Source organism: Flavobacterium sp., assembly GCF_965277525.1.
Taxonomy (GTDB): Bacteria; Bacteroidota; Bacteroidia; order Flavobacteriales; family Flavobacteriaceae; genus Flavobacterium.
Map to the genome: position 1 here is coordinate 172,764 of NZ_CBDIDC010000003.1, position 57,671 is coordinate 230,434.

A 57,671-nucleotide genomic window follows, 5' to 3' on the forward strand; every position below is an offset into this window, starting at 1 on the left:
CGAGTACAGTATTATTTCTTGTAGGTAATCTGACTATTGGCTTGAGTAATGAATTTAAATTGATGACCTGGAATCTAAATGCCTTCTTTGTAGCCATGAATCAATTGTTTATTTTATATGAGTGGAAAGTGAGCTTTAGTTCTAAAAAAGAAATAAATACAACAATATGATTGCGAGTCCGGTTTACGAAAAAGAAATAGTAGCCATAATTTTGTACACTTCATGTTTTTTCATGATAGTGGCAGTTTTTTTAGTGGTGTTTTTTTATTTCTCCAGAAAAAAAATCATTCAAAAAGAAGTAGAAAAAAGGGATTTGGAAATTCATTTACAAAAAGAGCAATTGCATGCAGTTATCGTTACGCAAGAAGAAGAGCGAAAACGAATTGCTCAGGACTTACATGATGATATTAGTTCTAAGCTTAATATTGTTTCATTAAACGCACATCTGCTTTCTTCACCCAATCTCACAGAAGATGAAATAAAAGAGATTACCGATAACATTATTAATTTAACGGCAAAAGCGTTAGAAAATTCAAGAAAGATTGCCCATAATCTATTACCTCCGGTTTTTGAAAAATTTGGACTCAATGCCGGTGTTGAAGAATTATCTCAGGAATTCGAAAGCAGTAAGTCTGTAAAAGTGAATTATAAAAATCAAATTGATTTTGATGACAACGACATCGATCGTCATTTGCATGTTTTTAGAATTCTGCAGGAATTAATGAATAATTCATTACGTCATGGAAAAGCAACAGAAATTTGGGTTGATTTTAAAAGTATAAATGAACTTAATACCTGTAAGTATAAAGATAATGGAACTGGTTTTGACAGTAAAAATACTGAAAACCAAAAGGGCCTTGGTATGAGAAACATTGATAGTCGAATTTCATTTTTGGACGGAACGATAACGCTCGACTCTCAAATTGGCAGTGGTATTGTTGTGATTTTTACTTTTTAGGTTAAAATTTTGAGGTAAAAAACCAATTTTCACCAATATGTTAGTATTATTCAACTGTTTTTGCTGCATATTTTGTAATTTCGTCGGACCAAACGACCAAAATCAAATAAAATGAGTGCCGCTATTAAAATTGCTTTAGTCGATGACGAAGTTTTATTTCGGAAAGGAATATCTTTTTTGTTGCAAAGAGAAAATAATATTGATATTATTTTTGAAGCAGCTAACGGAGAAGAACTTCTTGCTAATTTAGATGATAATGCAATCAAACCTGATATTATTGTGATGGATTTGAAAATGCCTATACTAAATGGTGTCGAGGCAACAAAAATTATCCGAAAATCATTTCCTGATATTAAAATCATTGCTTTAACAAGTTATGATACCAAATCATTTATTGCAAATATGATTCAGGTTGGTGCCGTGGCTTATCTAATAAAAAATACAACTCCAAAAGATTTAATTTATACCATCAATCAAGTCGCAAACAAAGGTTTTTATTATAACGAAAATGTCTTAAAGACAATTCAGGAAACCATTATTTCGACTAAAAATTCAAAAGGAAATCTGGAAACTAGTTTTCTTTCTCCCCGTGAAATAGAGATTCTACAACTTATTTGCCAGCAAAAAACGACTACAGAAATTGCAGAGCATCTTTATCTAAGTCCGAGAACCGTAGAAGGGCATCGTAATAATTTATTACTAAAAACAGAGTCCAGAAATATTGCAGGATTAGTTGTGTATGCCATTCAAAATGAAATTGCAGTTTTGACAATTTAAATTTTAGCTTGTTAAATATTGAATGGATAACACATAGTACAAAATAATAGTGAGTACAAGTACACATAGGCCTACTTTCTGTATTATGTTTAATCCCTTTGGTTCATTAAACTTCATGTTTTGGTTTTTTTCATTGATTAGTCTGATGATCTGGGGTAACAAATGTAACAATAATAAATCTTTAGCAAATGCGTGTTTTTACGTGTTTTTTGAGAAATGAAGGATTTAAATTATGGTTACATTTAAAAGTGTTATTTAACATTTATTGCTTTATAAAACAGGAATATCTATTGTGTTTATTAATGCTTCCTTTATATCTTTACTAAAATAATTTTATAATGAATAAGAGTTTAGTTTATATTTTCATATTCCTACTTTCATTAACAGCAAAAGCCTCGTTTATCTTAATCCCGATGGACGAAACTACACAGCAAAATCATCTAAAAGCATACGGAATAACCTATTGGTGTTTAAGTAAAGATTATAAGGCAAGTTGGTTGCTTAACTATCGTGGTGGCTCATTTTTGCTGCCTGACGCAGATGAAATTCGTAAGGAATGCAAGATTAGAGGAGTGAGTTTTGAAGTTCTTTCAGATAGTGAGGAAGCTTCGATTTTAAACGATATTTCAAGTCCTTCGCAAAATATGGAATCTGTTATTCTGGAAAAAGCACCTAAAATTGCAGTTTATACGCCAAAAGGAAAACAGCCATGGGATGATGCAGTGACATTGGTTTTGACATACGCCGAAATTCCTTTTACGCCAATTTATGATGAAGAAGTTTTAAGTGATCAGTTATTGCTTTACGATTGGTTGCATTTGCATCATGAAGATTTTACGGGACAGTATGGAAAATTTTATGCAGCGTATAAAAATACGCCCTGGTATATAGAACAAAAAAGGGATGCTGAAGCGTTAGCTGCAAAATTAGGTTATAGCAAGGTATCACAAGAAAAAGGTGCAGTCGCTAAAAAAATTAGGGACTTTGTGATTGGTGGTGGATTCATGTTTGCCATGTGCTCTGCAACGGACAGTTTTGATATCGCACTCGCAGCGGATGGAGTTGATATTTGTGAGGCTATGTTTGATGGTGATGCCAGTGATTCAAATTATCAATCAAAATTGAATTACGGAAATTCATTTGCTTTTAAAGATTTTACATTAGAAAGAAGACCAGAAGTATATGAGTTTTCAGATATAGACATGACTTCGAAACGTAGAGTTCCCATGGAAAAAGATTATTTTTCTTTGATGGAATTTTCAGCAAAATGGGATCCAATCCCGAGTATGTTATGTCAGAACCATACACAGTTGGTAAAAGGTTTTATGGGACAAACGACATCATTTGATACAGCATTAATAAAATCCAACGTTTTGATAATGGGAACCTGTGAGCTTAATGGCGAGTCAAGATATATTCATGGCGAAAAAGGAAAAGGGATGTTTACCTTTTTTGGAGGTCATGATCCAGAGGATTTTCAGCATCAGGTTGGAGATCCTCCTACTGTTTTGGATTTACATCCCAACTCTCCGGGTTATCGTTTGATTTTGAATAATGTTTTGTTTCCTGCAGCTAAAAAGAAAAAATTAAAAACATAATTACCTCAAAGAAAATTCGAACCATATAGGAATATGATCGGATATTTTTCGTGCTTCTTTCAGGGAATTGAATTGTGTATAGAACGAAATTATTCCGGAATCGATAAAGGTTACAGAATTTGTTTTAAAGAATATATTATCAAATTCAGATGATAAGTAGTTATTGGTATTGCATTTTTGTTTTAATGAAGTTTTTTGATTTTGCAAAATAGGGGAATATCCCATTTTTTTCAAAGGAATAAATACAGTATGAGATTGTGGACAATTAAAATCCCCCATAAAGACTAAATTCAAATTAGGATATTCGGCAGGGAAAAACTTAAAGTATTTAATTTCGGTTTCTGGTTGTTTGTTTTTTGTTATAGCATGAAAATTAACTAGTGTAATTGTTTTTTTGTTAATTTCGAAAGTAGCCAAATAAGGTTCTCTGTCCATCTCCAGGAAGTATTTTTTCTCTAACCAGGCATTGCCTTTTAATTTTACTTTGCTAGTTTTCCATAGAAAAGCATAACGTTCGGTCTTATAACTGCTGCTGCTTGTAGGGTTACTAATCGTATAATCCCATTTAGAACCTTTTTCATTTAATAGTGTGGCTAATTTTGCTACAGCCTGAGCACCGCCATGTCCGGCAACGACTTCTTGAATTGCTATAATGTCGTAACCTGCAATTGTGCCGGCAATAAAATTTAATTCAGATTCAGATTTTGATTTTCCAAAGTTTTCTAAATTCCAAGATAGAATTTTAGTTTGTGAAAAAGAAAAAAGAGTAAAAAATAAGAGAACAAGATTCAAAAAGTATTTCATGCTGTATTTAAAATTCAAATATAAGCATTTCAAAATTTGATAATAATTTTGCTCAAGTCTATTTTATTTTAAGCTTGTATATTTTTTATAATGAAGTCGATTAAGGAGAATGCTTTGAATTTCGTGAAAAGCCCTTTACCATTCATTTCTTAGGGGTAGTTTAATGATAAATGCTACAAATAAAGACAACTAAAAATAGTTTGCTCATATTTGATATATTCTGCTTTGTGTAAAAAATAAAGAATTAATGTTTTTTATACCTATTTTTAAGCGCAGTACCTATAATTATTATTTGCAGAACAAGTAAAGCAGGTATAAAAATAATTTTCCAATCTATTTCTAACCATCCGGTTTTCTCTGAAACGAAAGCAAAACTTAATGACAGGAAAAGACAAAGTAACATGGTTTTCATTATAATTTTGTTTTTGGTAGTATTAATTTTTAAGATGAAAACTTGCTGCAAGTTTTTATCAAAACTATTTTTAGATTTAGGTTTCATCAGGTCGTTAATAAATTCTACACAAATCTAGAGCTATAAAAAAACATTTCCTTACGGGATTCCGTAAAAAGGTTATAAAATTTACACCAGGCCAAAATCTTTTGCAATGGCAATTAAATGAACATTATTGTTTGCTTTAAAGTATATTTTTAATTTATTGATTCGTTTCTCAATACTACTTGTTCCGTTTGGAGTGATAGAAGAAGCTTTAAATTCGCTTGAAATATTTTCTAATATATAGCCTTGAGATAACAATTTTAAAATTGAAATGTCATACGATTCAATTTCAATCAAAGCTTTATCATTAAAATTAAAAGATAAATCTGAAGAAAGTATTTTTTCTTCATTTCTAAAAGTTCCTTCAATCGCCTTTCGCAGTTCAGTCATACTATTTCTTCCTTTAGAAACGTATGCGTTAATCCCTAAATCATAAAAAAGAGATTTTATACGATATGATTTATCCTCAATAGAGAATACGATTTTTTTTAAATTGGTCTGGACTTGATTTGCGGCTTCAATAAGTTCCTCACCGCAGGAAAGGTTTATATCACGATGATCTGATTTAAATGATAAATCGCTTATAAGCAAATCATAAGGTTCATTTTCAATCAATGCTCTTTTTATTTTTAATAAACCATCATCACAATATTTGACGTGATCTATTGTAGGAATTTTTAAATCTTCAAGGACTTGAATCACGGCTATGCTTATACTATCTAAATCTTCTGCAACTAATACTTTTTTGAACATATCACGGGTTTATATGGGAAAGAGAAACTTTATTTAAAGCCTTTTTCTAAATTGTTGTCAAAAATAATATTTCCATTTATAGTTTTAATACGGTTTTCCACATTTTGTAGTCCTTTTTTTAAAATTGGCTTTTTTTTTCCTAAATAAGGATTGCTTTTTTTAGAATATTTTGCAAAATGAAGATAACTCCTTCCTAAGTCAAAAGGTTTTTTCTTTTTGTCTTATTTCAAGGCTTTTATTAAAGTAGTAAAAAGCTTTTTTAAAATCATTTATCTTAAAGTAGCAAAAACCTATATTATATAATGCTCTAGCATAAAACTCGTCATCGATCATGACTTCTTTTTTGTTGATATAGGAAGAAAAATTTGAAGAGACTGATCATATTTTTCTTGTTCCATCAATATAACCGCAATATTGTTTTCTGCAGCTAACTTTTGCCATGGTTTTACTTCTGGTAGTAGTGCTTTTTTGTTGTACAATATGGCATTTTTATAGTCATAGGTGTTTAAATAGTTGATGCTTAAAGTGACGTAAGTAGTCCATTTATACGCTGGGTTTTTGATGTATTTAAAAAAAGGTATTGCCTCCTTTAGCGTAGATTCACTTTCAACGTAGTCGGCATGATTTTGCTGAATGCCTGCTATATCGTTTAAAGTGCTAATGTAATTCTCCGTATCTGTTATCGGATTACAAACAAACGTTGCTTTGTTGTAATAATAAAAGGCACTGTCAAAGTTTTTATTGTTATAAAAACGGTCTGCAATAAGGATAAGTTTTTCTACTTGAGGTTTTGTAGTTTCAGTATTTTTCTTTTGGCAGGAAAGAAAAACTATTATAGTAAAAAGTATGCAGAGATGATGATGTATTTTTTCGGGTATCATGCGTCAAAAATAAAGAATTTAAGCGCTTAAAAAAGAGTATAAATGTAGTATTTTCTTTAATTTTGTTAAATATGAATTTTTTAATGCTTCGTTAGAGCTATATACAAATAAAACCCTCTTTTAAAGAGGGTTTTCATTTTTCAGAATGTTGTAAATTATCATTATAAGATTATACTGCTCTCATCCCTGTGGCTATTGCTAGCCTGTTCCATGAGTTAATTGTTATAATTACTAGTATGATTTCGGCTAAATATTTATCGTCAAAAAGACGGGCTGCATTTTGATATACTTCGTCAGAAACATGATTGCTTATCAGTGTAATTTCTTCGGTCAAAGCTAAAATTGCTTTCTCTTCTTCAGTGTAAACATCAGCCTCACGCCAGGCGTTTAATAGGTAAATGCGCTTTTCAGTTTCGCCATATTTTCTGGCGTCAGTGGTATGCATGTTGATGCAAAACGCACAACCGTTTATTTGTGAAGTGCGGATTTTTATTAATTCTTTCTGAATAGGAGTTAGTGAGGTAGTAGCACTATATTTTTCTAAGTTTATTAAAGCTTCATAAGCTTCCGGAGCAACATTTGGAATAACGATTCTTGCTTTCATTTTATCTATTTTTTAAGTTTGATACAAATTTCCGGGATTTCGTCTTTAAAAAACTTGAACTACTTCAAGAAATTGAGTTATACTTTTCCGGCTCTAATTTTACTCATAAATTCTGCTGAGAAATCAAGATAGGAGGCAAGCATATATTGAGGAACTCGTTGTACAAATTCCGGATGCAGGTTATTAAAATGGTGGTATCTTTCTTCAGCTGACATAGTGAATAAAAATTTGATTCGCATTTGTGCGGCACCAAATGATTTTTGGGCAACAATTCTAAAATATCGCTCCAGTTTAGGAATCTGAATTAATATAGCTTCTAACGCAGGTTTTTCTAAAGCAATTACTTCTGACCTTTCTACTGCTTGTATATAAAAATGAGACGGAATATGATTGTGATAGCTTAAGTAATCTGTAATCCACCAATTTTCGATGCCAAATTGTAATGTTTGCTCACTTCCTTTTGAATTTATAATGTATTGCCGCATGCAGCCTTTTATAACGAAATACAATGTATTACAAACCTGACCTTCCTGTAATACAAGTTCCTTTTTTTTGACTATAGAAGCGCTTAAAGAAGATTCTAAAATATTAATATCTGAGGGTTCTAATGTTACGAACTTTTCAATATGTTGCAAAAGTGCTTTATGCATGTTTATGGTTTTTATTATATGCAAATGTACTTCTTATAATCGTTGTTAAAAGTTAGAATTTCAGAAACAGTCGTAAAAGCAAAAAACCATTCGCGTTAACGAATGGTTTTTCTATGATAAGTAAGTAATCTAAATTGAGTTTATAAAACGTTTATTTTACTTTGTTAAGTATTGCTTTGAAAGCTTCAGGGTGATTCATTGCTAAATCTGCAAGAACTTTACGGTTCAATTCGATTCCGTTAGCTTTTACTTTCCCCATGAATTGAGAATAAGACATTCCTTCCAATCTGGCTCCAGCGTTGATACGTTGAATCCATAAAGCACGGAAATTTCTTTTGTTTTGTTTTCTATCGCGGTAAGCGTAGCACATTGCTTTCTCTACTGCATTCTTAGCAACTGTCCAAACGTTTTTACGTCTACCAAAGAAACCTTTGGCTTGCTTCATTATTTTTTTTCTTCTTGCTCTTTTGGCAACTGAATTTACTGCTCTTGGCATAATTTTAATGTGTTTTTGTAGCAGGCGCCCTGAATTAAATCAAAGGAACTTAAAAGCCATACTCCAAGGTTATATAAATAATTTTTAACCTAAAGAATTATTAGATAATTCTTAATTGTTGTTTGATGCTTTTCATATCTGTTTTGTGAACTAGCGCTGAATGTGTCAAAGCTAATTTACGTTTTTTAGATTTTTTAGTCAAGATGTGACTTTTAAAAGCATGCTTTCTTTTAATCTTTCCAGAACCAGTAACTTTGAAACGTTTCTTGGCGCTAGATTTTGTTTTCATTTTAGGCATTTTTCCTAGTGTTTTAATTTATTCTTACTTACTTATATTTTGATCTGAAAGTTTAAAAGTCAAAAGTCAGTTTGTGACTTTCGACTTTAAGACTTGTAACTTTAAGACTTATTTCTTCTTCTTCGGAGCAATGAACATAATCATTCTCTTCCCTTCCAAAACCGGCATTGCTTCCACTTTACCGTACTCTTCTAAATCTGTAGCCAAACGAAGTAATAAAATCTGTCCTTGATCCTTATAGATAATAGAACGACCCTTAAAGAAAACGAATGCTTTTAATTTAGCACCTTCTTTCAGGAACTTCTCAGCATTCTTTCTTTTGAATTCGTAATCATGCTCATCTGTCTGAGGACCAAATCGAATCTCTTTTACTACAACTTGCGTAGACTTAGCTTTTAATACCTTATCACGTTTCTTTTGTTCGTAAACAAATTTCTTGTAATCCATGATTTTACAAACCGGCGGCTCAGCGTTTGGTGAAATTTCAACCAAATCCAATTCGAATTGATCCGCTAAACGTAAAGCTTCTGCAAGCTTAAACACACCTGGTTCGATGTTCTCGCCTACTAGTCTTACTTCTTGTACACCACGAATAAGGTTATTTATTCTGTGTGCATCTTTTTTTTCTACTCGAGGTTGGTAACCTCTGTTGCTTCTTATTGCTATGACTTTATAATTTAAGTTAAACTGTAAAAACTTTTAATGTCTTTTTTATTTCTTCGTTTACAATAGCGACAAATTCATCAATTGTAACTGTAATATTCCCTTTTCCTTCTTGCCCGTGACGACGGATCGAAATAGTTCCGTTTTTCTCCTCTTCCTCACCTACAATAAGCATAAACGGTATTTTCTGCATTTCAGCATCTCTAATTTTCTTACCAATAGTCTCACTTCGGTTGTCAATTAGGGCGCGAATTTCGTGATTTTCTAGCAAATCTAAAACTTTTTTAGCATATATTTCGTATTTCTCGCTCAAAGACAAGATTATAGCCTGTTCCGGCATTAGCCAAAGTGGGAAATTTCCTGCAGTGTGCTCAAGTAAAATTGCAATAAAACGTTCCATAGATCCAAAAGGAGCTCTGTGAATCATAACAGGGCGATGTAATTCATTATCAGCACCCTTATAAGTCAATTCAAAACGTTCCGGAAGGTTGTAATCCACCTGAATAGTTCCTAATTGCCATTGTCTTCCTAACGCGTCTTTTACCATAAAGTCAAGCTTCGGACCATAAAAAGCAGCCTCGCCATATTCTACAACAGTATTCAGTCCTTTGTCAGCCGCAGCATTGATAATTGCATTTTCAGCTTTCTCCCAGTTTTCGTCAGTACCAATATATTTATCTCTGTTTTCCTTGTCTCTTAGTGAGATTTGAGCAGTAAAGTTTTCAAAGCCTAATGAACCAAATACATAAAGTACCAGGTCAATTACTTTTTTGAATTCTTCATCTAACTGCTCCGGAGTACAGAAAATATGCGCATCATCCTGAGTAAACCCTCTTACACGTGTTAAACCATGCAATTCACCGGATTGCTCATATCTATATACGGTACCAAATTCAGCATAACGTTTAGGTAAATCTTTATACGACCAAGGTCTTACGTTATAAATCTCACAGTGATGAGGACAGTTCATTGGTTTCAATAAAAACTCTTCACCTTCAGCAGGAGTATGTATCGGCTGAAAACTATCAGCGCCATATTTCGCATAGTGCCCAGAAGTAACATAAAGTTCTTTCTGACCAATATGTGGAGTAACCACTTGTTCGTATCCAGCTTTCTTCTGAGCTTTCTTTAAAAATTGTTCCAAACGATCTCTAAGAGCTGCGCCTTTAGGTAGCCACAAAGGCAAGCCTTGACCCACTTTCTGAGAGAAAGCAAACAATTCAAGTTCTTTACCTAATTTACGGTGATCACGACGTTTAGCTTCTTCAAGAAGTTCAAGATATTCAGCCAGGTCTTTTTGTTTCGGGAAAGAAGTTCCGTAAACACGAGTCAGCTGCTTGTTTTTTTCATCACCTCTCCAATAAGCACCGGCAACGCTCATAATTTTAAAAGCCTTGATGATACCAGTGTTAGGGATATGTCCACCTCTACATAAATCAGTAAAAGTAGCGTGATCACAAAACGTAATAGTTCCGTCTAGAAGATTTGAAATCAATTCAGTCTTGTAAACATTGTCTTTATATAGTTCTAAAGCATCTGCTTTACTAACCGGACGCATTTTAAACTCATGTTTTCCTCTTGAAATCTCAAGAACACGATCTTCAATCTTTTTGAAATCAGCTTCAACAATTTTCTGATCTTCAAAATCAACATCATAATAGAAGCCATTCGAAATTGCAGGTCCAAGAGTTAATTTAATTCCAGGGTACAATTCCTCAAGTGCTTGTGCCATGACGTGCGAAGTCGAATGCCAGAAAGCTTTTTTGCCTTCCGCATCATTCCAGGTATATAAAATAAGACTACCGTCGGTCGTCAATGGAGTTTCGGTTTCAATTGTTGTACCATTAAAAGAAGCAGAAATTACATTTCTTGCAAATCCTTCACTAATGCTTTTGGCAACCTCCATCGGAGTTACGCCTGAAGCAAACTCTCTAATTGACCCGTCGGGTAAAGTAATCTTAATCATTGTTTATAATTTTGTGAATGCAAATATAAAGTATTACAAAAACACACACAATATATAAGTACATGTTTATACTATATTATATAGGAAGAATTCAGATCTTAATATAGATGTTGGTTTTTGTTCCTATATATAAGGACTGATTTCGGTTATAATTGAAGGGGGAGGAGTTATTCAAGGCGAAATGCTAATTTTTAGAACTTGGGATTTAGAATTTGGAATTTAGAATTTGGGATTTGGAATTTGGGATTTGGAATTTAGAATTTGATTTAGGAGCTGTTTCCCGCTATCCGTTCCAATCTTTTGTGCCGAACCCCGGCACAAAAGGATTTCCACTACTATCGGGGCTAGGGCAGAAGTTTCCATAAGAAGGAGAGGAATGAAAATGAAACTTAGTGACTTTGCGCCTTTGCGCGAATAAAAGCAAAACTCAAGACAACTATAAATTAATCTAGTAAGCGCTGAAAAAGCTATGAAGTCCATAAAAATGGCACTTCTTTCAAAGTTGATATTACGAAAAACGCAAATCCTTTGCGAAAATTCGTATAAACCCATAAAAAGGTAAAAGCTTAAGGTTGGTGTTATCAGAGTGTTAAGAAAAAGTTTTAAAAAAGGTGGAAATTATATAAACAAAAGGCTTGTAAATGTAAATAAAGAGTGTACTTTTGCACCCGCAACAACGATAGACGTTCACTGAAATACTGGCAGGCACAACGAATCAAAACTGAGAATTTATTTTCAAAAAAGATTTCAAAAAGCTTGCGAGATTTGAAAACAGATGTTACATTTGCACCCCGCAAAATACGGAAAGTTCATTGATAGGCTGGTTGGGAGATGAGAAGAAAAGGAAAAGAAATTTTCTAAAAAAAACTTCAAAATTTACTTGCCGGTTAAAATAAATTTTCTACTTTTGCACCCGCTTTGAGAAACAAGCGCTATTAAAAAAGAAGACACGTTCGTAGACATATTGAATTGACAGCCGCTTTAACAGAGATGTTAAGGCAAAAGAATAAAGAGTAAGATAATCGAGAGATTAGAAAAGAACCGATAGAGACTGATTCGAATAACAATACGATTTGATGCAAATCAGATCAACAATATACGATGAAGAGTTTGATCCTGGCTCAGGATGAACGCTAGCGGCAGGCTTAACACATGCAAGTCGAGGGGTATAAGTCTTCGGATTTAGAGACCGGCGCACGGGTGCGTAACGCGTATGCAATCTACCTTTTACAGAGGGATAGCCCAGAGAAATTTGGATTAATACCTCATAGTATAGCAGTTTCGCATGAAACCACTATTAAAGTCACAACGGTAAAAGATGAGCATGCGTCCCATTAGCTAGTTGGTAAGGTAACGGCTTACCAAGGCTACGATGGGTAGGGGTCCTGAGAGGGAGATCCCCCACACTGGTACTGAGACACGGACCAGACTCCTACGGGAGGCAGCAGTGAGGAATATTGGACAATGGGCGCAAGCCTGATCCAGCCATGCCGCGTGCAGGATGACGGTCCTATGGATTGTAAACTGCTTTTATACGAGAAGAAACACTACTTCGTGAAGTAGCTTGACGGTATCGTAAGAATAAGGATCGGCTAACTCCGTGCCAGCAGCCGCGGTAATACGGAGGATCCAAGCGTTATCCGGAATCATTGGGTTTAAAGGGTCCGTAGGCGGTTTAATAAGTCAGTGGTGAAAGCCCATCGCTCAACGGTGGAACGGCCATTGATACTGTTAGACTTGAATTATTAGGAAGTAACTAGAATATGTAGTGTAGCGGTGAAATGCTTAGAGATTACATGGAATACCAATTGCGAAGGCAGGTTACTACTAATTGATTGACGCTGATGGACGAAAGCGTGGGTAGCGAACAGGATTAGATACCCTGGTAGTCCACGCCGTAAACGATGGATACTAGCTGTTGGGAGCAATTTCAGTGGCTAAGCGAAAGTGATAAGTATCCCACCTGGGGAGTACGTTCGCAAGAATGAAACTCAAAGGAATTGACGGGGGCCCGCACAAGCGGTGGAGCATGTGGTTTAATTCGATGATACGCGAGGAACCTTACCAAGGCTTAAATGTAGATTGACCGGTTTGGAAACAGATCTTTCGCAAGACAATTTACAAGGTGCTGCATGGTTGTCGTCAGCTCGTGCCGTGAGGTGTCAGGTTAAGTCCTATAACGAGCGCAACCCCTGTTGTTAGTTGCCAGCGAGTCAAGTCGGGAACTCTAACAAGACTGCCAGTGCAAACTGTGAGGAAGGTGGGGATGACGTCAAATCATCACGGCCCTTACGCCTTGGGCTACACACGTGCTACAATGGCCGGTACAGAGAGCAGCCACTGGGCGACCAGGAGCGAATCTATAAAACCGGTCACAGTTCGGATCGGAGTCTGCAACTCGACTCCGTGAAGCTGGAATCGCTAGTAATCGGATATCAGCCATGATCCGGTGAATACGTTCCCGGGCCTTGTACACACCGCCCGTCAAGCCATGGAAGCTGGGGGTGCCTGAAGTCGGTGACCGCAAGGAGCTGCCTAGGGTAAAACTGGTAACTAGGGCTAAGTCGTAACAAGGTAGCCGTACCGGAAGGTGCGGCTGGAACACCTCCTTTCTAGAGCCTCGAGTGTTAGCAGTAATGCACGCTGAGGAAAAAAGAAGAAGCTTTAAAGGTTTTGATTTTGAGAATATTTTACTCTTGCTGTTAGTTCAAATAATAAATTTTAAGAATAAGAGTGTCTCGTAGCTCAGCTGGTTAGAGTACTACACTGATAATGTAGGGGTCGACAGTTCGAGTCTGTCCGAGACAACTATTTTGCTCTTAAAAAAAGGAAATTCTGGAAGTTGGAATTCACCAAAAGAGATTAGAGAAGAATTCAAGAATCTAAAATCTGAATTCTACAATCTAAGATTGAAAAATGGGGGATTAGCTCAGCTGGCTAGAGCGCCTGCCTTGCACGCAGGAGGTCAACGGTTCGACTCCGTTATTCTCCACAAATTTAGTCGAAAGACTAAAGTCTGAAAGTCAAAAGTATGACTTTATGACCTTAGGCTTTACAACTTTCGACATAAATAAAGTTCATTGACATATTGAGATAAGAAAATAATAAAAAGTAGAAAGCGTTTTTGTTATAAGTAGTGATACGAATAATAAAAGACAAAAAAAAACGGTCATATTAATTTATGATTGGTACAATAAGCAAAATAAGGGCGTATGGGGGATGCCTTGGCTCTCAGAGGCGATGAAAGGCGTGATAAGCTGCGAAAAGCTGCGGGGACGGGCACACACCGATTGATCCGCAGATACCTGAATGGGGCAACCCACTATGTTGAAGACATAGTACACCGATAGGTGGGCAAACCCGCTGAACTGAAACATCTAAGTAGGCGGAGGAGAAGAAAACAAAAGTGATTCCGTAAGTAGTGGCGAGCGAACGCGGATTAGCCCAAACCAATGATGTTACGGCATTGTTGGGGTTGTAGGACCACGATATTTTATGCATGCAGAACCGGAAGTTACTGGAAAGTGACACCATAGAGGGTGATAGTCCCGTACGGGTAATAAATGTAATAGATAGTGGTATCCTGAGTAGGGCGGGGCACGTGAAACCCTGTCTGAATTTGGCGGGACCATCCGCTAAGGCTAAATACTCCTGAGAGACCGATAGTGAACCAGTACCGTGAGGGAAAGGTGAAAAGAACCGTGAATAACGGAGTGAAATAGATCCTGAAACCATACGCTTACAAGCGGTCGGAGCCCTTTCGTGGGGTGACGGCGTGCCTTTTGCATAATGAGCCTACGAGTTAACGTTGCTGGCAAGGTTAAGTGGTTTAGCCACGGATCCGTAGCGAAAGCGAGTCTGAATAGGGCGCTTTAGTCAGTAGTGTTAGACGCGAAACCGTGTGATCTACCCATGGGCAGGATGAAGCTGTGGTAACACATAGTGGAGGTCCGAACCGGTTGACGTTGAAAAGTCTTCGGATGACCTGTGGGTAGGGGTGAAAGGCCAATCAAACTCGGAAATAGCTCGTACTCCCCGAAATGCATTTAGGTGCAGCGTTAGTTATAAAGTTATATAGAGGTAGAGCTACTGATTGGATGCGGGGGCTTCACCGCCTACCAATTCCTGACAAACTCCGAATGCTATATAATGTTCACTAACAGTGAGGGCTTGGGTGCTAAGGTCCAAGTCCGAGAGGGAAAGAACCCAGACCATCAGCTAAGGTCCCCAAATATATACTAAGTTGAAAGAACGAGGTTTGTCTGCCCAGACAGCTAGGATGTTGGCTTGGAAGCAGCCATTCATTTAAAGAGTGCGTAACAGCTCACTAGTCGAGCGGACGAGCATGGATAATAATCGGGCATAAGTATATTACCGAAGCTATGGATTTAGAGTTTACTCTAAGTGGTAGGGGAGCATTCTAACAGGGTTGAAGGTGTGTCGTAAGGCATGCTGGACTGGTTAGAAAAGAAAATGTAGGCATAAGTAACGATAATGCGGGCGAGAAACCCGCACACCGAAAAACTAAGGTTTCCACAGCTATGCTAATCAGCTGTGGGTTAGTCTGGTCCTAAGGCGAACCCGAAAGGGACAGTCGATGGCTAACGGGTTAATATTCCCGTACTACTAATTACTGTGATGGGGTGACGGAGTGATGAAAGCGCCGCGAACTGACGGAATAGTTCGTTGAAGTACCTACCTATAAGATCTGCAGGCAAATCCACAGATCTTGGGGAAATACGATAGTACTCGGAGTCTTCGGACAAAGAGATAGTGCGCCTAAGGGCTTCCAAGAAAAACCTCTAAACTTCAGGTAATTAGTACCAGTACCGTAAACCGACACAGGTAGTTGAGGAGAGAATCCTAAGGTGCTCGAGAGATTCATGGCTAAGGAATTAGGCAAAATAGACCTGTAACTTCGGGAGAAAGGTCGCCCCCAGCAATGGGGGCCGCAGTGAAGAGGTCCAGGCGACTGTTTATCAAAAACACAGGGCTCTGCAAAATCGTAAGATGAAGTATAGGGCCTGACACCTGCCCGGTGCTGGAAGGTTAAGAGGAGATGTTATCTTCGGAGAAGCATTGAATTGAAGCCCCAGTAAACGGCGGCCGTAACTATAACGGTCCTAAGGTAGCGAAATTCCTTGTCGGGTAAGTTCCGACCTGCACGAATGGTGTAACGATCTGGACACTGTCTCAGCCATGAGCTCGGTGAAATTGTAGTAACGGTGAAGATGCCGTTTACCCGCAGTGGGACGAAAAGACCCTGTGCACCTTTACTATAGCTTAGTATTGACCTTGGATAAATGATGTGTAGGATAGGTTGGAGACTGTGAAGTGGCGTCGCCAGGCGTTGTGGAGTCATTGTTGAAATACAACCCTTTGTTTATCTGAGGCCTAACCCCGTTTTGCGGGGGACATTGCTTGGTGGGTAGTTTGACTGGGGTGGTCGCCTCCAAAAGAGTAACGGAGGCTTCTAAAGGTTCCCTCAGTACGCTTGGTAACCGTGCGTAGAGTGCAATGGCATAAGGGAGCTTGACTGAGAGACATACAGGTCGATCAGGTACGAAAGTAGAGCATAGTGATCCGGTGGTTCCGCATGGAAGGGCCATCGCTCAAAGGATAAAAGGTACGCCGGGGATAACAGGCTGATCTCCCCCAAGAGCTCATATCGACGGGGGGGTTTGGCACCTCGATGTCGGCTCGTCACATCCTGGGGCTGGAGAAGGTCCCAAGGGTTGGGCTGTTCGCCCATTAAAGTGGCACGCGAGCTGGGTTCAGAACGTCGTGAGACAGTTCGGTCTCTATCTACTGTGGGCGTTAGAAATTTGAGTGGATCTGATTCTAGTACGAGAGGACCGAATTGGACAAACCTCTAGTGTATCTGTTGTTCCGCCAGGAGCATCGCAGAGTAGCTACGTTTGGAAGGGATAAGCGCTGAAAGCATATAAGCGCGAAACCCACCACAAGATGAGATTTCTTTTAAGGATCGTGGAAGATGACCACGTTGATAGGCTATAGATGTAAAGGCAGTAATGTCATAGTCGAGTAGTACTAATAATCCGTAAGCTTATGTACACCCTTTCCCGATAGCCTAGGCTATCGGGAGAAAACTTTCTAAAAATAGTAAATAAAAGTACTTTTCTTTATCTCAGTATGTTAAGATATTGTGTAATGTTGATTAGTTAAAGCTAGTTACCCATTGCAAAACGGCCTTAAGGTGGTTATTGCGGCGGGGCTCACCTCTTCCCATCCCGAACAGAGTAGTTAAGCCCGCCTGCGCAGATGGTACTGCAGTTATGTGGGAGAGTATGTCGTCGCCTTTCTTTTAAGAATCCTTCCCGATTTATCGGGAGGGATTTTTTGTTTTACAAATACTGCAGTTATGCGGGAGCCCCGATAGCTATCGGGGGTCGTCGCCTTTCTTTTAAGAATCCTTCCCGATTTATCGGGAGGGATTTTTTGTTTACAAAATACTGCAGTTATTTGGGAGCCCCGATAGCTATCGGGGGTCGTCGCCTTTCTTTTAAGAATCCTTCCCGATTTATCGGGAGGGATTTTTTGTTTTACAAATACTGCAGTTATTTGGGAGCCCCGATAGCTATCGGGGGTCGTCGCCTTTCTTTTAAAGAATCCTTCCCGATTTATCGGGAGGGATTTTTTGTTTTACAAAATACTGCAGTTATTTGGGAGCCCCGATAGCTATCGGGGGTCGTCGCCTTTCTTTTAAGAATCCTTCCCGATTTATCGGGAGGGATTTTTTGTTTTACAAAATACTGCAGTTATTTGGGAGCCCCGATAGCTATCGGGGGTCGTCGCCTTTCTTTTAAAGAATCCTTCCCGATTTATCGGGAGGGATTTTTTGTTTTACAAAATACTGCAGTTATTTGGGAGCCCCGATAACTATCGGGGGTCGTCGCCTTTCTTTTAAAGAATCCTTCCCAATAAATCGGGAGGGATTTTTTGTTTTACAAATACTGCTGTTATGCGGGAGCCCCGATAGCTATCGGGGGGCATCGCCTTTCTTTTAAGAATCCTTCCCGATTTATCGGGAGGGATTTTTTGTTTTACAAAATACTGCAGTTATTTGGGAGCTCCGATAGCTATCGGGGGTCATCGCCTTTCTTTTAAGAATCTTTCCCGATTTATCGGGAGGGATTTTTTGTTTTACAAAATACTGCAGTTATGCGGGAGCCCCGATAGCTATCGGGGGTCGTCGCCTTTTTTTTGAAAACCCTGTTCCTTACGAAACGGGGTTTTTTGTTTTATATGGGTTGGTAATTTAACCGCAAGGATCGCAAGGAAGTTTTAGAATCCGCTGAAAACCGCAAAGTTCGCAAGGCTTAATTTTGGGGCTTTGCGAACTTTGCGGTTTTACTTTGGGGGCTTTGGGGTAAAAAAATCTATTTATCAGAATTATGACAACATATTGTGCACTCCGATAGTTCAAACCACTGGCAACATTTGCGAAATTCTATAAATCGCCTGGTAAGCTTTTGCAGGCGTAATACTTTGGAATTTGGAATTTTAAAATTTAGAATTTCTTTATCGAAGACTGCGTTAGGGATGGCAGCGGTATCCTTTTGCGATGCTAAAACCCCTATGGCGAAGCAAAACAATACCGCTATCGCAAAAGATTTAGCGTACAGCCCGCCCGACCCGAAGGGAAATGCCGTAACGATTTATTGAAATATTTGATTAGTACCTGTTTCTGTTAAATTATGATCATTTTTAGGTTTTAAATTAGGGTGGGTTAGCCTATCTAAATGTGAATCTGTATTTTTGTATTAAATATTATAATTTAAGTATGAAAAAAAGTATTGTATTGTTGACATTGTTTGTTATCTCAAATTTAAGTGCTCAACAGCGCCCTAAGTTGGTAGTAGGTATTGTAGTAGATCAGATGAAAATGGAATATTTGTATCGGTTTTCAGATGATTTTTCACCAAACGGATTTAAGCGATTGATGAATAATGGATATACTTTTCAGAATATGCATTATAATTACATGCCAACGTATACAGCTCCGGGACATGCATCAATTTATACAGGAACTACACCGGCTACACACGGAATTGTGGGTAACGAATGGTTTAGTAGGACACTTGGTAAAGAAATGTATTGTACAGACGATGCTGGTGTAAAAACTGTAGGAGAAGGTACTGCGGAAGAGGGTGCAATGTCTCCTAAAAATTTACAAAGTACAACTATCACTGACGAAGTAAGAATGGCTACTAATTTTGAAGGCAAAGTTATTGGAATTAGTCTTAAAGATCGTGGTGCAATTTTACCGGCAGGTCATTTTGCAAATTGGGCTTTTTGGTACAGCAAAACCGGATCTTTTATTTCGAGTACGTTTTACGGAGAAAAATTGCCGGAATGGGTTTCTCAGTTCAATAGTGAGAAACATTATATGCCTTATATCAATAAAGGTTGGGATTTATATAAACCAGCTTCAACTTATAACGAAAGTTTACCGGATAATAATCCTTATGAAGGTAAATTGTATGGAAGTGCAGCTCCCGTTTTCCCGTATGATTTAAAATCAATGTATGAAAAAAATGATGCCGGAATCCTAAGAGCAACTCCATTTGGAAATGATTTATTGGCTGAATTTGCTATGAAAGCCATTGAAAAGGAAGAATTAGGAAAGGATAATATTACAGACTTTTTGACTGTTAGTTTCTCTTCTACAGATTATGTTGGTCACTTACTTGGGCCACGTTCTATGGAGCTTCAGGACACTTACTTGAGACTTGATCAAACAATCGCTGATTTTTTAAATTATCTGGACAAAACTGTAGGGAAAGATAATTATTTGCTTTTCCTGACTGCTGATCACGCTGGTGCTGAAAACGTTATTTACTTAAAAGACAGAAAATATAATGTAGATAATTATCCATCAAAAGAAGTTAAAAAGAGTTTGCAGGATTTTTCTACCAAAACATTTGGAGCTGATTTGATTTTAAACTACTCAAACTTTAATGTTTTCTTTAATAAACAAATTATTAAAGATAAGAAGTTAGATTTAGTAAAAGTAAAGCAAGCTTTTAAGGACTTTTTAATTTCACAACCACAAGTTAAAAAAGTATATACTGAAGAAGAAATTTTAGCTAATTCAGGAAATGACTATTATTTAAATTTTGTGGCAAAAGGGTATGATGTAACTCAGAATGGTGATTTGGTGATTATCGATAAGCCTGGAGATATTGAATATTCGACAACAGGAACATCACACGGAACACCTTATGCTTATGATACTCATGTACCTGCAATTTTTTATGGTTGGCATATTAAAAAAGGGGAATCTTATGACAAAAAAGCCATTACTGAAATTGCTCCAACGATAGCGCAGAAAATTAAGGTTAGTTTTCCAAACGGAACTGAAGCAAAAGTGTTACAAGAAGTTTTAGATGAGAAAAAATAGTTTTTGCCTCAACAGATAAGTAAAAACCTGTCATAATTTATGGCAGGTTTTTTTATGTTATAAAAAAAAGGCTTTTCATTTAAGAAAAGCCTTTTGAATAGTGTTTAGTAAGCACTTATTTTAATGTTAGCACTATGCGTTTGCTAACACTAACTCTTCGTTAAAAGGAAGATTCCAAGCTTCAGCAACTCCTTTGTAAAGGATTTTTCCGTTAGCTATATTCAATCCTTTTTTCAATTCTTCGTTTTCGTTACAAGCTTTTTCCCATCCTTTATTTGCTAATTGCACTGCATAAGGTAAAGTTGCATTAGTTAAAGCTAAAGTAGAAGTATAAGGAACAGCACCTGGCATATTCGCTACACAGTAGTGAACAATATCATCAATGATAAAAGTTGGATTTTCGTGTGTTGTAGGAGTACAAGTTTCGATACATCCACCTTGGTCTACAGCAACGTCAACAACAACAGTTCCCGGACGCATTAATTTAAGCATGTCACGAGTAATCAAGTGAGGTGCTTTTGCTCCTGGAATTAAAACGGCTCCAACAATTAAATCAGCTGTAGCAATTGCTTTTGTAATATTATAATGGTTAGACATTTCTGTATTTACGTTTGCAGGCATAATGTCATCTAAATAACGTAAACGTGGTAAACTTAAATCCATGATGGTTACCTGAGCTCCTAAACCAGCAGCCATTTTTGCAGCCTGAGTTCCAACAATTCCTCCACCTAAAACTAAAACTTTTGCAGGAGGTACACCTGGAACACCACCTAAAAGAATTCCTCTTCCTTTTAATGGTTTTTCAAGATATTTTGCACCTTGTTGGATAGCCATACGACCCGCAACTTCAGACATTGGAACTAGTAAAGGCAAACTACGATCTGCTTTTTCAACAGTTTCATAAGCCAAACATACAGCACCTTTTTCAAGCATAGCATGAGTTAATGGTTCTGATGATGCAAAGTGGAAGTAAGTAAATAATAATTGATCTTTTTTGATTAACGGATACTCAGATGCAATTGGTTCTTTTACTTTAATGATCATTTCAGCAATAGCATATACTTCTTCAATAGTTGCTAAAACTACTGCTCCGGCTTGTGCATATTCGTCATCACTAAAGCCGCTTCCTAAACCGGCAGTTGCCTGCACATACACTGTATGTCCATGTTTTTTCATTTCAGAAACACCTGCAGGAGTTAAAGCCACACGGTTTTCGTTATTTTTTATTTCTTTTGGAACACCTATTATCATTTTGTTATATTTTTTTGTTTTTATTGAATTTCTTTTACAAAACTACAGATAGAGAATTTATTATGGATTACGCACCCATAAATAAGAAAATATTATTTTATTTAATACTTTTACAGAAAAATATTCTTTTTGAGAGCTATTCAACTTCATCAAAAAGAAAAAATGACTAAATTTTATTAATTACAGAAATCGTTTTCGTTATGGCTTTAGATGAAATTGACAAAAAAATCTTACGACTTTTGCAGGAAAATGCGCACTATACATTAAAAGATATTGCAAACAAAATAAACTTGTCGCTAACTCCTGTTCACGACCGTGTTAAACGCCTTGAAAAAGAAGGGGTTATTGAAAAATATGTTTCGATTCTGAACAAGAAAAAACTCGGTAACAACCTTACTGTTTATTGTCAGGTGACTTTGACAAAGCAAACCTATGACACATCAGAAGGGTTTAATCAATCTATTTTGAATTTACCTGAGGTAGTAGAGTGTAATTATGTCTCCGGAAATTTCGATTATATGCTTAAAATTATCATTCCGGATATGGAAAGCTATCATCAATTTCACCAGAAGAAATTATCTGTATTACCAGAGGTTTCCCTGATAAATACTGTTTTTGTAATTTCTGAAGTAAAAAGTACGACTGTTTTGCCAATTTAATTTCATTATACAGATTTAAAATTTCTCTTGGAAATCATGATGATTGTTTTAATCTGTGACTTAATAAAAAAACCATCAAGAAATCGTGATGGTTTTAAAATAGTTAGTTATTGGTTGTATATTAATAATAAGTAAAACGTCTTACTTTAGCAATGTATTTTGCTAATCTAATTACTTGATGGCTATATCCGTATTCGTTGTCATACCAGATATAGAGTACTATGTTTTTTCCGTCCTTAGAGACAATTGTAGCATTACTGTCATAAATTGAAGGAGCAGATGTACCAACAATATCAGATGAAACTAATTCATTATTTAATGAATATTTTATTTGCTCTACTAATTCTCCTTCGAGAGCATATTTTTTCATGATTTTATTAATAGCAGAATTGGAAGTAGCCTTTTTAACTTCTAGGTTTAAAACCACCAAAGATCCGTTTGGTACTGGAACTCTGATAGCATTAGAAGTTAATTTTCCTTGTAATGAAGGTAATGCTTTTTCGACGGCATTTCCGGCACCAGTTTCGGTAATAACCATATTTAAAGCTGCAGCTCTACCACGACGGTATTTTTTATGCATATTATCAACCAGATTCTGGTCGTTTGTATAGGCATGGATAGTTTCTAAATGACCTTTTACAACTCCTAAAGTATCTTCAATCACTTTTAAAACAGGTGTTATGGCATTCGTAGTACACGATGCAGCCGAAAAAATATCAATTTGATCCGGATTATATTCATTATGATTTACGCCGTGAACAATATTTGGGATTCCTTTTCCAGGTGCTGTCAATAAAACTTTACCAGCGCCCTGAGACGTCAGATGTCTTTTTAATGCTTCTTCAGTAGTAAAAGCTCCGGTATTATCGATTACTAATGCGTCATTGATACCATATTGTGTATAATCAATTTCTTCCGGAGAATTTGCGGTAATAATATGAACAGTAGTTCCGTTTATGATTAGTGCATTATTTTTAGGATCGGCTATTACAGATCCCTGAAAGTCGCCGTGAATAGAATCATATCGCAAAAGAGAAGCTCGTTTCTCTAAAGTAGATGCATCATTTTTGTCACGGGTTACAATTGCTCTCAGGCGCAATTGATTTCCTTTTCCGGTTTTAGACATTAATTCTCGGGCTAATAATCTGCCAATTCTGCCAAAGCCGTATAAAACGACATCTTTGGGTTGAATTTCTTCTGATGATTTGGCTTTTTTCAATTTATCGATTACAAAATATCTCGCATCAGGATATTTTTCATCTTCTAAACGATACTCGTAAGTTAGTTTTCCAAGATCTAATTTCGCAGGCGGAAGATCTAAAGATAAAACAACTTTTGCGATTTCAACCGAATCAAAAATAGTGATAGGCTTACCTACAAACTCACCAGCATATTGATGCAAATTGATGATATCGCTGACATTTTTATCCAATAATTGATTCTTGAATAAAACCATTTCTATGGATTTGTCATACCATAAATCGCTTATGATTTTAATTAATTCGACACCGGCTCTTCTTCGGTCGACTTGTAATGATACCTCTTTTTGGTACAAAGATTTATTGCTCATAATTGATTAAATTGAAAAAATAAGACACTAATTTTTTAAAATTTTGCGCAAAAGTATCCATTTCAATCGATTTCGTAAGCTATTTTGTGATTTATTTTTGAAAATAAAAAAAGCCACCTTATTTTTCTAAGGTGACTTTTTTGAGTTTTCAGTGTTATTCTCAGTTATCAGTTTTTTGCGAGTGAATACTGCGATTTTAAATTATAATTAAATAATAATTCTAAGGATTTCTCCATTTTTATTAATCATTTCAAGACGGATACTTTGTCCTTCATCTTTTTTATTTAAAAGTTTAGAAACCGTCTCGATATTTGTTGCTTTTACATTATCAATACTCAGAATAATGTTGCCTTGTAATTCGTTTTGATATTGCATTAAATTTTCATTGTTGATCGTTCTGATTTTTACACCATAATCAATTCTGAATCTCTTTTTATCAGCAGCATCAATATTCTCCAATTCAATTCCCTTGAATTCGGTACTGTAAAATTCATTTTTACTTAAAGTTACCGGAACAGTTTTGGTTTTGCCGTCTTTAATATAGGTTACCTTTACAACATCGTTTGGTCGTTTGGTGTTGATATATCCCGAAAGATCTGCATAAGTCGCAATATTTTGATCATCAAGTTTTATAATAATATCTCCTTTGCCAAGTCCTGCTTTTTCTGCTCCTGAATTTTTAGAAACTTTACTAATATAAAAACCTTGTGTTTCAGTAACACCTAATTCTTTTGAGGCAGTACTGTTGAGTTCGCCGCCTTCAACACCAAGAATTCCTCTTTGAACATTTCCAAATTCCATAATATCTTCAATAATTTTTCTTGCAATATTAGACGGAACGGCAAATGAATATCCAACATAAGAACCTGTCATTGATGAAATCATGGTATTAATACCAATTAATTCCCCTCTTGTATTGACCAGTGCACCTCCACTATTTCCCGGATTTACGGCAGCATCAGTCTGAATAAAAGATTGGATTCCGTTTGTGTCTAAATTTCTGGCTTTTGCCGAAACAATTCCGGCAGTTACTGTTGAAGTTAAATTATAAGGATTTCCAACTGCCAAAACCCATTCTCCAACTTTTACAGAATCTGAATTTGCGAAAGCAGTATAAGGTAATTTTTCATCAGCATTAATTTTTAGTAATGCGATGTCCATTTTAGAATCAGTACCAATTAATTTTGCTTTGTATGACTTTTTATTGTTTAGTGTAATTTCGATTTCAGTAGCATCTTTGATAACGTGATTGTTGGTCACGATATATCCATCCTCAGAAATAATGACACCAGATCCGGTTCCAACTTGTTCTTGTTGTTGTTGGCCACCGTAACCGTAGAAAAATTCCATCATAGGATTACTAACAGTTCTTCGCGAAACATTTTTTACGTGAACAACAGTGTGAATTGTTTTGTCTGCAGCAGCAGTAAAATCGACCGTTTCCGCAGATAATGCGACATTTTTCCCAAACGAATTGGGCGCAAGAGTTACAACAGAATTTTCTCTTCCAAAAAAAGAATTGTTGCTTTCAAATAATAACTTGTAAGCACCAAGGGTAGTAGCACCACTAAGTAGTGAAACCAAAAATAAGGTTGAAAGTCTTTTCATAGCTATAATTTATGTTTAAGTTATTTTATGTAAAAATAATTCAAAAATTTAACGAATAAAATGGTTTAACTCTCTTTAACATTGATTAACATTTCATTAATTATTTGTTTGTACTTTTGTAGTACTAATGAAAAAAAAATGCAAATAGAATTTTATAAATATCAGGGTACCGGAAATGATTTTGTAATGATTGATAACCGATCAGATTTCTTTCCAAAAGAGAACATTAAATTAGTTGAACGCTTGTGCGACAGACGTTTCGGAATAGGAGCAGACGGACTTATTTTACTTGAAAATGATACTGAAACTGACTTTAGAATGGTATATTATAATTCAGATGGAAATCAGAGTTCAATGTGCGGAAACGGCGGTCGTTGTTTAGTGGCATTTGCTAATCAGTTAGGCGTTATTGAAAAGGAAACTACATTTATTGCTACAGACGGTTTGCACCATGCTTCTGTTGGAGAAGATGCTATCATTTCGTTACAAATGATCGATGTTGATGAAGTGCAAAAAAACGATTCATATACTTTTTTGAATACAGGTTCTCCTCATCATGTTCAGATTGTTGAAGATTTGGAACATTATAATGTAAAAGAAAACGGAGCTGCAATTCGATATGGTAAATTATATGGAGAAAAAGGCAGTAATATTAATTTTGTGAAAAAAGTGGATGACAGTACTTTTTCGCTACGTACCTACGAAAGAGGAGTAGAAGATGAAACCCTGGCTTGTGGAACGGGAGCAACGGCTGTCGCAATAGCTATGAATGCCATTGGTGAAACGGATAAAACATCTATTAACCTGAATGTCGAAGGTGGAAAATTAGTCGTTTCTTTTGACAAAAGAGGAGATCATTTTACCAATGTTTTCCTGACCGGACCAGCAAAATTTGTATTTAAAGGAACAATAGAAATCTAATTATTTACAAATTGGATTATCAATCTGGAATTTAAAAAATGATTACACTAAAGGGAGAAAATATTTATTTACGTGCATTAGAGCCTAATGATTTAGAGTTTGTTTATGCAATGGAAAATGATGAGAGTATTTGGGAAGTAAGTAATACTCAGACACCTTATAGCCGATTCTTAGTTCGTCAATATCTTGAAAATGCACAGCAGGACATTTACGAAGCCAAACAATTGCGATTAGCAATTTGTCAGGATCAGGATTTTCCGGCCATAGGATTAATTGATTTATTTGAATTTGATCCTAAAAATAATAAAGCCGGCGTTGGAATTGTGATTCAGAAAGGTGAAAATAGAAATCAAAATATTGGATCTGAGGCATTAGGACTTTTAATTAAGTATTCTTTTCATAATTTAAATTTACATCAATTATATGCAAATATAGCTGTAGGAAATGTAGCAAGTATTGCTCTTTTTACTAAATTTGGCTTTGAGAAAGCAGGAATTAAAAAAGACTGGATTTTGCTAAATAACCATTATCAAGACGAAGCAATTTTTCAGTTAATTAACAAACAAATTTAAACTTTATACTTTGAGCCTAAAAAAAATTATCACGATAGGTGCTATAGCCGTAATTTCAGTTTTAATGATTTATGGATTTATTTTAATAAATAAAATATTCAGTGCCAACACCAAATTTGAAGAAAAAGAACTTTATGTATATGTACCAACGGGTGCAAATTATGCGGATGTAAAGAAAATATTAGCACCATATATCAAAAATTTTGACAATTTTGAAATGGTTGCCAATAAACGAAGCTATCCTGAAAATGTAAAATCAGGTCGCTTTTTGCTTAAAAAAGACATGAATAATATCGATTTGGTTCGTGCCATGAGAGCAAATATTCCGGTTAAATTAGCTTTTAATAATCAGGAACGATTAGAAAATTTTGCAGGAAGAGTGGGGGCCGAAATTGAAGCTGATAGTTTATCACTAATGAAAGCAATTAAAGATCCAACTTTCCTGAAAGAAAATGGTTTTAATGAAGAAAATGTATTTGCGATGTTTATTCCAAATACTTACGAGATTTACTGGAATACTTCTGCAGAGAAATTCCGTGATAAAATGATCAAAGAATATCATAATTTCTGGACTCCTGAAAGAATTGAACAAGCCAAAAAACAAGGTTTGACTCCTGTTCAGGCCACTATATTAGCTTCTATAGTTCATAAAGAATCCGTTAAAAAAGATGAAAGACCCCGCATTGCCGGTGTTTATTTGAATCGTTTACGTTTAGAAATGCCATTGCAGGCTGATCCAACTGTTATTTACGCTTTAAAATTAAAAGACAATAATTTTGATCAGGTTATAAAAAGAGTCTTTTATAATGATTTGGTTATGAAATCACCATATAATACTTATGTAAATGTTGGACTTCCTCCGGGGCCAATAGCTATGCCTGATATTACAGCGCTTGAAGCAGTGTTAAACCCCGAAAAGAATGATTATATTTATTTTTGTGCCAGCGTAGATCGTTTTGGTTACCACGAATTTGCTTCTACTTACGAACAGCATACGATTAATGCAAAGAAATATTCAAACTGGATTGCTAGTCAGGGTGTGACGAGATAAATTTTTTAAATTGAATAATGAAATAAAAAACCGAAGTTTAAGCTTCGGTTTTTTATTTTTTAATAGTTTTTTCATAGATAAATAAAATTTTTTTTCAGAAATGAGGAAAAGATCCATTTATAATCTTCTCATTTTTAGGAACAATTTTAAAGCAATAAACTAAACCTATATCCAATAATAATTCTAATTTTAATTTATTTTTAAAAACGCTATTTTACTAGAAGTAAAATTTATTATTTTCTTTAATTTGATTGAATAACAAATTTTCACAACATTGTTTTATGGTTAAAAAAAACAAAAAACAAGTAAGTTTAATCTTTCTATTTTAACAAATTTGATAAAAATTTGATAAAAATGATATTTTTAAAACTTTTTTTTTGGTGGTTTTAACGTAAAATAGAAGTCTTGCTTTAACGCCCGAAAACTGCATCAATAAAGGGATCAGCGCCAATATTTATATTTTTAAAAAACTGTAACATATTGATTATCAGTATTATTTTGTATTTCTTATCTTTGCACCGTAGAAATTTCAAGAGGGTGACAGCGTTTTGAAGAAAAACAATTTATGATAGAGAAGTGGTATTTTTATGCGAGTTTAATCGTTATTATTACATTTTTAAGTTTGGGTTTTAAACCCTTTAATCTGGAAACCAAACCGTGGTTTCTAATAGAAAAAACAGATGGATCTGAATACTTATTTCCATCGAAAGAAGAGGATGATTATCCTGTAGAAAAAAAGGTAAATGTCGTATTTACAGAAAAACGCCTTATTAGTTTTAAAGAAGCAGTTGCTTTTAAAGAATCTCAAGGAAAATACCGATTGGTAAATTCATTGGGTTATATGGGAAAATATCAATTTGGTTCTAAAGCTTTAAGAGCTGTTGGTGTTAAAAATGACAAAGCCTTTTTAAAAGATCCTGCATTACAAGAAAAAGCATTCGTTGCATTACTATCCAAAAACAAATGGATTTTACGTAATGAAATCGAAAAGTACAAAGGAAAAATTATTAATGGTGTTGAAATTACAGAATCTGGAATTTTAGCAGCTGCACATCTTGGAGGTGCCGGTTCAGTTAAAAACTTTTTCAAGAATAATGGAGGCAGGCATTTTAGAGATGCATATGGAACTTCATTAAAGAGTTATATGAAAGCCTTTGCAGGTTATGATCTTTCTCGTATCGAGGCAGATAGTGATGCTACTATACACGATCAAATTTAAAAAGCATAAAAAATCCCGATTTATTCGGGATTTTTTATGCTTTCTAGTCAATTAGAATTTCTAAAATTTTAATAGCGGCTTCGCTGATTTTGGTTCCCGGGCCAAAAACTGCAACTGCTCCGGCATCAAATAAAAATTGATAGTCTTGTGCAGGAATTACTCCACCTACAATAACCATTATATCTTGGCGTCCGTGTTTTTTGAGTTCATCGATAACTTGGGGAACTAGTGTTTTATGTCCCGCCGCTAAAGAGGATACTCCTAAAATATGTACATCATTTTCAACGGCTTGTTTGGCTGCTTCAGCTGGAGTTTGAAAAAGAGGACCTATATCTACATCAAAACCTACATCGGCATATCCGGTAGCGACTACTTTTGCACCACGATCATGTCCGTCTTGTCCCATTTTGGCAATCATGATTCTGGGACGTCTTCCTTCTTGTTTGGCAAAGGCATCAGCTAATTGTTTGGCCTTCTCAAAATTCTCATCGTTTTTTATTGCTGCACTGTACACACCGCTAAAGGATTTAATTTGTGCTTTGTATCTGCCAAAGACACTTTCAAGAGCATCGCTAATTTCACCTAAAGTGGCTCTGTTTCGAGCGGCTTCAACAGCGATTTCTAATAAGTTTCCTTGTCCGGTTTTGGCACAAAGTATTAATTTTTCAAGTGATTGATTTACTTTTTCAGTATCTCTATTTGCTTTTATCTGTTCAAGTTGCTCTAATTGTTGCTTTCGGACCATTTGATTGTCTACATCCAAAATATGTAACGGATCTTCTTTCTCTAATCGATATTGATTGACACCAACAATGATATCTTGTCCGCTATCTATTCTCGCTTGTTTTCTGGCTGCAGCTTCTTCAATCCTTAGTTTTGGAATTCCGGCTTCGATAGCTTTTGTCATTCCGCCAAGTTCTTCCACTTCTTCGATCAGTTTCCAGGTGCTTTTAAGTATTTCATTCGTTAAGCTTTCTACATAATAGCTTCCTCCCCAGGGATCAACAGTTTTTGTGATTTTGGTTTCTTCCTGCAAAAAAATCTGAGTATTACGGGCTATCCTTGCCGAAAAGTCTGTGGGTAATGCAATAGCTTCATCAAGTGCATTGGTATGTAGGGATTGTGTTCCTCCAAAAGCAGCTGCAGTTGCTTCAATACAAGTTCTGGCTACATTATTAAAAGGATCTTGCTCAGTTAAACTCCAGCCACTGGTTTGGCAATGCGTTCTTAAAGCTAACGATTTATCGCTTTTAGGATTAAATTGCTGTACTAATTTTGCCCAAATCATTCTGCCGGCACGCATTTTAGCAATTTCCATAAAATGATTCATTCCAATTGCCCAAAAGAAAGAAAGGCGAGGAGCAAATTCATCAATAGTCATTCCCGTAGAAAGTCCGGTTCGTATATATTCTAAACCATCTGCCAATGTATAAGCCAATTCGATATCAGCTGTTGCTCCGGCTTCCTGCATGTGATATCCTGAAATAGAGATAGAATTGAATTTCGGCATTTTCTTGCTCGTAAATTCAAAAATATCGGCTATAATCTTCATAGAAGGCGTTGGAGGATATATATAGGTGTTACGAACCATAAACTCTTTCAGGATATCATTCTGGATCGTTCCGGATAGTTTTTCAATGGCAACACCTTGTTCTTCAGCCGCAACAATATAAAAGGCCATAATGGGCAAAACAGCACCATTCATGGTCATTGAAACTGACATTTCATCTAGCGGAATCTGATCAAACAAAACCTTCATGTCTTCGACAGAATCTATGGCGACACCGGCTTTCCCTACATCACCAACGACTCTTTCATGATCTGAGTCGTAACCGCGATGTGTTGGTAGATCAAAGGCAATAGACAATCCTTTTTGTCCTGCTGCCAGATTTCTTCTGTAAAACGCATTACTTTCTTCTGCAGTCGAAAATCCGGCATATTGGCGAATCGTCCATGGGCGTCTCACGTACATAGTAGCATAAGGTCCTCGCAAATTGGGTGCAAAACCAGCTCCAAAATCAAGAAACTCTAAATCTTCAATATCTTTTTCAGAATAAGTTTTTTTGAGTTCAATTCCTTCAGCCGTGTAAAAGTTTTCAGTTATAGAATTGGGATTATTGGCCAGTTCGTCTAACTTTTCACTTTTAATATTTAACTTAATATGTTTAAGGTCTTTTCTTATCATGGAAATACTCTTTTGAGCAGGTTTATTAATTACTTAGAAAAACGTTTATTCAAGTTCTAATCGTTCTTGTTCCAGTTTCTCCGCCAATCTTTTTTCGATGATGGGTGTAATTAATGTTTTTCTTGGTTTTATTTTTACAAAAGGAAACAATTCTAAGTCCTGCTTCATTTTGTCGTCTTTGTTAGGGTATTTATTTGTTCCCAATAAAACTTCTTTTTTAGAATCGAATAATTCCTGTTCTTTTGCTGCGCTTTCCTGGATCTTCTTTTTGATGGTTCCGTCGTTTAGAAGTTTTAAGAACCCACCATTTGCTTCGATATCTTTAAACAAAGTCAAACTTTTCTCTGCTAATTGGGTAGTAAGACTTTCTATATAATAACTTCCATCAGCTGGATTATTGACTTTGTCAAAATAACTTTCGTGCTTTAAGATCAATAATTGATTTCTGGCAATTCGGTCTCCAAATTCATTGTCTTTATGATATAAGGAGTCATATGGTAAATTGGCAATGGTGTCTGCGCCGCCCAGAATAGCCGACATACATTCGGTTGTGGTGCGAAGCATGTTGACATTGTAATCGTAAATCGTTTTATTACGCTTAGTGGGCGTCACTAAAAAATGACATTCTAAATCAGGATTGTATTCTGAAGCAATCAATTTGAAAAGCATTCGTAATGCACGAAGTTTTGCAATTTCAAAGAAATAATTTGTTCCTACCGATATTTGAAAAACAATGGGTTTTGTAATATTGGGTAAACGATTCAAATATTCGTTGGCATGCGCCAAACTATAGGCAATTTGTTGTGTAATATTGGCACCTGCATTTTGATACAAACCCAGATCAATACTTATTAAAGAAAGATTTGTTGTTGCTTTTGTAATTTTTTCGATCGTTTCAAAATTATTTTTATCAGATGTACTAAACCAATTTCCTTCTCTAGCAAAATGACCAATGGGGTCAATATTGCAATAAAAAACAGCCTTTTTACGGATTGAAATCGTATCTAATAATTTTACGAAATCGATTGAAATAAAAGTCAGATTAAAGTAAACGGTTCTATTTTCTAAAGGAAGATTTTCTAATAATTTTTGAATATCGATTTTTTCGTTTTCGATAGTAAAACGTAAACTTTCAGCGCCTCTTTCGATAGTATTTATGGCTCTTTGAATCGATTTTTCGATATCATATACAAAGATGTTTTGACAAATTTTAAAATTTGAAGCTTGTGTCTTAACCGAAGCAGCTTTAGAAAATTCATCACTATGATAAAAGGGTTTCACCTGAATATCCTCAGGAGAATTCCAGATTACAGTTTCGTTATAATCAGCTCCGTCTAATTCAAACTGAATTTTTTGTTTCCATTGTTTGGATGAAATCGGATTAAAATCGTCGAATAGGGTAGTAGCCATTGTGTATTTTTTCTGATTATTCTTTAGTATCTTGAATAGTATCTCCTTCAAACTGGATGATGTAAATATCTTCGCTGTCTTTTTTCATGAAATATTTTTCGCGGGCATATTTTTCTATTTGTTCAGGATTTTTAAGTTGCTTGATTTGTTCCTGATCTTTTTTTATTTCTTCCTGATAATATTTTTTATTGTCTTGTAATTCGTTGATCTGATTGTCTAAAAAACGATGATCAAAATAAGAGTAATTATCTAAAAAGAACATCCAAACCACAAAAAAGAGTAAAACCCAAACGTATTTATTACTAAGTAGTTTAAACCAACGTTTGCTTTTATATGGATTTTTTATTTTCATTTTTATTGATCGATTACGTCTTATAAATTTAATGGGTTCTGGCTTTGATATAAGCGAAAAACCTTTTGTGTCCGACACAACAAACACAAAAAGATAAAGCTAGAGACTGGTCCCGATAGCTATCGGGGACAGCTCCTTATTTTTATGGAATAAATTTACAATAAAAATTATGAAATTCGTTGATTAATTACTGCGCGAACTACATCAATGGCTACAGTATTGTATTTGTCATTAGGAATGATAATGTCTGCGAAAGCTTTTGATGGCTCGATAAATTGCTCGTGCATAGGTTTTAAAGTGTTTTGGTAACGTGTTAATACCTCGTCGATATCGCGTCCGCGTTCTGAAATATCTCTTTTTAAACGGCGAATTAATCTTTCGTCAGAATCAGCATGAACATATACTTTAACGTCAAAAAGGTCGCGTAGTTCCGGATTCGTTAAAATTAAAATCCCTTCAACAATCATTACTTTTCTTGGATGCGTTGATACTGTATCATCAGTTCTGTTGTGTTGTATGAATGAATATACTGGCTGATCGATCGTTTCTCCTGCTTTTAATGCCTTTAAATGTTTTACCAATAACTCAAAATCGATCGCACGTGGATGATCAAAATTGATTAATGCTCTTTCGTCGAACGACAAATTATGGGTTTCTTTATAGTAAGAATCCTGAGAAATTACACCAACTTCTGTATCTGGTAATTCGTTCATGATTTGATGTACTACTGTTGTTTTTCCACTTCCTGTTCCTCCTGCAATTCCAATAATGAGCATATATTTTTTGTTTGATATTTGTTTGGCAAAAATAATAATTTAAGTGAATTGTCTAAACATATTATTTATTTAAACCATATAAGTAACATAAGTAAATGTAAGCAACGAGATATTTAAACAAAATGCTACTTAACTGAACTTATATTACTTATATGGTTAAAAGATTATTATTTATATGGTGAAAAACATAAAAAAAATCCCGAAAGAAGAACCTTCGGGATTTGTGCAATCAGTATAGTTTTAATAAAATATTCTGAATTTAGTAAGCACGTAAAATTATTTATTCTTTTTTGCTTTTATCATCATTTCAAGCTGATCCCAAAGCTCTTCAGGAATTGCTTCTAGTAAATTAAATTGTCCGGCACCTTTCAACCATTCACCACCATCAATCGTGATCACATCTCCATTGACATAAGCTGAAAAATCAGAAACCAAATAAGCCGCTAAATTCGCCAATTCCTGATGATCACCTACACGTTTCAAAGGCACCTTTTTAGCCATATCAAATTTTTCGGCAAGATCTCCGGGCAATAATCTGTCCCAGGCACCCTTTGTAGGGAAAGGTCCCGGAGCAATGGCGTTAGAGCGGATGCCGTATTTAGCCCATTCTACAGCTAAACTTCTTGTCATGGCAAGAACTCCTGCTTTTGCTGTAGCACTTGGTACCACATAGGCTGATCCTGTCCAGGCATAAGTAGTAACAATATTTAAAATTGTAGCTGATTTTTGTTTGGTATCGATCCAGTGCTTTCCAAAAGCAAGCGTACAGTTTTTAGATCCTTTTAATACGATATCTATAACAGTATCAAATGCATTTGCAGATAAACGTTCTGTTGGAGAGATGAAATTTCCGGCAGCATTGTTCAAAAGAACATCCACTTTTCCAAAAGCTTTTAAGGTTTCCTGAAGCATGTTTTCTACTTCTTCATAATGACGAACATCACATTGAAGTGGTAAACATTTTCCTCCTGTTTCAGTTTCCAGTTCTGTTGCAGTAGCTTTAAGTTTTTCCAGATCTCTTGAAGTAATCGCTACCTGAGCCCCTAATTCTAAGAAATATTTGGTCATTGCTTTTCCTAAACCACTTCCTCCACCAGTAACTACAATGACCTTACCTTTTAAAGCGTCATCTCTTAACATTTTATCTGTATAGCTCATATTTTTCTCTTTTTACTACAATATTAATTAAATAAATAGGATGCGCGCATAATAATGTTATAAAATTTTAATAAACTTTACACATTGCATAATTTTTTTGCAGCTGCTTCTAATGTAAAATTGTCTTTGGCAAAGCAAAAACGTATCAATTTTTGATCCTTATGATCAGAATAAAAAGTAGAAATAGGGATCGCAGCAACGCCATGATCCGTGATTAATTTTTTGCAAAAAGTAACATCATCATCATCATCGGATAAATTGGCATAAGAAGCCACCTGAAAATAAGTTCCTTCACAAGGTTTTAATTCAAAACGGCTATTTTGAAGTAATTTCTGGAAATAATCTCGTTTTTCCTGATAGAATTTTCCAAGCAAATTGACATCGACAACATCCAGATATTGACTAATGGCAGCCTGAGAAATACTATTAACGCTGAAAACCAAAAACTGATGCACTTTTTTGATTTCTTTCATTAAATGTTCAGGGGCAACTGTATAGCCAATTTTCCAGCCTGTAATATGAAATGATTTTCCGAAGGAAGAAACCATTATGCAGCGATCTAAAAGAAAATCTTTAGTATGTGCCGAAATATGTTTTTCTTCGAAAGTAATATATTCGTAGACTTCATCTGATAAAACAATGATGTCAGGATGTTTTAAAAGTAGCTTTTCCAGTTCTAAAAAGTCTGCCTCAGTCAATATTTTCCCTGTTGGATTATGAGGATTATTGATAATAATCATCTTCGTTTTTGGAGAACACGCTTTTTTGATTGTTTCCCAATTTGGCGTATAATCATCGTTTAAAGCAACACGAACAAGTTTTGCATTACAAAGTAAAACAGGAGATTCATACGAATCATAACTCGGATCTAAAATAATAACTTCGTCACCCGTTTTTACCAAAGCAAGAATTGAAGTGAAGATTCCCTGAGTGGCTCCGGCAGTAACAAGGATTTCTGTTTCAGGAGTAATGGTTCTGTCATAGGAACTCTGAACCAATTTTGCAATCTGATTCATCAATGGCGGAAAACCTGCCATTGGTGTATACTGATGTACGTTTTCTTTGGCAAGTTTTGCTATAATATCAGTCAATCTTTCATCTACAGGAAAGTTTGGAAATCCCTGCGAAAGATTTATCGCATTATACTCGGTCGCCATTTTTGACATTACAGTGAAAATGCTGGTGGTTACGTTAGGGAGTTTACTCATAGAAAAGCTTGATTAGGGGAAAACTTGTGAGTACAATATAAGGCAATTTTTACAATTACATTTTATGAATAATAAAAATTGTTGGTCTGTTGTGCAAATCAACTTTTAATTTTTTCCAATCTGCCACACGAAGTGTTTTAATAAATTCTGTTGGTAACGTAATATCAGTTGCAATACAAAGATGTGTTGATGGATTTAAGATTTGTAGAATATCCTCGACTAATTTATTGTTTCTATACGGTGTCTCAATAAAAAGTTGAGATTGATTTTTATCCTGAGATAATTTCTCAAAATACTTTAAAGCCGATTTTTTCTCATCTTTGTCAATTGGCAAATAACCATTGAACGTAAAGCTTTGTCCGTTCATTCCAGAAGCCATCATCGCTAATAAAATAGAAGAAGGACCCACTAGAGGTACAACCTGAATCCCTTTTTCATGTGCTAGTTTTACAATTACAGCTCCGGGATCAGCAACGCCGGGACAACCTGCTTCGCTCATTAAACCCACATTTTTGCCTTCCAACAAAGGTTTGATGAAGTCTAAATGCTCACTTGGTTCAGTGCGTTTATTAAGTGTGAAGAGTATAAGTTCTGATTGTTTTTTTTCAGGAGAAACCGCTTTTATCGATTTTCTGGCTGTCTTTTCGTTTTCAACAATATAATGATCTATAAAGTCAATACTTCTTTTTACGGTTTGTGGCAAAACATCCATCGGATCACTTTCGCCCATTGTTGTTGGAATTAAATATAATTTTCCTGGAAGTTTCATGTGCGTTTTTTTTAATTGATAAAACGGATTTTATAAAAATAGAAATTTCTTTTCACGATTTCTTTAAGAAGAAAGATGAAAAGAATTGATTAGGGGTGTGCTTTGATAAGTTTTTCAGAAATGATTTCAGCAGCTTCATCTAGCATTTGATAAACATTGTCAAAACCATTTACAGTTCCGTAATAGGGATCGGGAACATCTACATTTTCGTCCGGAAATAATTCGTTTAAAATAAGATGTACTTTATTTTTGTGTTCCGGAGTTTTGGCCAGTTGTATGACATCGCGGTAATTTGAGCTATCCATAACATAGATATAATCAAACTCGTCAAAATCAGCTGTTTTAAATTGTCTTCCTTTTTGACCGTCAATACATAAACCATTTTTCTGGGCAACAGCAATAGAACGTTTGTCCGGAGCATGACCTACATGCCAGGAACCGGTTCCGGCTGAATCAACAATAAATTTATCCTGAGGTAATTTTGATGCTAAAATACCTTCGGCCAAAGGTGATCTGCAAATATTTCCCAAACAAACCATTAAAATTTTTACTGGCATGATTCGCGTTTATAGCGTTAGTTTTTTGTTGATGTCTTCTACAAATTTCTTGAATTGTTTGTCTGTAGAAACTAAATTGTCTACAGTTTTACAAGCGTGTAACACGGTAGCATGATCGCGGTCTCCAATTTGTGAACCAATGTTTGCCAAAGAAGCTTTGGTAAATTTCTTTGCAAAAAACATTGCCAATTGTCTCGCCTGAACAACGTGCCTCTTTCTGGTTTTAGATTGAAGTGTTTCAATATCCAACTGAAAATAATCGGATACAATTTTTTGGATATAATCGATAGAGATTTCTCTCTTTACATTTTTAACAAATTTCTCTACTACGCTTTTAGCCAACTCAATAGTAACTTCTTTTTTGTTGAAAGAAGATTGTGCGATCAATGAGATAATAGCACCTTCAAGTTCTCTAACGTTGCTTTTGATATTGCGGGCTACATATTCAATAATGTCTTCCGGCATTTCAACACCATCACGATACAAGATGTTTTTTAAGATCGAAACTCTGGTTTCGTAATCCGGCTGGTGTAATTCAGCAGATAGTCCCCATTTAAAACGAGATAATAAACGTTGTTCAATATCCTGCATGTCAACGGGAGCTTTGTCCGAAGTCAAAATTACCTGTTTTCCGTTTTGGTGCAAGTAGTTGAAAATGTGGAAAAAAACGTCCTGAGTTCCTGATTTTCCAGATAAAAACTGAACATCATCAATAATCAAAACATCGATTAATTGATAAAAGTGAATGAAATCATTACGATTATTCTTCTTCACCGAATCAATATATTGTTGTGTAAAAATTTCGGCAGAAATATATAAAACCGTTTTTTCAGGATACTTGTCTTTTACTTCTACCCCTATAGCGTGTGCTAAGTGTGTTTTTCCTAAACCAACTCCACCAAAAATCAATAAAGGGTTAAATGATGTTCCTCCTGGTTTGTTGGCTACAGCCATACCGGCAGAACGAGCCAAACGGTTGGAATCTCCCTCTAAGAAATTATCAAAACTGTAATTGGCGTTTAATTGCGATTCAATTTTCAGGTTTCTAATTCCGGGAATTACAAAAGGATTTTTAAGTTCAGGATTTAAGTTTTTAAACGGAGCATCAACCTCTTGCGGTTTCATTGGCACTCTGTTGGCACTTGGCAACTGCTCGGTAAACGGTTGTTTATTGCCATAAGTGTTCTCCATTTTAATTTTATAGAGTAACTTTGCATTTTTTCCCAGTTCTTTGGTAAGTGCAACTTTCAATAATTTAACGTAATGTTCTTCTAACCATTCGTAGAAGAATTTACTAGGTACTTGAATATATAACGCGTTGTCGGTTAGCTCAACTGATTTGATTGGTTCGAACCAAGTTTTATATGCTTGATCTTGAATATTGTCCTTTATAAAAGACAAACAGTTTTCCCATACCGATTGAGCAGTTTTAGTCATAGATTCAGATAAATTTTTTTATTATTGATAAAGATTCTCCTAATAAAAAGGGAGCAATTTTATTCCGTATTTCGGGATAACAAATATGTGAACAAATTTCTGTAAAAAAAAATATTTTGGCCTCTAATTTTATAAAAAAATGTTGTAAGTGAACATTAAGAATTTAATTTTTTTTAATATATAAATAATGAAAAATCATCAAACGCAAGTGCGTGTTCGTTACTCTGAAACGGATCAAATGGGAGTCGTTTATCACGGAAATTATGTCCCTTATTTTGAGATTGGACGCGTCGAATGGCTTAGAAATAGAGGGATCTCATATAAAAGTATGGAAGAGAGCGGAATTGGATTGCCGATTGTTTCTATGCAAATAAATTATAAAAAATCAGCCCGCTATGATGAGCTTTTAACAATTCATACTACTTTCAAAAGTCAGTCGTCTGTTAAGATTGAATTTGAGTGTGCGATTTATAATGAGGCGAATGAGTTATTAACAACTGCAGCATTTATTTTAGTATTTATTTCGTTAAAAACAGGTCGTCCAACAGCCCCTCCGGATTATATTTTGGAATTGTTTAAAACACTTGAATAATTGTTAAAATGAAATGGTTTTTTATATTGATTTATATAATTTTAATGTCGATTTCAAACATTAAATCAAAAATGTCGAATACTGATTCGGCATTTTTTTTGCGCGTTTTTGTCTTAATTTTGCCAATTGGTAAACCTGAATCTTCATCAATTTCCATTTCCTGAGACGTAATTTCCAGTTTTTTTTCTTTGATCACGCGCATCACTTTGTTCATGTTTTTATAATCAAAAGAGATTAAAAAATGAACATCTATGGTTTTTTCGACAATCTCACAAACTTCAAGAGTCATTTGTGCTGTTGTTTTATAAGCTGCAATCAATCCGCCAACGCCTAATTTTATTCCGCCAAAAATCCGAACTACGACTACAAGAACATTTGTTAGACCAAAAGATTGTATTTGTCCGTAAATGGGTGCTCCGGCAGTATTGCTTGGTTCGCCATCGTCATTGGTGCGATAAGAGATTTTTGGCGCAGTGTCCAATTGGTAAGCATAGCAATAATGCACCGCATGCGGATGTTGTTTTTTTAAAGTTTCGATGATGGGTTTTACTTCATTTTCGTGTTCTATAGGAAAGGCATAACCAAAGAACTTGCTTCCTTTTTCTTTAAAAAGTACTTCTTCTGATTCAAAGGCTATGGTTTTATAAGTGTCGTCGTATTCCAAAAGTAAAATTCTAAATTATGTTTAATGTTTTTTTTGCTACAGATTAAAGGATTGAAATGATTTCTTTCTTAACTGTGGCGAGTTTTTCACGCAGATTTAAAAAGATCTAAGCTCATCTACGCAGATTATAATTAAATCTGCTCAATCTGAAAATCATTTTATCCTTTTAATCTGTGGCTAAACCTTTTTAAGAATGTGTAGCTATAATATCTTTTTCTCGAATAAATCAACCACATCTTCCTGGCCCACTTGCAGATTCCAAACATGGAAACCTAAAGCGGCGGCTGAATCTGTGTTTTCTTTTTTATCATCTACAAACAAAGTGCGTTTTGGCGATAATTCGTGTTTGTTAATTAGATATTGAAAAACTTCTGCGTTTGGTTTTCGCATTCCAATTTCAAAAGAGAAATAAACTTTTTCAAAACATTGGTAGAAATCACTGTAAAATGAAATTCCGGTTTTATTTTCGAAAGTGGCAATATGAATCGAATCTGTATTACTCAATAAAAACAAGCGGTACTTTTTTGAAAGCATTTGTAGAAACTCTAATCGGTAGAGAGGAAAATCGGCAAGAACGGCATTCCAGGCCGCTAATATTTCTTCAATAGAAGCGTTTGGGAGTTCTTTTTGAAAACCTGCCAAAAAAGCATCATATGAAACATCTCCGGTTTCGAACAAAAGATTCAAACGATCCAGTTCTGCATTCCATTCTTTTAGTCCTAATCGCTGCAATCCTGAAATGGTTGCTTGTTTATCTAAATTGATAAAAATATCTCCAAAGTCAAAAATGATAGTATCAATCATGATTTCTAATATTTAGTAATTCATCGCTTTGAATGTAAGTTTTGGTTGCCCTTTTCTTTTGAATATTCGGCGATTTTGTTCCGTTTCCGAAAGTTGTTTTTCCAATAAATATCCGGGCTTCATCCCAGATGTTTTGATCTATAAAAGATTGTAAAGTCTTTAATCCGCCTTCAACAATAATAGACTGAATTTGATTTTGATACAAAACGTCTAAAATCTGTGGAATTATATTTTGTTCAAAATCAATTACTTCAAAGTTAGTGTTTTCTGTTGAAAGGACTGTTTCGGATTTCGTAAATACGATGGTTTTTGCGCTATTATCAAAAATAAAACTATCTTTTGAGATGCGATTATTTTGATCCAGAACAACTCTTAACGGATTGTTTCCTGACCAATCCCTTGTGTTTAATTTTGGGTTGTCATCAATCACGGTTTGAGTCCCTGCTAAAATGGCTTGTTCTTCGCTTCTCCACTTATGAACGAGTTGTCTTGAATATTGATTGGTGATCCAGACCGGTTTTCGATCCTGATTGATTTCTTTTTGAGGAGATAAAAAACCGTCCTGACTTTCGGCCCATTTCAAAATGATATAAGGTCTTTTTTTCTGATGAAAGGTAAAAAAGCGTTTGTTCAATTCGTTGCATTCTTGTTCCAGGACGCCAACAGTGACATTCGCTCCGGCAGCAATTAATTTTTTTATGCCGTTTCCTGCTACTTTTTCATTGGGATCAACAGTTCCAACGACTACATTCGGAATTTGGTGTTCTATAATGAGATCGCAACATGGAGGTGTTTTACCAAAATGACTGCAAGGTTCTAAGCTCACATAGATAGTGGCCTTTTTTAATAGCGATTTGTCTTTTACCGATCGAATTGCATTAACTTCAGCGTGTGGTTCTCCGGCTTTTTTATGCCAGCCTTCACCAATGATTTGGTTTTCGTAAACGATTACGCTTCCCACCATTGGATTTGGATATGTCGTTCCAAAGCCATTTTTTGCTAATTTAATGCAGCGTTTTATGTATTTTTCATGTATATTCACAGTACAAAAGTAGTTATTTTTGTTTAGTCGCTATAGTTATCACGTTAGTTAAGAAACTATCAAAAAACTATTTTACTTTTGTAAGTATATTACACGAATATAGAAATATGGAAAATTGGGTTATCAGAATTATTAAAAAAGAAGACAATCAGGCAGTTGCTCAATTAATACGAGCCGTTTTTGATGAAATGGGGATACCTAAAGTAGGAACGGCCTACGAAGATCCTTATTTAGATTTAATGTTTGAAGAATATAATAAATCGCAATCGGTTTATTTTGTAGTTGAAAATGAAGGCAGAATTGTAGGTTGTGCAGGAGTTGTACCCCTTGAAAATGGGGATCCTGAAATTTGTGAATTGCAAAAAATGTATTTTTTGCCTGAAACCCGCGGTTTAGGAATTGGAACGCAAATGATGGGAAAATGTTTAGAGAAAGCACGAAGTTTTGGTTTTGAAAAATGCTATATCGAAACAATGCCATTTATGCATGCCGCTCAAAAATTATATAAAAAATCAGGTTTTGAATATTTAGATGCTCCGCTGGGAAATACCGGGCATAGTTCTTGCCCGGTGTGGATGTTGAAAGTTTTATAGGCTTATGAAAAAAATTATTTTAGGATTTGTTTTAGTTTCAGTTTTGTTTTCCTGTAATGGATCTAAAGAAAAAAGAACAGAAAAAAATAGTGGAGTCACAAATACAGCTCCGGTTAAGGATTCTCTTCATGACAATGAAATTGGATCAAGTAAAGCATTTGAAAATGATCTTGATATTTTATTGCCCCGCAGCTATCGAACCTATGATGGTAAAAATCCTGCCGCTTCCTTAAATGAAAAATGGATTGATCTGTATGAGAAAAGTGGCGAGTACTATTTAGGAAAAGCAGATTTTGAGATAGAGAAAGGGTTTGATGAATGTTCCGGAGATTCTTTGAACTTGATTATTCCTAAAAATAAAACAATACTTTTTATAGATTATCCTCAGTTAAAATTAGGAAAAATAAAGTCCTTAAAGATTGATGAAAACAAAATTTGGCCTAAAGAAAAAATAACCTTTACATTTAATAATGTTAGCTATACTCTTAGAGGAGAAGGAAAAGTTATTTCTTCTGAAAAGAGACAGGCTGATGATGGAAAAGAAGAGGTTTTTAATAACGTTCAGCATTACAAACTTTATCTGTCTGCCGGGGATGATGCCGAAAAATTGCTTTTAGCAGAAGATTCGTTTCAGGATACTTTTGTAGAATTGCGTTTTGCCGGTGATATTGATGGAGATGGAAAATTAGATTTAATTTTTAGTGCCAATAGAAATTATGAAGAAGAGAGGGTAATTTTATTTCTCTCATCAAAAGCTGAAAATGATGGTGTAATAAAAAAAGTTGCTGAAATAGCAGTGCAATTTGATTGCTAAGCCTGCTGTCATACTGATAAAATAAGATTATAATATTTGCTTAAAAGTTGAGGCATTAAAAATAAAACTCAAAATGAGAATCAAACAATATCGTACTCAATTTATAAAAGAATTATCGCCTTTTTACGACGCTTATGAAGCGGAGAGTTTTTTCTATTTAATTTTAGAAGACAAACATAAATTACGACAAATTGATTTGGCATTAAATCATGAATTGACTTTTTTAGAAAGTGATTTTGTTGTTTGGGATGCCTTGTTAAATGAATTAAAAAAAGAAGTTCCAATCCAGTATTTGTTAGGAAAATCCCATTTTTACGGTTTGGATTTTGAGGTCAATGAAAATGTTTTGATTCCAAGACCTGAAACGGAAGAATTGGTCGAATGGATTATTGGCGAAAATTCGAAAATTGATAAATCTAAGACAATCAAAATTCTTGATATTGGAACGGGCAGTGGTTGTATTGCAATCTCACTGGCGAAAAACATTCCGAATGCGCAGGTTTATGCTATTGATGTTTCGAAAAAAGCCATAGAAACAGCTAAAAGAAATGCTGTTCATAATAAAGTTGATGTGACTTTTATGCTTCAGAATATTCTGGAAACGGAAATGTTGAAATGTAATTTTGATATTATTGTTTCCAATCCGCCTTATGTTCGCAATCTGGAGAAGGAAGAGATTAAAAAGAATGTTCTGGATTATGAACCGCATCTGGCGCTTTTTGTAGAAGATAATGATGCTTTGGTTTTTTACAGGAAAATAGCAGAATTGGCTCAAAAAAATCTTTTAGAAAACGGGCAATTGTATTTTGAAATCAATCAGTATCTGGGTGATGAAATGAGGAATTTGCTGGAAAAAATGAATTTCAGGAATATCGAGTTGCGTAGAGATATTTATGACAACGACAGAATGATATCCAGTAAAGTATAAGGAATCCTTTTTGCAGATCTAAGTTTTTTCTGGACTTTGATGCGAAAGTTTAAGTTCTTGAAGGATCAGAAATATCTAGTCTAGCCCCGATAGCAGTGAAAATCCTTTTATGCCGGGGTTCGGCATAAAAGATTGTAACGAATAGCGGGACAAGTGTTGTTTTGAAAGATAGATTTCTGCTTCGAATATTTATCTAAGGCATGTAAAACGGTGACTAAAAACTGCGACCGAAAACTAAAAAAAACTATTCGTAACGCAAAGCTTCGATAGGATCCAGTTTAGCGGCTTTAATTGCAGGGTATAAACCTGAGACAATCGCAACGGTAAAACTGGTGGCAAAAGCAGCAAAAATGGCGACCCACGGAATCACAAAGACAAAACTCATTGCAGTTGCAATTGCAAAACCCAAAACAATTCCGATTATAATACCAATCAAACCACCAATTTGTCCGATCAATAAAGTTTCGATAAAAAACTGAACAGCAATAGTTGTTTTTTTTGCTCCTAAAGCTTTTCTAACCCCAATTTCTCGCGTACGTTCCGTAACCGAAACAATCATAATATTCATTAATGCGATCGAAGATCCTAAAATCGTGATAATGCTAATGATCCAGGAAGCCCAGCCTAAGTATTTTGTGATGCCAAGAATTCGATTTATCAAATCATCGCTACGGCCAATTCCGAAATTATTATCACGAGTAGGACTTAATTTACGAACTCTTCGCATGGTACTTGTTGCGTTGTCTATGGCTTGATCCAGTAGTTCTTTTTTCGAAACCATCACGCTCAAAGTATAATTGATATTGGGAGCTGTAAATAAAGATCGTGCGACCTGAATTGGAATCAAAACGCGTAAATCCTGACTGTTGCCAAACGTTGATCCTTTTTCTTTTAGTACACCAATGACTTTAAAACGGGCGCCACGGATTGAAATTATTTTGTCTATTGGATTTACATCTTTTAATAAACCTTTTTCGAAATCAGATCCTACAACACAGGAATAGGTGTTGTTCTCAATATCAAATTGATTGAAACTACGGCCTAAACTTACTTCTAACCCTGAATTGGCTATAAAATGTTCGTCGACTCCAAGAATGGTGATTTCCGGATCTGTTTTTTTGTCTAAATATTTAACTTCTGCTGTTTTTGTTGCGGTAAAAGATAAAGAAGTTTCGGTAAAAAGATATTTGTATTTGTTTTTGAAAGCAACCGCTTCCGGATAGGATATAATTGGGTTTACGATTTCACGTTCGTTGCTTCCGCGATTCTTGAGGTTATTTTCGTATTGGTTGATGTTAAAAGTATTGGCTCCCATAGAAGCAAAATTGGTAGAAATGGTATTTTCGAGTGCCGTTACAACGGTTAGAATTCCTACCAAAGCGGTAATCCCGATAGCGATGATTAATACGGTAAGAATAGTACGCAATAATTGTGTTTTGATAGAACCAAAAGCAATCCGGATATTTTCTTTAAATAATTTTAGCATCATGACCAATTTGTCACGAAAATACGTTTTTTGTTACAAGTTTGTTTTCGAACGGGCATTATTTATTTTAAAAAATAAGATATTTGCAGTCGATTAGAATTTAAGAGAAATCTAACTTCTGAGAAAATCCAATAATATAAAAGATCATTTAGATGTAAGACTTCAAGCAAATGAAATCTAATAATCTAAAGATCCAATAATCTAAAGATCTAAAAAAATGGCTTCAAAACCAAGCATACCACAAGGAACAAGAGATTTTTCGCCTGCAGAGGTGTCAAAACGTCAATATATTATTCAGACCATAAAAAATAATTTTGAAAAATTTGGTTTTCAACCGATCGAAACGCCTTCGTTTGAAAATTCAGATACCTTAATGGGGAAATATGGAGAAGAAGGCGATCGTTTGATTTTTAAAATATTGAATTCGGGTAATTTTTTCTTCAATAAAAATAAAATCGAATTACCGGAATCTATAGAAGCACTGCAAACTAATTCTGCTGAAACAATAGATTTGAGTCAGAGAATTGAGCTGAATAAGTTTACAGGAAAAATTTCGGAGAAAGCCTTACGTTACGATTTAACGGTTCCGTTTGCCAGATATGTAGTGCAACACCAAAACGAAATTGAATTTCCTTTTAAGAGATATCAAATCCAGCCGGTTTGGAGAGCTGACAGACCCCAAAGAGGACGTTACAGAGAATTTTATCAATGTGATGCCGATGTTGTAGGTTCAAAATCATTGTGGCAGGAAGTAGAATTGGTTCAATTGTATGATACTGTTTTTACTTCTTTAGGTTTAGAAGGTGTTACCATTAAAATCAATAACAGAAAAATATTATCCGGAATTGCTGAAGTTATTGGTGCTTCGGATAAATTGATTGATTTTACGGTTGCTTTGGATAAACTGGATAAAATTGGAGAAGATGGTGTGAAAAAAGAAATGATCGAAAAAGGTATTGATGAAAAAGATTTGGTGAAAGTGCAGCCGCTTTTTAGTTTTACAGGATCATTTGCAGATAAAATCGCTCAGCTTTCAGGTTTACTGGCCGAATCAGAAGAAGGAATGAAAGGAGTGGAGGAATTGAAATTTATTTGTGACAATGTGGCAACTTTAGGTTTGGCAACAGCCATTTTGGATCTTGATGTAACACTTGCGCGTGGATTGAATTATTACACCGGAGCTATTTTTGAAGTAGCAGCACCAAAAACCGTTTCGATGGGATCCATAGGCGGTGGCGGTAGATACGACGATTTGACTGGTATTTTTGGTTTAAAAAACATGAGTGGTGTTGGTATTTCTTTCGGTTTAGATCGTATTTATTTGGTTCTGGAAGAATTGCAGTTATTCCCGGAAACAGTAGCGGCAACATCAAAAGCTTTGTTTATCAATTACGGAGATGCAGAGGCCTTGTATGCTTCGCAGGCGATTCAGAAATTGCGACAAGAAAATATAAAAGTAGAATTGTACCCGGATAACGTAAAAGTGGGAAAACAATTTCAGTATGCAGATAAGCGTTTGATCCCGTTTGCTGTAATTGCAGGTGATCAGGAAATTGCATCAAATTCTTATTCTCTCAAAAATTTAGTGACAGGAGAACAGGTTTCTGTTGATTTTGAAGGGTTAAAAAACGCTTTGCTTGCGTAGAAAAAGGTTTTTTTGCCACGAATTCCACGAATCCCGCGAATTTTCGCAAACTTTTTATAAAAACTGTGCAAGGCCATTTTTTATAAAGTTTTGTTTTTTTTAGTTTACATCAGTCCTTAAGTAGTTTGCAAACTAACTACTTAACATTTTAAAAAAAAATAGTGCGAATTAGTGCAATTCGTGGCGAACGATACATAAGAGAAAAATCTTTTTAAATCTGCCTGAAATAATTGCTGGTAAGAAAAAAAAGCTTTTAATTTGCGGCCTTAAGTTACGGGCGTAGTTCAAGGGTAGAATAGCGGTCTCCAAAACCGTTGATGGGGGTTCGAATCCCTCCGCCCGTGCAATAAAAATAAATAACCAGCAACAGTTATTTATAATAAGCTTTCGAGGAATTATAAAGTAAAAAAGCATAAAAAAAAGCTTCATCTAAAATAGGTGAAGCTTTTTTTAATATAAGGTAAAGTTGAATTAATAATTATTTATAAAGCCGAGGCTAACCCTTAAATTCAATTTTGATTGGTGATAATTTAATTTCCAATTTTGGAACTCAAATATACTATAAACTAAAACGTAATAGTCTTAAAATTATACTAATTTTTATGCAGTTAATTTCGCTTTTTAAAATGCTCAGTTGCAATAAAGTGACAATTTGACATTTTCTAAGATTTGGCAGTACTTTTGCAATCCAACAGAAAGAATAAAAAATGAAGTTTAAGAATATTTTTAAAAATAAAAGTAATATGACTACGGAAAATACAGAGTTCGATCAGGAATTAGATGATGTAACGTTAGAGACCAATGCAAACGGTGAACAATTAATTGTTGAAGAATTAAGTGTTGAAGAGCAATTGGCTCAAGACTTGGCAAAGGAAAAAGATAAGTTTTTGAGACTATTTGCTGAATTTGAAAATTACAAAAAAAGAACTTCAAAAGAGCGCATGGATTTATTCAAAACTGCAAATCAAGAGGTATTGTTGGCAATGCTGCCTGTTTTGGATGATTTTGACAGAGCGATTGTAGAGATCAACAAATCGGAAGATGAAAATTTGAAAAAAGGTGTTGAGTTGATTCATGAGAAATTAAAAAGTACTTTGGTTTCTAAAGGTTTAGAGCAAGTTGAAGTAAGAGCAGGTGATGCTTTTAATGCTGATTTCGCTGAAGCAATTACCCAAATTCCAGCTCCGTCTGAGAAATTAAAAGGAAAAATTGTTGATGTTATCGAAAAAGGATACAAATTAGGAGATAAAATTATTCGTTTTCCTAAAGTTGTTATCGGAAACTAAAAAATGCAAATAAAACATTTTGAAGTTCAGTAATTAGTAAACTGAAGTTTGAAATTATCCCGAAGCTTTGGGATTGAATTTATTCTAATTATGAAAAAAGATTTTTACGAAATACTAAGCATAACAAGAAGTGCTGATGCTGTCGAGATTAAAAAAGCGTACCGAAAAAGTGCACTAAAATATCACCCTGATAAAAATCCAGGCGACAAAGAGGCAGAAGAAAACTTCAAATTAGCGGCAGAAGCTTATGAAGTTCTAAGCGATCCTAACAAAAAAGCAAAATACGACCAATACGGACATCAGGCTTTTGATGGTTCCGGAGGATTTGGTGGTGGTGGCCATGGTGGTATGAATATGGATGACATTTTCAGCCAGTTTGGTGATATTTTTGGAGGTGGATTTGGAGGTTTCGGCGGAGGCGGAGGCGGTGGCCCTCGTCGTGCTAAAGGAAGCAATCTTCGAATTAAAGTTAAATTGACTTTAGAAGAAATTGCTAATGGTGTTGAGAAAAAAGTAAAAGTAAAACGTAAAGTTCAGGCTAAAGGAGTAACATACAAAACGTGTTCGACTTGTAACGGTCAAGGACAGGTAATGCGTGTAACTAATACTATTTTAGGAAGAATGCAATCTGCATCAACTTGTCCTACTTGTGGAGGTTCTGGTCAGATTTTAGATAAGAGACCTTCTGAAGCAGATTCGCAAGGAATGGTCGTGGAGGATGAAACAGTTTCAATCAAAATTCCTGCCGGAGTTGTTGATGGTATGCAATTGAAAGTTTCTAATAAAGGAAACGACGCTCCGGGAAATAGTATTCCTGGTGATTTGATTGTAGCGATCGAAGAATTAGAGCATGAATTCCTGAAACGTGAAGGTGAAAATATTCATTATGATTTGTACATCAGTTTCCCGGAAGCAGTCTTAGGAGTTTCTAAAGATATTGAAGCGATCAACGGAAAAGTTCGTATTAAATTAGAAGAAGGTATTCAATCCGGAAAAATCTTAAGATTAAAAGGAAAAGGAATTCCAAGTATAAACGGTTACGGAAGTGGTGACTTACTGGTTCACGTAAATGTATGGACTCCAAAAACGTTGAATAAAGAGCAAAAACAATTTTTTGAAAATGCTTTAAACGACGATCATTTTGTGCCTAGTCCTGAAAAATCAGAAAAATCATTTTTTGAAAAAGTAAAAGATATGTTTTCATAAGCTGAACTTTTCTAAAATGTTTAAGATATAAATTTAAAAACCCATTCTAGTGCAAATTAGAATGGGTTTTTTGCATTAATAGTATAAAGTTTCGCTACTAATTATTTACTTTTACAGACGCGATACCACAACGGTCAAATAGACGCAGAAAATCTTAAATTTAGCATGAGCAACTTACTCGAAGTACATAAAGTCGTAAAACAATATGGTGATTATGTAGCGCTTAACGAAGTTTCATTAAATGTGCCAAAAGGTAGTATTTACGGCTTATTAGGGCCAAATGGAGCTGGAAAAACTTCCCTGATTCGAATCATCAATCAAATTACATTGCCGGATAGTGGTGAAATAATTTTAGATGGAGAAAAATTGCAGCCCAAACACGTTCAGACTATTGGTTATCTTCCTGAAGAAAGAGGTTTGTATACTTCTATGAAAGTGGGGGAGCAATGTTTGTATCTGGCACAAATGAAAGGACTTTCTAAAGCCGAAGCAAAAGTGCAATTAGAATATTGGTTTGATCGTTTGGGGATTCAGGGCTGGTGGAATAAGAAAATCCAGGAACTTTCTAAAGGAATGGCGCAAAAAATTCAGTTTGTAGTTTGTGTATTGCACAAACCAAAATTGCTGATTTTTGATGAGCCTTTCTCAGGATTTGATCCCGTAAATGCCAATGTTATTAAAGATGAAATTTTGGCATTAAAAGAACAAGGTGCTACTATTATTTTCTCAACACATCGAATGGAAAGTGTTGAAGAGCTTTGTGATCATATTGCTTTAATTCATAAGTCGAATAAATTAATTGAAGGAAAACTAAGTGATGTAAAACGTCAGTTTAGAACCAATAGTTTTGAAGTCGGGATTTTGACGGATAATGTAGAAGGTTTGATGTATGATATTACACAAAAGTTTACCGTTTCTCCCGCACGTTTTAAATCCTTAAATGATGATTTGAAATTGGATATTCAGATAGGAAATGCAACGCCAAATGAGTTGTTGCATATTCTGACACAAAGAGGACAGGTAACACATTTTGTAGAAAAAATTCCGAGTGTAAACGATATATTTATTCAAACAGTTACTGGATAGATTTTTAGATCGTTAGACTTCTTAGATTCGCAGACTGAATCTGGAAATCTAAAAAAATCTAATAATCTAAGAAGTCTAAAAATCTAATTAATCTAAAAAATGAGTATTATTTCGTTGATTATAAAAAGAGAATTTATTGCAAAAGTTCGCAATAAATCTTTTGTTGTCATGACTTTTTTAAGTCCGTTATTGTTTGTTGCAATTGCGGGATTTATTGGTTATTTGAGTTCGATGAAAGCAGAAACCAAAAGAATCGCCATTCATGACGAAACAGGTCTGTTTGCTAATGATTTTGTAAAACAGAATAAAAAAGAAGCAGCTTTTAAATATCTGAATTTATCTGAAATTGATGTAAAGGCGCTAAAAGACAGTATCACGAATGAACGTTTTGATGGTTTAATTATTATTCCGAAAACAAATAATTTAAAAGATTTAGAAAGTAAAATTGAGTTTATTTCGAATAATAGCCCGAGCATTTCTTTTGTCGAAAAAACACAAGATGTTATAGCGGATAAAATCACTAAAATAAACCTCGAAGCGGCGAATCTGGATACTTTGGCTATTAAAAAAGCACAATCAGCTGTTAATATTCATTTGGTAAAAGCTTCCGGAGAAGAAAGTTTAAAAGGATTAAATGAAATCAAAATTGGTATTGGCGGTGCATTTGGATATTTGATTATGATGTTTATTATCATCTATGGAAATATGGTAATGCGAAGTGTAATCGAAGAAAAAACGAACCGAATTATTGAAATCATTATTTCTTCAGTAAAACCATTTCAGTTAATGATTGGTAAAATTGTAGGTACGTCGCTTGCGGGATTGTTACAGTTTATGATCTGGGCTATTATTGGTTTAGGATTAATGTTTGCAGCATCAGCATTTTTTGGTGTAAATGTTGGGCCAACAGCAAGAATTTCGCCTGAACTAATGCAATCAGCGCAACATGAAATGTCCGGAACTGCACAAATGTATATCAGTGAATTATGGAATTTGCCCATCGCCAGTATTATAATTGGTTTTGTGGTTTATTTCATCGGCGGGTACTTTTTGTACAGCTCGTTTTACGCTGCAATTGGGGCAGCAGTTGACAATCAGACTGATTCGCAACAATTCCTTTTGCCCATTATTATGCCACTTATTTTAAGTGTTTATATCGGATTTTTTACTGTTGTAAATGATCCACACGGGACCATTGCTGTGGTGTTTTCGATGATTCCGTTAACCTCGCCAATTGTCATGTTAATGCGACTTCCGTTTGGAGTTCCGTGGTGGCAAATCGCAATTTCGGTATCATTATTGTTTGCTACCTTTTTCCTGGTAGTATGGTTCGCAGCCAAAATTTACCGCATAGGTATTTTAATGTACGGCAAAAAACCAACCTGGAAAGAATTGTACAGATGGCTTAAATATTAATTTTTATAGTTGCTAAGCTTCAGAGGGCCAAAGGTTCAACGGTTTTTTGGAATTTGATTTTTTGTAACTTAGAATAAAATAGTTGAGAATCATATAAACATAAAAGATGTATTACTAATAAACAGGTAAAAGGTGCGGTAGATACAAAGATTTTAAACTTTGTGCGTCTGAACCTTTGTAACTTTGAACCTTAAGAAAAAAATGGGTAAAATACTAATTATAGAAGACGAAGCATCGATCAGAAGAGTTTTGGTAAAAATTTTATCAGAAGAGAATGATACCTATCAGGTAGATGAAGCCGAAGATGGCGTTGCGGGTCTTGAAAAAATAAAAAACAACGATTACGATTTGGTTTTGTGCGATATCAAAATGCCAAAAATGGATGGTGTTGAGGTTTTAGAAGAAGCTAAGAAAATAAAACCGGAAATCCCTATGGTAATGATCTCAGGCCATGGCGATATGGAAACTGCGATCCATACCATGCGTTTGGGAGCTTTTGATTATATCTCAAAACCACCGGATCTGAATCGTTTATTGAATACTGTTCGTAATGCTCTGGATAAAAAACAACTGGTAGTTGAGAATAAAATCCTAAAGAAAAAAGTGAGCAAAAACTACGAAATGGTGGGCGAGAGCGAAGCGATTAATCATATTAAAGTAATGATTGACAAGGTTGCTCAAACAGAAGCCCGAGTTTTGATTACGGGACCAAACGGAACCGGAAAAGAATTGGTAGCACATCAATTACATGAAAAAAGCGAACGCGCTAATTTTCCAATGATTGAAGTCAACTGTGCTGCAATCCCGAGTGAACTGATCGAAAGCGAATTGTTTGGTCACGTAAAAGGAGCATTTACTTCAGCAGTAAAAGATCGTGCAGGAAAGTTTGAAGCGGCTGATAAAGGAACTATTTTCCTGGATGAAATTGGGGATATGAGCCTTTCGGCACAAGCTAAGGTTTTACGAGCTTTGCAAGAAAGTATGATTACCAGAGTCGGAGCTGAAAAAGATATAAAAGTCGATGTTCGTGTTGTGGCTGCAACCAATAAAGATTTAAAAACAGAAATTGCTGAAGGTCGTTTCCGTGAAGATTTATACCATCGTTTGGCTGTGATTTTGATAAAAGTTCCGCCATTAAACGAGAGACGTGATGATATTCCAGCTTTGATTACGCATTTTACAGAAAAAATTGCCTCGGAACATGGAAACGCCGTTAAGGTATTTTCGGCGCAAGCCATAAAATTATTGCAAGAATACGATTGGACAGGAAATATTCGTGAACTAAGAAATGTAGTGGAGAGATTGATCATTTTAGGAGGAAACGAAATTTCTGAAAATGACGTAAAAATGTTTGCAAGCAAGTAAATGCTTCGCACAATAGGCTTTAAGCTATAAACTTTAGGCTGTTTAAATAATACATTAATTTTTGCCTTAAGCGTCTCGCTTAAAGCTTAAAGCATAATAAACATGAAATTAAAAAAAATAAACGAAAAGTTACAAGACGCATTAATTGAAAATGGTTTAACGGAAGCAAATATTTTGCAACAGGAAACTTTTTCGACAATAAAAAGTGGTGCGGATTGTATTATTCTTTCTCCGGCAGGAAGTGGAAAATCAACAACAATTGTTTTGAACGTAATTCAACAATTGGCAGGTCATACAGAAGAATCACCTCGTGCGCTAATTTTTGTCGAAGACAAAGCAAAAGTATTAGAGATGGAAGCGCTTTTTGAGAAATACGGTAAGTATACTAATCTTGAGGTTTATGGTGTACACGACAAGGGTGATACAGATTACGATAAAAACTATATTTCGACAGGAGTAGATGTTTTAATAGGTACGCCAAATAAATTAAGCGATATGTTTACAACTGCGGGTTATAATGTAAACCGTTTGAAGATGTTTATTATCGATGATGCAGATCCAATGCTGAAATTGCGTCATGAAACTAAAATCATGCGTATTTCAAACAGTATCACAAAAACACAACGTATCATTTTTGCTGAAAATTTGACAGAGCGTATCGAAATTTTGGCTGATAAAATGATGCTGGAGCCTTATTTATTTGATTTGGATGAAGAAGGGGAAGAAGAGCTTGATGAGGAAGAAGACGATATTCAAGAGGAGGAATAAAGTTTCAGTATTCAGCACTGAATTCTAAAGAATGATTTTCAAAATCAACTAAATTAATATTAGAATAACCATATAAAATAAAATGTCATGGGATTAATGAAAGTGTATTCGGGAAGTGAAGTTTTAGCACTTGCTTTGCAAGAAAGATTAGAAGAAGCCGGCGTAGAAACTACAAAAAAAGATAATATTCAATCTGCTCGTTTGGGCGGTTTTGGGCAATCTGATTTAGCAGTTGAGGTATTTATTCAGGAAACGGATTTTGCAAAGGCTAATCCGGTTATTGAAGAATTCAGAATGAGTATCTAAACGCGGAATTGGTCTCACTTTTCAGTATAAGTCATAACATTACGGCTAATGAAAACTGCGACTAAAAACTAAAAAAAGAAATGCAGTATAAAATGCTAGTGCTCGACATGGATGATACCTTGTTGACAGACGATCATAAAATTTCAGATTTAAATAAAAAAGTACTTCTGGAAGCTCAGGCAAAAGGGGTGCATGTAGTTTTGGCTTCCGGGCGACCAACATCAGCAATGACGGCTTATGCCAAAGAACTTGAATTAGATAAAAATGACTCCTATATTATTTCTTTTAACGGTGCTGTAATCAGCACCGTAAAAGATGATCTGGTTTTATTTGAACAATGTTTAACTCCGGAACAAATTCATGATTTATACGATTATAGTGTAACGATGAAAACGCATATTATCACTTATCTTGATGGTGAAATTGTAAGCGAAACGGATTCTGAATATATCGAAATCGAAAAAGAAATCACAGGATTGCCACACAGAAAAGTACCCAATTTTAAAGAAGCGGTTACTAAACCGGCGGTAAAATGTATTTTATTGGCAGAGCCTTCTTATTTAAAAGAAATAGAAAAAGACTTAAAAGTAGCGATGCCTCATTTAAGTATTGCAATGTCAAAACCTTTTTTCTTAGAAGCAGCTCAAAACGGGATTGATAAAGCAGCGAGTTTAAAACTTTTAGCGGCAAAGCTAAACATTCATCAAAGTGAAATTATAGCTGTAGGAAACGCAGGAAATGACCTGACAATGATTGAATATGCCGGACTTGGCGTTTGGGTTGAAAATGTTACACCTGAATTACGTGATAAAGCTGATGTAATTGTTGCTTCAAATAATAATGATGGTGTTGCTGAAGTAGTGCAACGTTATATTTTAAATTAAAATGTATCAGGAATGAAAGAACCAATAGAAACCGAGCGTCTTATTTTAAGGGAACTAGTGCTTTCAGATGCTGACGGAATGTTCGAATTGGATTCGAATCCGAATGTGCATCTTTTTTTGGGAAACAAACCGGTGAAAAATGTGGAGCAAAGTGTTGATCAGATTAAAAATATCCAGCAACAATATAAAGATTTAGGCACTGGTCGCTGGGCAGTAGTCTTAAAAGAAACCAATGAGTTTTTGGGATGGTCCGGAATAAAATTTATTACCAATGAAATCAACAATCATAAAGATTTTTATGAAATAGGATATCGTTTCATTGAAAAGCATTGGGGAAAAGGCTATGCTACTGAAGCAGGAAAAGCTTTTGTTGATTATGCCTTTGATGTGATAAAAGTTGATGCGCTTTATGCTTATGCAGATGCAGGAAATGAAGGCTCAAGAAAAATTCTGGAAAAGCTTGGTTTCCGTTACGTGAATTCTTTTGAATATGAAGAAGAATTGGAAGTTTGGTATGAATTAAAAAATCCAAACTCATAAAACAATACTAAGAAATGTTTTCCAAATCTTTGTAATCTTAATCTCGTTTAAGATTACAAAGATTTGGAAAACAGCCCGTAGTTTTTTAATACTTTACTTTCTTTACTAGTAGTAAAAATTATTTTTTAGCTACAGAAACAAAATACTTATTTCCGTCACCCATTGTTAGTTTTACACGCTCGTCGCAAAGATCAATTGCAAAATTAGCGCTTTCGTAACATGTACAAGTTGTGTTTTTGTCTTTAGACATTTCAGTTTTGCAATTGTTGTTTTTGAAAGTAGACAATTGTGGTGTGTACAAGCTTACTAAATCAGTAGAAGCAGTCACTAAAGAAATAATACTTGCTGAATTATTAGTAGTAATTCTATAAACAATTCTATCGGTATAATTTACTTCGTTTACTGTTACTTTACGAATATAAGTGTAAGCTGTTGAGCCCTCACTAGGTTCTTTTACTTCAAATTTAAATCCAACCGCACGAATTGCAATATCAAATTGAGATTGAGAGTTTAAGCTCGCCCAAGTTGTCAATGTACTAATAGAAGGAAATGGATTAGCAGCTGGAGCAGCAGTTTGCGCTTGCGAGCTAAAAAGGGTTAAGAACATCAAGCAGATTGTGGGTAAAAATGCTTTCATATGGATTTTTAATTTATAATTTTCGCCTACTCTTTCTGGTTTTCGGCCTTCCCATTTTTTACAACAACAAAACAACAACATAACGAGGGAAAATCAAAATTGTTATGCGGATTTATTGTTCAAATAAAAATAATTTTTCCTAACTATTTTAGATAAAGTGAAATTACTTCTAAAGAACGAGTTAATCAAAGTTAAATGTAAGAAAATTTGAATTTAATCGGTTAAAAAATGTATTTAATCGATGTTATTTGCATTTAATCGATATTTTTGTCATTTTATTCTTATTGAAAATGTTGCGTCATTTTTTTGCAGAGAATTTTTTTTTATAGCGTGTCAGGTTAATTTATAGTTTTTTAAGAGAGATCAAAATATTGGTGTGGTGCAAAATATTGATATATAGTGTATTATTGATTTTATTTTAAAGAATATTGTACGTAAATTTGCCAACTCTTCAAAAGAGACGTAAATATAATATCTTACTACTTAAAACGTAGTTTATTCCCATGGAAAATAGAAAAAAAGTTGCCTTTTATACGCT

At 35.0% G+C, this 57,671-nt stretch carries 53 protein-coding genes, 3 tRNA genes and 3 rRNA genes (2 of these 59 cut by a window edge); 31 read left to right on the forward strand and 28 right to left on the reverse strand.

Annotated elements, in window-relative coordinates:
- The 4 genes from ACQY44_RS07450 to ACQY44_RS07465 form a co-directional block, all read left to right on the forward strand.
- Positions 1-170 carry the end of a hypothetical protein gene (locus tag ACQY44_RS07450; protein WP_428229764.1) on the forward strand. The gene continues 292 nt to the left of window position 1, outside the view, so 170 of the gene's 462 nt are visible here — the last part of the coding sequence; its start codon lies beyond the left edge, outside the window; the stop codon is at positions 168-170.
- Entirely contained in the window at positions 167-958 is a 792-nt protein-coding gene (locus tag ACQY44_RS07455; RefSeq protein WP_428229765.1) for a sensor histidine kinase, read from the forward strand. The genes ACQY44_RS07450 and ACQY44_RS07455 overlap by 4 nt, the downstream gene beginning before the upstream one ends.
- Positions 959-1,069: 111 nt before the next feature.
- On the forward strand, positions 1,070-1,735 hold the full coding sequence (locus tag ACQY44_RS07460; protein ID WP_428229766.1) for a response regulator: 666 nt from the start codon (positions 1,070-1,072) through the stop codon (positions 1,733-1,735).
- A gap of 338 nt (positions 1,736-2,073) precedes the next feature.
- The gene (locus ACQY44_RS07465; RefSeq protein ID WP_428229767.1) at positions 2,074-3,333 is read left to right on the forward strand and encodes an asparagine synthetase B; all 1,260 of its coding nucleotides are present in this window, start codon (positions 2,074-2,076) and stop codon (positions 3,331-3,333) included.
- Here ACQY44_RS07465 and ACQY44_RS07470 read toward each other — a convergent pair whose 3' ends face one another.
- The 11 genes from ACQY44_RS07470 to thrS all read right to left on the reverse strand — a co-directional run bounded on the left by ACQY44_RS07470 (position 3,334) and on the right by thrS (position 10,944).
- Positions 3,334-4,137: an endonuclease/exonuclease/phosphatase family protein gene (locus ACQY44_RS07470; RefSeq protein WP_428229768.1), complete on the reverse strand. Its 804-nt coding sequence runs from the start codon at positions 4,135-4,137 to the stop codon at positions 3,334-3,336.
- A 244-nt stretch (positions 4,138-4,381) separates the two neighbouring features.
- Positions 4,382-4,636 (reverse strand): hypothetical protein, encoded by a 255-nt coding sequence (locus ACQY44_RS07475; protein WP_428229769.1) that lies wholly within the window; start codon positions 4,634-4,636, stop codon positions 4,382-4,384.
- Between the two features lie 81 nt (positions 4,637-4,717).
- Positions 4,718-5,386 carry a response regulator gene (locus ACQY44_RS07480; RefSeq protein ID WP_428229770.1) on the reverse strand — a complete coding sequence of 223 codons (669 nt, stop codon included), beginning with the start codon at positions 5,384-5,386 and terminating at the stop codon, positions 4,718-4,720.
- 198 nt (positions 5,387-5,584) lie between these two features.
- Positions 5,585-5,719 (reverse strand): tetratricopeptide repeat protein, encoded by a 135-nt coding sequence (locus ACQY44_RS07485; RefSeq protein ID WP_428229771.1) that lies wholly within the window; start codon positions 5,717-5,719, stop codon positions 5,585-5,587.
- On the reverse strand, positions 5,716-6,267 hold the full coding sequence (locus ACQY44_RS07490) for a hypothetical protein (protein ID WP_428229772.1): 552 nt from the start codon (positions 6,265-6,267) through the stop codon (positions 5,716-5,718). The genes ACQY44_RS07485 and ACQY44_RS07490 overlap by 4 nt, the downstream gene beginning before the upstream one ends.
- Before the next feature lie 169 nt (positions 6,268-6,436).
- Positions 6,437-6,871, reverse strand: coding sequence for a carboxymuconolactone decarboxylase family protein (locus ACQY44_RS07495; protein ID WP_428229773.1), 435 nt, complete (start codon positions 6,869-6,871; stop codon positions 6,437-6,439).
- A 77-nt stretch (positions 6,872-6,948) separates the two neighbouring features.
- Positions 6,949-7,521 (reverse strand): Crp/Fnr family transcriptional regulator, encoded by a 573-nt coding sequence (locus tag ACQY44_RS07500; protein ID WP_428229774.1) that lies wholly within the window; start codon positions 7,519-7,521, stop codon positions 6,949-6,951.
- A 151-nt stretch (positions 7,522-7,672) separates the two neighbouring features.
- Positions 7,673-8,017 (reverse strand): 50S ribosomal protein L20, encoded by a 345-nt coding sequence (rplT, locus tag ACQY44_RS07505; protein WP_041515545.1) that lies wholly within the window; start codon positions 8,015-8,017, stop codon positions 7,673-7,675.
- A gap of 100 nt (positions 8,018-8,117) precedes the next feature.
- Complete coding sequence (gene rpmI, locus ACQY44_RS07510; protein WP_022827375.1) at positions 8,118-8,315, reverse strand: 50S ribosomal protein L35; 198 nt, start codon at positions 8,313-8,315, stop codon at positions 8,118-8,120.
- Positions 8,316-8,423: 108 nt separating this feature from the next.
- A complete protein-coding gene (gene infC, locus ACQY44_RS07515; protein WP_072964996.1) occupies positions 8,424-8,975 on the reverse strand; it encodes a translation initiation factor IF-3 in 552 nt (183 codons plus the stop codon).
- A gap of 22 nt (positions 8,976-8,997) precedes the next feature.
- Positions 8,998-10,944, reverse strand: coding sequence for a threonine--tRNA ligase (gene thrS / locus ACQY44_RS07520; RefSeq protein WP_428229775.1), 1,947 nt, complete (start codon positions 10,942-10,944; stop codon positions 8,998-9,000).
- A 1,098-nt stretch (positions 10,945-12,042) separates the two neighbouring features.
- On the opposite strand from thrS, the gene ACQY44_RS07525 reads away from it, so the two are divergent.
- From ACQY44_RS07525 to pafA, 6 genes are all read left to right on the forward strand, one after another.
- Positions 12,043-13,556: ribosomal RNA gene (locus ACQY44_RS07525) — 16S ribosomal RNA — on the forward strand.
- Positions 13,557-13,678: 122 nt separating this feature from the next.
- Positions 13,679-13,752: transfer RNA gene (locus ACQY44_RS07530), tRNA-Ile, on the forward strand.
- 110 nt (positions 13,753-13,862) lie between these two features.
- A tRNA-Ala gene (locus tag ACQY44_RS07535) sits at positions 13,863-13,936 on the forward strand.
- A 199-nt stretch (positions 13,937-14,135) separates the two neighbouring features.
- Positions 14,136-17,019 (forward strand): 23S ribosomal RNA (locus ACQY44_RS07540).
- 138 nt (positions 17,020-17,157) lie between these two features.
- Positions 17,158-17,267 (forward strand): 5S ribosomal RNA (gene rrf, locus ACQY44_RS07545).
- Together the 16S, 23S and 5S rRNA genes with 2 tRNA genes alongside form the textbook arrangement of a ribosomal RNA operon.
- A 1,481-nt stretch (positions 17,268-18,748) precedes the next feature.
- Positions 18,749-20,368, forward strand: coding sequence for an alkaline phosphatase PafA (pafA, locus tag ACQY44_RS07550; RefSeq protein WP_428229776.1), 1,620 nt, complete (start codon positions 18,749-18,751; stop codon positions 20,366-20,368).
- A gap of 132 nt (positions 20,369-20,500) precedes the next feature.
- Here the strand turns inward: pafA and ald are convergent, their stop codons facing one another.
- Entirely contained in the window at positions 20,501-21,619 is a 1,119-nt protein-coding gene (gene ald / locus ACQY44_RS07555; RefSeq protein ID WP_428229777.1) for an alanine dehydrogenase, read from the reverse strand.
- Positions 21,620-21,819: 200 nt separating this feature from the next.
- Between ald and ACQY44_RS07560 the strand changes: the two genes are divergently transcribed.
- On the forward strand, positions 21,820-22,278 hold the full coding sequence (locus ACQY44_RS07560) for an Lrp/AsnC family transcriptional regulator (RefSeq protein ID WP_055095431.1): 459 nt from the start codon (positions 21,820-21,822) through the stop codon (positions 22,276-22,278).
- 121 nt (positions 22,279-22,399) lie between these two features.
- On the opposite strand, the gene ACQY44_RS07565 is transcribed toward ACQY44_RS07560, so the two are convergent.
- Together ACQY44_RS07565 and ACQY44_RS07570 are read right to left on the reverse strand one after the other, a co-directional pair.
- Positions 22,400-23,848 (reverse strand): glyceraldehyde-3-phosphate dehydrogenase, encoded by a 1,449-nt coding sequence (locus ACQY44_RS07565; RefSeq protein WP_428229778.1) that lies wholly within the window; start codon positions 23,846-23,848, stop codon positions 22,400-22,402.
- Between the two features lie 207 nt (positions 23,849-24,055).
- Positions 24,056-25,456 carry a trypsin-like peptidase domain-containing protein gene (locus ACQY44_RS07570; RefSeq protein ID WP_428229779.1) on the reverse strand — a complete coding sequence of 467 codons (1,401 nt, stop codon included), beginning with the start codon at positions 25,454-25,456 and terminating at the stop codon, positions 24,056-24,058.
- A 138-nt stretch (positions 25,457-25,594) separates the two neighbouring features.
- Between ACQY44_RS07570 and dapF the strand changes: the two genes are divergently transcribed.
- From dapF to ACQY44_RS07590, 4 genes are all read left to right on the forward strand, one after another.
- Entirely contained in the window at positions 25,595-26,377 is a 783-nt protein-coding gene (gene dapF, locus ACQY44_RS07575; protein WP_428229780.1) for a diaminopimelate epimerase, read from the forward strand.
- A 38-nt stretch (positions 26,378-26,415) separates the two neighbouring features.
- Complete coding sequence (locus tag ACQY44_RS07580) at positions 26,416-26,949, forward strand: GNAT family N-acetyltransferase (protein WP_428229781.1); 534 nt, start codon at positions 26,416-26,418, stop codon at positions 26,947-26,949.
- A gap of 10 nt (positions 26,950-26,959) precedes the next feature.
- The gene (gene mltG / locus ACQY44_RS07585) at positions 26,960-28,000 is read left to right on the forward strand and encodes an endolytic transglycosylase MltG (protein WP_428229782.1); all 1,041 of its coding nucleotides are present in this window, start codon (positions 26,960-26,962) and stop codon (positions 27,998-28,000) included.
- A gap of 565 nt (positions 28,001-28,565) precedes the next feature.
- Positions 28,566-29,219: a peptidoglycan-binding protein LysM gene (locus ACQY44_RS07590; protein ID WP_428229783.1), complete on the forward strand. Its 654-nt coding sequence runs from the start codon at positions 28,566-28,568 to the stop codon at positions 29,217-29,219.
- Between the two features lie 43 nt (positions 29,220-29,262).
- Here ACQY44_RS07590 and scpA read toward each other — a convergent pair whose 3' ends face one another.
- The 9 genes from scpA to dnaA all read right to left on the reverse strand — a co-directional run bounded on the left by scpA (position 29,263) and on the right by dnaA (position 39,071).
- Positions 29,263-31,404, reverse strand: a complete 2,142-nt coding sequence (gene scpA, locus ACQY44_RS07595) for a methylmalonyl-CoA mutase (RefSeq protein ID WP_428229784.1) — start codon at positions 31,402-31,404, stop codon at positions 29,263-29,265.
- 45 nt (positions 31,405-31,449) lie between these two features.
- Positions 31,450-32,814 carry a methylmalonyl-CoA mutase subunit beta gene (locus tag ACQY44_RS07600; protein ID WP_428229785.1) on the reverse strand — a complete coding sequence of 455 codons (1,365 nt, stop codon included), beginning with the start codon at positions 32,812-32,814 and terminating at the stop codon, positions 31,450-31,452.
- Positions 32,815-32,830: 16 nt separating this feature from the next.
- Positions 32,831-33,166: an FtsB family cell division protein gene (locus ACQY44_RS07605; RefSeq protein ID WP_428229786.1), complete on the reverse strand. Its 336-nt coding sequence runs from the start codon at positions 33,164-33,166 to the stop codon at positions 32,831-32,833.
- A 167-nt stretch (positions 33,167-33,333) separates the two neighbouring features.
- Positions 33,334-33,942, reverse strand: a complete 609-nt coding sequence (udk, locus tag ACQY44_RS07610; RefSeq protein WP_428229787.1) for a uridine kinase — start codon at positions 33,940-33,942, stop codon at positions 33,334-33,336.
- A 276-nt stretch (positions 33,943-34,218) separates the two neighbouring features.
- Positions 34,219-35,100 (reverse strand): SDR family oxidoreductase, encoded by an 882-nt coding sequence (locus tag ACQY44_RS07615; RefSeq protein WP_428229788.1) that lies wholly within the window; start codon positions 35,098-35,100, stop codon positions 34,219-34,221.
- A gap of 77 nt (positions 35,101-35,177) precedes the next feature.
- Positions 35,178-36,308: a methionine aminotransferase gene (locus ACQY44_RS07620; protein ID WP_428229789.1), complete on the reverse strand. Its 1,131-nt coding sequence runs from the start codon at positions 36,306-36,308 to the stop codon at positions 35,178-35,180.
- Between the two features lie 55 nt (positions 36,309-36,363).
- Positions 36,364-37,077 (reverse strand): SAM-dependent methyltransferase, encoded by a 714-nt coding sequence (locus ACQY44_RS07625; protein ID WP_428229790.1) that lies wholly within the window; start codon positions 37,075-37,077, stop codon positions 36,364-36,366.
- 89 nt (positions 37,078-37,166) lie between these two features.
- A complete protein-coding gene (locus tag ACQY44_RS07630) occupies positions 37,167-37,634 on the reverse strand; it encodes a low molecular weight protein-tyrosine-phosphatase (protein ID WP_428229791.1) in 468 nt (155 codons plus the stop codon).
- 9 nt (positions 37,635-37,643) lie between these two features.
- Positions 37,644-39,071 carry a chromosomal replication initiator protein DnaA gene (gene dnaA, locus ACQY44_RS07635; RefSeq protein ID WP_155077304.1) on the reverse strand — a complete coding sequence of 476 codons (1,428 nt, stop codon included), beginning with the start codon at positions 39,069-39,071 and terminating at the stop codon, positions 37,644-37,646.
- Between the two features lie 187 nt (positions 39,072-39,258).
- Here dnaA and ACQY44_RS07640 point away from each other — a divergent pair, with 187 nt between their 5' ends.
- A complete protein-coding gene (locus ACQY44_RS07640; protein ID WP_428229792.1) occupies positions 39,259-39,663 on the forward strand; it encodes an acyl-CoA thioesterase in 405 nt (134 codons plus the stop codon).
- A 31-nt stretch (positions 39,664-39,694) separates the two neighbouring features.
- On the opposite strand, the gene ACQY44_RS07645 is transcribed toward ACQY44_RS07640, so the two are convergent.
- The 3 genes from ACQY44_RS07645 to ribD form a co-directional block, all read right to left on the reverse strand.
- A complete protein-coding gene (locus ACQY44_RS07645; RefSeq protein WP_428229793.1) occupies positions 39,695-40,327 on the reverse strand; it encodes an IMPACT family protein in 633 nt (210 codons plus the stop codon).
- 201 nt (positions 40,328-40,528) lie between these two features.
- Entirely contained in the window at positions 40,529-41,131 is a 603-nt protein-coding gene (locus tag ACQY44_RS07650; protein WP_428229794.1) for an HAD family hydrolase, read from the reverse strand.
- Positions 41,124-42,173, reverse strand: coding sequence for a bifunctional diaminohydroxyphosphoribosylaminopyrimidine deaminase/5-amino-6-(5-phosphoribosylamino)uracil reductase RibD (ribD, locus tag ACQY44_RS07655; protein WP_428229795.1), 1,050 nt, complete (start codon positions 42,171-42,173; stop codon positions 41,124-41,126). The genes ACQY44_RS07650 and ribD overlap by 8 nt, the downstream gene beginning before the upstream one ends.
- Positions 42,174-42,280: 107 nt before the next feature.
- Between ribD and ACQY44_RS07660 the strand changes: the two genes are divergently transcribed.
- The 3 genes from ACQY44_RS07660 to prmC all read left to right on the forward strand — a co-directional run bounded on the left by ACQY44_RS07660 (position 42,281) and on the right by prmC (position 44,508).
- A complete protein-coding gene (locus ACQY44_RS07660; RefSeq protein WP_428229796.1) occupies positions 42,281-42,766 on the forward strand; it encodes a GNAT family N-acetyltransferase in 486 nt (161 codons plus the stop codon).
- A gap of 4 nt (positions 42,767-42,770) precedes the next feature.
- Positions 42,771-43,580 carry a hypothetical protein gene (locus ACQY44_RS07665; protein WP_428229797.1) on the forward strand — a complete coding sequence of 270 codons (810 nt, stop codon included), beginning with the start codon at positions 42,771-42,773 and terminating at the stop codon, positions 43,578-43,580.
- Between the two features lie 73 nt (positions 43,581-43,653).
- Positions 43,654-44,508, forward strand: a complete 855-nt coding sequence (gene prmC, locus ACQY44_RS07670; RefSeq protein WP_428229798.1) for a peptide chain release factor N(5)-glutamine methyltransferase — start codon at positions 43,654-43,656, stop codon at positions 44,506-44,508.
- A gap of 244 nt (positions 44,509-44,752) precedes the next feature.
- Here the strand turns inward: prmC and ACQY44_RS07675 are convergent, their stop codons facing one another.
- Positions 44,753-45,997: an ABC transporter permease gene (locus ACQY44_RS07675; RefSeq protein ID WP_428229799.1), complete on the reverse strand. Its 1,245-nt coding sequence runs from the start codon at positions 45,995-45,997 to the stop codon at positions 44,753-44,755.
- Between the two features lie 214 nt (positions 45,998-46,211).
- Between ACQY44_RS07675 and hisS the strand changes: the two genes are divergently transcribed.
- From hisS to ACQY44_RS07730, 11 genes are all read left to right on the forward strand, one after another.
- On the forward strand, positions 46,212-47,639 hold the full coding sequence (gene hisS / locus ACQY44_RS07680) for a histidine--tRNA ligase (protein WP_428229800.1): 1,428 nt from the start codon (positions 46,212-46,214) through the stop codon (positions 47,637-47,639).
- 273 nt (positions 47,640-47,912) lie between these two features.
- Positions 47,913-47,983, forward strand: a tRNA-Trp gene (locus tag ACQY44_RS07685).
- 363 nt (positions 47,984-48,346) lie between these two features.
- Positions 48,347-48,925, forward strand: a complete 579-nt coding sequence (locus ACQY44_RS07690; RefSeq protein ID WP_428229801.1) for a nucleotide exchange factor GrpE — start codon at positions 48,347-48,349, stop codon at positions 48,923-48,925.
- A gap of 90 nt (positions 48,926-49,015) precedes the next feature.
- The gene (dnaJ, locus tag ACQY44_RS07695; RefSeq protein ID WP_428229802.1) at positions 49,016-50,131 is read left to right on the forward strand and encodes a molecular chaperone DnaJ; all 1,116 of its coding nucleotides are present in this window, start codon (positions 49,016-49,018) and stop codon (positions 50,129-50,131) included.
- 165 nt (positions 50,132-50,296) lie between these two features.
- Entirely contained in the window at positions 50,297-51,217 is a 921-nt protein-coding gene (locus ACQY44_RS07700; RefSeq protein ID WP_428229803.1) for an ABC transporter ATP-binding protein, read from the forward strand.
- A gap of 99 nt (positions 51,218-51,316) precedes the next feature.
- Entirely contained in the window at positions 51,317-52,633 is a 1,317-nt protein-coding gene (locus tag ACQY44_RS07705; RefSeq protein WP_428229804.1) for an ABC transporter permease, read from the forward strand.
- 201 nt (positions 52,634-52,834) lie between these two features.
- A complete protein-coding gene (locus tag ACQY44_RS07710) occupies positions 52,835-53,998 on the forward strand; it encodes a sigma-54-dependent transcriptional regulator (RefSeq protein WP_428229805.1) in 1,164 nt (387 codons plus the stop codon).
- 102 nt (positions 53,999-54,100) lie between these two features.
- Entirely contained in the window at positions 54,101-54,766 is a 666-nt protein-coding gene (locus ACQY44_RS07715; protein ID WP_428229806.1) for a DEAD/DEAH box helicase, read from the forward strand.
- Between the two features lie 87 nt (positions 54,767-54,853).
- Entirely contained in the window at positions 54,854-55,072 is a 219-nt protein-coding gene (locus tag ACQY44_RS07720; protein ID WP_072961853.1) for a putative signal transducing protein, read from the forward strand.
- Positions 55,073-55,152: 80 nt separating this feature from the next.
- Positions 55,153-55,956, forward strand: a complete 804-nt coding sequence (locus ACQY44_RS07725) for a Cof-type HAD-IIB family hydrolase (RefSeq protein ID WP_428229807.1) — start codon at positions 55,153-55,155, stop codon at positions 55,954-55,956.
- A gap of 12 nt (positions 55,957-55,968) precedes the next feature.
- Positions 55,969-56,496 carry a GNAT family N-acetyltransferase gene (locus tag ACQY44_RS07730; protein ID WP_428229808.1) on the forward strand — a complete coding sequence of 176 codons (528 nt, stop codon included), beginning with the start codon at positions 55,969-55,971 and terminating at the stop codon, positions 56,494-56,496.
- A 118-nt stretch (positions 56,497-56,614) separates the two neighbouring features.
- Here the strand turns inward: ACQY44_RS07730 and ACQY44_RS07735 are convergent, their stop codons facing one another.
- Positions 56,615-57,133 carry a hypothetical protein gene (locus ACQY44_RS07735; RefSeq protein WP_428229809.1) on the reverse strand — a complete coding sequence of 173 codons (519 nt, stop codon included), beginning with the start codon at positions 57,131-57,133 and terminating at the stop codon, positions 56,615-56,617.
- 503 nt (positions 57,134-57,636) lie between these two features.
- On the opposite strand from ACQY44_RS07735, the gene mtaB reads away from it, so the two are divergent.
- Positions 57,637-57,671: the 5' end (the start) of a tRNA (N(6)-L-threonylcarbamoyladenosine(37)-C(2))-methylthiotransferase MtaB gene (mtaB, locus tag ACQY44_RS07740; RefSeq protein WP_428229810.1), read on the forward strand. The gene runs 1,300 nt beyond the window's last position; only the first 35 of its 1,335 coding nucleotides appear in the window; it begins with the start codon at positions 57,637-57,639; its stop codon lies off the right edge, out of view.

Excerpts from the sequence above, each read along its gene's own strand:
- ACQY44_RS07455 (WP_428229765.1), top strand. The coding sequence starts at position 167 with ATGATTGCGAGTCCGGTTTACGAAAAAGAAATAGTAGCCATAATTTTG.
- ACQY44_RS07460 (WP_428229766.1), top strand. The coding sequence starts at position 1,070 with ATGAGTGCCGCTATTAAAATTGCTTTAGTCGATGACGAAGTTTTATTT.
- ACQY44_RS07465 (WP_428229767.1), top strand. The coding sequence starts at position 2,074 with ATGAATAAGAGTTTAGTTTATATTTTCATATTCCTACTTTCATTAACA.
- ACQY44_RS07470 (WP_428229768.1), bottom strand. The coding sequence starts at position 4,137 with ATGAAATACTTTTTGAATCTTGTTCTCTTATTTTTTACTCTTTTTTCT.
- ACQY44_RS07475 (WP_428229769.1), bottom strand. The coding sequence starts at position 4,636 with ATGAAACCTAAATCTAAAAATAGTTTTGATAAAAACTTGCAGCAAGTT.
- ACQY44_RS07480 (WP_428229770.1), bottom strand. The coding sequence starts at position 5,386 with ATGTTCAAAAAAGTATTAGTTGCAGAAGATTTAGATAGTATAAGCATA.
- ACQY44_RS07485 (WP_428229771.1), bottom strand. The coding sequence starts at position 5,719 with ATGATCGATGACGAGTTTTATGCTAGAGCATTATATAATATAGGTTTT.
- ACQY44_RS07490 (WP_428229772.1), bottom strand. The coding sequence starts at position 6,267 with ATGATACCCGAAAAAATACATCATCATCTCTGCATACTTTTTACTATA.
- ACQY44_RS07495 (WP_428229773.1), bottom strand. The coding sequence starts at position 6,871 with ATGAAAGCAAGAATCGTTATTCCAAATGTTGCTCCGGAAGCTTATGAA.
- ACQY44_RS07500 (WP_428229774.1), bottom strand. The coding sequence starts at position 7,521 with ATGCATAAAGCACTTTTGCAACATATTGAAAAGTTCGTAACATTAGAA.
- rplT (WP_041515545.1), bottom strand. The coding sequence starts at position 8,017 with ATGCCAAGAGCAGTAAATTCAGTTGCCAAAAGAGCAAGAAGAAAAAAA.
- rpmI (WP_022827375.1), bottom strand. The coding sequence starts at position 8,315 with ATGCCTAAAATGAAAACAAAATCTAGCGCCAAGAAACGTTTCAAAGTT.
- thrS (WP_428229775.1), bottom strand. The coding sequence starts at position 10,944 with ATGATTAAGATTACTTTACCCGACGGGTCAATTAGAGAGTTTGCTTCA.
- pafA (WP_428229776.1), top strand. The coding sequence starts at position 18,749 with ATGAAAAAAAGTATTGTATTGTTGACATTGTTTGTTATCTCAAATTTA.
- ald (WP_428229777.1), bottom strand. The coding sequence starts at position 21,619 with ATGATAATAGGTGTTCCAAAAGAAATAAAAAATAACGAAAACCGTGTG.
- ACQY44_RS07560 (WP_055095431.1), top strand. The coding sequence starts at position 21,820 with ATGGCTTTAGATGAAATTGACAAAAAAATCTTACGACTTTTGCAGGAA.
- ACQY44_RS07565 (WP_428229778.1), bottom strand. The coding sequence starts at position 23,848 with ATGAGCAATAAATCTTTGTACCAAAAAGAGGTATCATTACAAGTCGAC.
- ACQY44_RS07570 (WP_428229779.1), bottom strand. The coding sequence starts at position 25,456 with ATGAAAAGACTTTCAACCTTATTTTTGGTTTCACTACTTAGTGGTGCT.
- dapF (WP_428229780.1), top strand. The coding sequence starts at position 25,595 with ATGCAAATAGAATTTTATAAATATCAGGGTACCGGAAATGATTTTGTA.
- ACQY44_RS07580 (WP_428229781.1), top strand. The coding sequence starts at position 26,416 with ATGATTACACTAAAGGGAGAAAATATTTATTTACGTGCATTAGAGCCT.
- ACQY44_RS07590 (WP_428229783.1), top strand. The coding sequence starts at position 28,566 with ATGATAGAGAAGTGGTATTTTTATGCGAGTTTAATCGTTATTATTACA.
- scpA (WP_428229784.1), bottom strand. The coding sequence starts at position 31,404 with ATGATAAGAAAAGACCTTAAACATATTAAGTTAAATATTAAAAGTGAA.
- ACQY44_RS07600 (WP_428229785.1), bottom strand. The coding sequence starts at position 32,814 with ATGGCTACTACCCTATTCGACGATTTTAATCCGATTTCATCCAAACAA.
- ACQY44_RS07605 (WP_428229786.1), bottom strand. The coding sequence starts at position 33,166 with ATGAAAATAAAAAATCCATATAAAAGCAAACGTTGGTTTAAACTACTT.
- udk (WP_428229787.1), bottom strand. The coding sequence starts at position 33,942 with ATGCTCATTATTGGAATTGCAGGAGGAACAGGAAGTGGAAAAACAACA.
- ACQY44_RS07615 (WP_428229788.1), bottom strand. The coding sequence starts at position 35,100 with ATGAGCTATACAGATAAAATGTTAAGAGATGACGCTTTAAAAGGTAAG.
- ACQY44_RS07620 (WP_428229789.1), bottom strand. The coding sequence starts at position 36,308 with ATGAGTAAACTCCCTAACGTAACCACCAGCATTTTCACTGTAATGTCA.
- ACQY44_RS07625 (WP_428229790.1), bottom strand. The coding sequence starts at position 37,077 with ATGAAACTTCCAGGAAAATTATATTTAATTCCAACAACAATGGGCGAA.
- ACQY44_RS07630 (WP_428229791.1), bottom strand. The coding sequence starts at position 37,634 with ATGCCAGTAAAAATTTTAATGGTTTGTTTGGGAAATATTTGCAGATCA.
- dnaA (WP_155077304.1), bottom strand. The coding sequence starts at position 39,071 with ATGACTAAAACTGCTCAATCGGTATGGGAAAACTGTTTGTCTTTTATA.
- ACQY44_RS07640 (WP_428229792.1), top strand. The coding sequence starts at position 39,259 with ATGAAAAATCATCAAACGCAAGTGCGTGTTCGTTACTCTGAAACGGAT.
- ACQY44_RS07650 (WP_428229794.1), bottom strand. The coding sequence starts at position 41,131 with ATGATTGATACTATCATTTTTGACTTTGGAGATATTTTTATCAATTTA.
- ACQY44_RS07660 (WP_428229796.1), top strand. The coding sequence starts at position 42,281 with ATGGAAAATTGGGTTATCAGAATTATTAAAAAAGAAGACAATCAGGCA.
- ACQY44_RS07665 (WP_428229797.1), top strand. The coding sequence starts at position 42,771 with ATGAAAAAAATTATTTTAGGATTTGTTTTAGTTTCAGTTTTGTTTTCC.
- prmC (WP_428229798.1), top strand. The coding sequence starts at position 43,654 with ATGAGAATCAAACAATATCGTACTCAATTTATAAAAGAATTATCGCCT.
- ACQY44_RS07675 (WP_428229799.1), bottom strand. The coding sequence starts at position 45,997 with ATGATGCTAAAATTATTTAAAGAAAATATCCGGATTGCTTTTGGTTCT.
- hisS (WP_428229800.1), top strand. The coding sequence starts at position 46,212 with ATGGCTTCAAAACCAAGCATACCACAAGGAACAAGAGATTTTTCGCCT.
- ACQY44_RS07690 (WP_428229801.1), top strand. The coding sequence starts at position 48,347 with ATGAAGTTTAAGAATATTTTTAAAAATAAAAGTAATATGACTACGGAA.
- dnaJ (WP_428229802.1), top strand. The coding sequence starts at position 49,016 with ATGAAAAAAGATTTTTACGAAATACTAAGCATAACAAGAAGTGCTGAT.
- ACQY44_RS07700 (WP_428229803.1), top strand. The coding sequence starts at position 50,297 with ATGAGCAACTTACTCGAAGTACATAAAGTCGTAAAACAATATGGTGAT.
- ACQY44_RS07705 (WP_428229804.1), top strand. The coding sequence starts at position 51,317 with ATGAGTATTATTTCGTTGATTATAAAAAGAGAATTTATTGCAAAAGTT.
- ACQY44_RS07710 (WP_428229805.1), top strand. The coding sequence starts at position 52,835 with ATGGGTAAAATACTAATTATAGAAGACGAAGCATCGATCAGAAGAGTT.
- ACQY44_RS07715 (WP_428229806.1), top strand. The coding sequence starts at position 54,101 with ATGAAATTAAAAAAAATAAACGAAAAGTTACAAGACGCATTAATTGAA.
- ACQY44_RS07720 (WP_072961853.1), top strand. The coding sequence starts at position 54,854 with ATGGGATTAATGAAAGTGTATTCGGGAAGTGAAGTTTTAGCACTTGCT.
- ACQY44_RS07725 (WP_428229807.1), top strand. The coding sequence starts at position 55,153 with ATGCAGTATAAAATGCTAGTGCTCGACATGGATGATACCTTGTTGACA.
- ACQY44_RS07730 (WP_428229808.1), top strand. The coding sequence starts at position 55,969 with ATGAAAGAACCAATAGAAACCGAGCGTCTTATTTTAAGGGAACTAGTG.
- ACQY44_RS07735 (WP_428229809.1), bottom strand. The coding sequence starts at position 57,133 with ATGAAAGCATTTTTACCCACAATCTGCTTGATGTTCTTAACCCTTTTT.